This window comes from Burkholderia sp. Bp9090 (genome assembly GCF_003857985.1).
GTDB lineage: Bacteria > Pseudomonadota > Gammaproteobacteria > Burkholderiales > Burkholderiaceae > Burkholderia.
The window spans coordinates 57,672-106,001 of sequence record NZ_QTPV01000025.1 but is presented as its reverse complement, the minus strand read 5'-3'; the positions used below and the strand labels follow the sequence as shown (position 1 = coordinate 106,001).

The following is a 48,330-nucleotide window of genomic DNA, read 5'->3' as shown; positions in this document are numbered from 1 at the left end:
CCCTGTGCGGCCATCACGGCCGGGCTCGTGTAGTTTTCCGACGCGATCAGCTCGATGTGATCTTCCTGGCGGCGGTTCTCGTCCTGAATGGCAGTCCAGAGTTCCGGATCGACGTTGGCGACGGTGCTGGTAGTGCGGTTGAACATGATGATTGATCAAAAGAGAGTGATGGATTGACCCTGGTGGGCCGGACTTGCCCGGACCCGCGAAGTCGAGCGCCGGACCGGCGCTCGATGACGTCGACAACCATGCCGCCCCGCGACGCCGGCTGAACGGTGATTCGGCATTGCCATTCCAGCAGACGCAAATTCGTTCAGATAGAAGGATTACGACAATCCGCTAGGACACATCGCGCGGCGAACCGGCAAAAAAAATCGAAGGTCCGCATCGCTGCGGAACCTTCGACAGAACCTGCCGTTCCTGGGGGCTCGCGCCTGCCCTTCGGCTTCCCGCGAATATCGGGGCCTAAACCGCGGAGAAACAGTTGTCGACGAACAGATGGGTGCCGTTGACGAAGCTCGATTCGTCCGACGCCAGGAACAGTGCGGCCGCGGCCACTTCCGACGGTTCGCACAGCCGGCCTTGCTGCACTGCGATAGCCGCTTCCGTCGCGTCCACGCCCATCGCCTGCAGATCCCTCAGTTCGCGCATCCCGTGCGGGGTGCGGATGAACCCGGGCGCGAGCGCATTGCAGCGGATGCCGCGATCGCGGTATTCGACGGCGATCGCGCGCGCGAACATGTGGCATGCGCCCTTGGTCGCGTCATACAGCACTTCGCCGGGCGTCGCGCAGACGGCCGAGATCGACGACGTGCAGACGATGCTGCCGCGCCCTTTTTCCAGCATCTGCGGCAGCACCGCCTGCGTCATCAGGAACATGCTCTTCACGTTCACGCCCATCAGCCAGTCCCATTCCGACTCCTCGATGTCGAGGAACGGTTTGACGATCAGCGTCCCCGCGTGATTGAACAGGATGTCCGCGTTGCCGAACTGCTTGCAGGCCGCATCGACTGCGTTCCGCACGTCCGACTGCTTCGACACGTCGGCGCCGAGGCCGATCGCCTGCAAGCCGGCATCGCGCAGCCGCGACGCGAGCGTGTCGGCCGCGTCGCCGTCGCGGTCGATGATCGCCACCTTCGCCCCCTGCGCGGCGAACAGTTCCGATGCGGCGGCGCCGCACCCGCCCGCGCCGCCGCTCACGATGGCGACCTTGCCCGCCAGGCGCCCGTCGATCTTGACATTCATGAGTCGTTCTCCAGTCTGGTTCGTTCGGACCGCTCAGCTGAACAGCGTCCGAAGATGATCGTTGAGGAAATGGCCTTCAGGGTCCACGCTGCGGCGCAGTTCACGGAACGCCTCGGCCTTCGGGAACCAGCGGTCCACGTCGTCGCGGTTCGTGAAGTGCAGCTTGCCCCAGTGCGGACGCGAGCCGTAGTCGCGCAGGATGTCGTCGACGTCCTTCAGGAACGGCCAGTAGTCGACGCCGTTCGGACCGCCCGAGCACGAAATCGTCACGCTATCCTGATGATTGAACGGGCTGATCCACGCCGGATCGCCCTTCGTGAAGCGGTACTCGACCGGGAAGATGCAGTCCCGGTGCTTCGTGAGGATCAGCTCGCGCACGCGGCGCAGCGCTTCCTTGCCGTGTTCGGCGGGCACCGCGTATTCGAGCTCGTGGAAGTTCGCGACGTAATGAATCGCGTAGACCTCGGAGCTGTACGCGATCTTCTCGTGCTCGCCTTCGTAGAACGCGCGCTCGTCGGTGATGTCCATCACCTTGATCTCGCACACGTCGTAGTCCTTCTTCGAATTCGACACCTTCGTGGTATCGGGCAGGCAGTACAGGTGACGGCTTTCGGACGTCGGGCACCAGAAGAATCCGAAATGGCGATGCTTCGCCGCGAGGTCGTCGTACTGTTCCATCAGCGCCTCGAAGTCCTCGCGCCACACGCGGTCGTGCAGCCAGAACGCGTCGGTCACCTGCAGCGTCAGCTCCGACACCACGCCGAACAGGCCGAGGTTCACCTGGGTCGCGTGCAGCAGATCGAGGTCCTGCTGGTCGCTCACTTCCATGATCGAGCCGTCGGGGCGAACGATCCGCATCCCGACCACCTGCGACGACAGGTTGCCCAGCGTCGTCCCCGTGCCATGCGTGCCGGTTGCGAGCGCACCGGCAATCGCCTGGGAATCGATGTCGCCCTGGTTGACGAGCGAGAAACCGATGTCCTTCAGATGACGCGTCACCGCATTGATCCGCGTGCCGGCCTTCACCGTGACGCGCTTGCGTCGCTCGTCGACCGCGACGATGCCCTGATAGTCCTTCAGCGACAGCAGCAGGCCGCTCGTCGCGACGATCGGCGTGAACGAATGTCCCGATCCCGAGCATCGGACGTTCTTGCCTTGGCGCGTCGCGGCCTGCACCAGTTCGGCGATTTCCGCCTCGCAGGTCGGCGACGCCATGTGCGCGGCGACGCACGACTGATTGCCGACCCAGTTCCGCCAGAACCCGCCACGTGGAAGCTCCATCGACGTCTCTCCAGAAAAGTGCCGCCGGACCCGCGCCGGCAGCCGTGTTCGGTTCGTCCGGCAACGAAGCGGGATGCTCCCGGCGCCGGCGCGATGCGTTGTGTTCCGTTCATGCCAAAGGTATTGCGCCGGCCGGCTTTTCACTATCGGATTTCGGCAAGCGAGGGTTTTCTCCGGGAATCGGGCCGCCGGGGTTTTTGACCGGCGCGCGCAGCGGCTACAATGCGTCGATCCGGCCCGCCCCTTCCCGACTCCGATGACGCCGTCCGCCGATCCGAGCGATTTTTCCGGCGCCCCGCCGTTCGCACGCGCGGTGGCGTTCTGCGCGTTCACCGACGTGGAGGAACAGGCGCGGATCTTCGACGGCTGGCATCTCAACTACACGCAGATCTCGGGCGGCCGGTTTCATGGTTCGTCGTCCATCGTGTCGCTCGGCGGCATCCGGCTCCTGGTCGAAGACCTCGACAAGGTGATCCTGCAGCAGGGCGCGGTGCCGTCGGACCGCATCGCGGTGGCCGTGCCGCTGGAACTCGAAGGCCATGCGCGCATGTGCGGCGAGAAGAGCGGGCGCGACAGCCTCCATGTGTTTTCCAGCCAGCCGGTGTTCGAGTTCTATTCGCCCGACCGGCACGTGCTCGTGAACGTCGAGATCGAGCCCGACAAGCTGTCGACGGAGGCGATGCGCACGCTCGCCGCGTCGCTGCGCGCGCGCACCTTCGCGCCGCTGATCCCGATGACGCCCCAGGTCGCGGACCGCCTGCGCGACCTGCTGCGCCACACGATGGCCGCGGCCGCGAAGAGCACGCCGATCGAGGACGTGACGACGCAGGCGCGGATCGAACTGCTCGAACGGACCGTGCTGTATGCGATTTCAGAAGCGATGACGATGCCCGCGCCGGAGGCGAACGCCCTCGCGACGCGGCCGACGAAGTACTGGTCGCTCGTCAACGCGGTGCAGGCGCGGCTGCAGGATGCGTCGACGTGCCCGCTGTCGATCGCCGAACTGTGCGTGCAGCTCGGCATCAGCCGGCGTACCGCGCAGTACGCGTTCAACGACACGCTCAACCTGAATCCGATCGCGTACCTGCGCGCGGTCCGGTTGAATCACGTTCGCCGCGAGCTGCGGCTCGGCGGGTCCGTGACGTCGGCCGCGACGAAGTGGGGCTTCTGGCACCTGAGCAGTTTTGCGCAGGACTACCGCGCGATGTTCGGCGAGTTGCCGTCGGCGACGGCGAGGCGCTACGCGCACCGGGAAGGCTGAGCGTCGATCGCGTGAAGCATGACGCGGCTTCGCGTTGCCCGCGCGTGAACCGAACTTCGATGAAGAAAGCCGCGGCCGAACGTGCGCCGCGGCAGGTTGAAGGCAGGCCGCCGCCGCAGTCGAGCGGCCGGCCCCCACGGCACCGGCCGACACCGGCCGCCCTCCCGCGCGCGACCTCTCTACACCGTCACTCCTGCTGTTCCTGCTGCGCCTGCACCTGCCGCTGCTGGATGAACTGCCGCACGTCGCTCATCGTCACGCGACCGGTGTGTTTCGCATCGATCTCGTCGAAGTGCTTCGCGACGAACCCGAGCCCGCCGCTCTGCGCCTGCGCTTTCGTCACCGCCGCGCCGTTGCTCAGTACCGTGTTGCCGCCGAGCCGGGCATCGACGCGCTTCTGCGCCTGCTGCTGCAGCGTTGCGCCGGTCGACGGCAATACCGGTGCCACGCGGGTCGAAGGAAAGAACGGGCCGTCGACGCCGTGCCCGCCGCGCGGCAGCTTCACCGGCGCCACCGCCTGCGGCGGCAATGCGTGAGCGCTGCTCATCACGGCACCGAGGACGATCAACGGGGACATACGCCGCATCAAGTTGATTAGGGACATGATCACTCGCATTCGATGGATGAATAGTGGGTTCCTTTTCGCAAGGAGTCCGTTGTTTACGGTGCCGCTGCCAGCGTCGTCGCGGTGGTCGCGCCCGGCGAGGCGCCGGTCGGCGTGCCGGCCGGGTTCTCGTCCGGCCACGGCGGCGGCAGCGTGTGCAGCGTCAGCGCGGTCGGAATCCGCCGGCCCTGATAGAAGAGCTTCAGGTCGCGCTTCATCTGCGGACGGGCCACGTCATCCAGATACGTCATGTGCCCGCCCTGGAAGAAGTTCACCTGCAGCTTCGGGTTCAGCCCCTTCACCGTCTGCAGCCGCGCGAGTTGCTTCTCGGTGTTGAAGAACGGCGTCGCCAGATCGTGGAGGCCGTTCTCCGCGAGCACCCGGAGCTTCGGATTGAGCTGCAGCGCGCCCAGCAGATCGGGGATCGTGTCGGGCATCGGCTGGCCGTCATGCGAGAAGTCCCACACCTGGATGATGTTGTCGTTCAGCGGCAGGTAGGTCGCGTTCGGCGCGGTGTAGCCGAGGTAGTCGGGCATCTGCGTCGCGAGCGCGTTGGTGAACGGCTGCGAGATCAGGATGTCCGACGGATCGCCGTCCGTTTGCAGCCGCGGGTCGGCGTTCGGCAACGACACGCGTCCGTCGTAGCGGCCGATCGTCGTGCCGGGCAGCAGGCTCGTGCCGAACGGATTCGCGTTGAAGTAGCCGCGCAGCGCCTGCTGCGTGAGGCTCGACGGCAACGACCACAGCCTCAGCGTCGCATCGCTCGGGAACACCGGCGTGCCGAGCGCGTCCGGAATGCCGAGCTGGCTCAGCACCCACGACTGCGAGTACTGCTGCAGCTGGTTGTAGATCAGCGTCGTGAACAACTCGGTCTGCAGTGCGTACAGATAGGGATTGACCGGCGCCGGCGATACCTGGTTGAAGTACGCCGCGACCGCCGCATAGCCGGGCAGGTAGCCGGCCACGGTATCGGTCTCGAGCAGCAGCCCTTCGGTCGACTGCGTGATCGCGACCGCTTCCACCGCATCGGCGAAGTAGTTCAGGATTGCAGACTGCAGCACGATCCCCGTCAGGTGCACGCCGGCCGATTCGAGCGCCAGCGCGAGCATGTCGGTACGCGGCGTGCCGTACGATTCGCCGTACAGGTAGATCGGCGACGTGCCGCGGTTGTTGACGTTCAGGTAGCGCTGGATGAAGTCGCGCATGATGTTGACGTCCGCATCCGAACCCCAGTACTTCTGGTTGGTGTTCGGCAGCACGGCTTCCGACAGCCCGGTGCCCGGCGGGTCGATGAACACGAGGTCGGTCGTGTCGATCAGGCTTTCCGCGTTGTCGACGAGCGGATAGTTCGGCCAGGTGCTGCCGAACAGCGGATCGGGCGTGGCGACGCGCGTCGGCGCGAACGAGCCGAGCCGCAGCCAGATCGACGACGAGCCCGGGCCGCCGTTGTAGACGAACGTGACGGGGCGCGGCTTGCCGTTCGTGCTCGGCACCGTGTACGCGACGTACGACATCGACGCTTCCGCGTTGCCGTTCGCGTCCTGCGCGGTCAGGTGGCCGGTGGTCGTCGTGTAGCTGACCGTCGTGCCGCCGGATTGCCACTGGTAATGCATCACCGCCGCCTTCTCCGAGACCTGCGCGGCCGCGAGGCCGTCGGTCGCGTTCATCGAATAGGCGACGGGGTCGACGTAAGGCTGGTTCGCCGCCGGCGTCTGGCTGCCGGCCGCCTGTTGCGCGCCGGCCTGCTGGCTGGCGGTGGCCTGCGCGAGACTCGATGCGCCGACCGACGACGAATCGTCGCCGCCGCAGCCCGCAAGCACCATCGTCACGACGGTCAATGCGCCTAGCCCGGCCAGCCGGCCGCGACGTGCGCGGCGGCTGCCGGTAATGCTCCTGTCTGGTTTCATGCCTCGATCCTTGTGTTGGGTCGGATACCGCTTCACACAGGCCGCCATCGCCGGCGAAAAACGCGCAGGCATACCCGCCACTCGCGTTGCACGGTCGGCAGACGGCGGTTGGGGAATGGACTTCTTCGAGAGACTGAACTTGATACAGACACAGCGAACTGCTGGCGGAGAATGATGCGGGAACGCCGCCCCCTGGCAGTTTCGACGACTTATCGTATTACCAATATTTACGACATGACAAAAATAGGCGGTGCTGCGCCGCGTTGTCAAAGATCATTCCGATATTAAAAAATCTCTTATGATGCGAACGGCGGTCAGTGTCTGGTATTTGAAAGAAAAACGATTGTTCGAACCGGACACGTTGCGTGAATCATTTTTCCTGAAATGCCGTCCGTTTTGCGCAGATCTCGTAGCGCTTGGCTAGTATTGGAATCGCGCGCAAAATCCCTTCAAATCGACAGGATTTTTCTTTCATTTTAATTATCCGAATTCGATTAGAGCGAATCATTGAATAAAGCCCGACATCATCCATAAAATACCGATTCAGACTATTTGCATGAGGCACGGAGGAATTATTTACTCGGTGTCGGAATAAAACCATCGGATGCGCTGAACGGCATTGATGCGTAATACGCGGGTATTCGCAACGATGAAGCGATCATTCGCGCCGTGCATTCCGGATCGGATTGCGGCGATCGCGAATCGGGCACGTGATGCGTGGAGGAGAGAGAGACCGGTGAGCGAGCGACAGCGCATGACATGACTTGCGCGCCGCCGCCGACTCACGCGACGACGTGCGGCAGCGCCGCACGCCGTACTTCAGAGGTTCGACGTGGAGGAGATCAGCGCCCGCCGCCCGGCAGCGCGATATCGATCAGCACCGGATCGTGGTCCGACGAACGATACGCATCCGGCGCGTAGAAGGTCTTCTGCTGCTCGGCCGACTTGTACGCGAGCGTGTACTGCAGCGCGAGCGGCTCGTCCGCGTTGATGTGCCATTCGTGCACGGCCTTCACGTGCGATGCGAGCGGCAGCGACGCGAGCGCGTGATCGAGGTAGCCGGCTTCGCCGTTGTACACGTAGCTGTACGCATTGGCGCCGATCCAGCGCGACACGAGGTTGCGGTAGCCGCGCGATTCGAGCAGGCGGATCGGGTCTTCGTACGTGTAGCTGTTGAAGTCGCCGATCAGCAGCGTGCCCTGCCCCGCGACGCCCGTCGGCGTGCCGGCGAGCCAGTCGGCCAGCTTCGCGGCCGCGCGCGTGCGCGTCGGGTTCCAGCAGCCCTGGCCGTCGCCCTGGTCGAGATCGTCGTTCGCCGCGTCCGGGCAGTTCTTCGACTTCAGATGGTTGACCGCGATCGTCAGCGCCTGCTTGCCGCCGATCCGGCGGAACGACTGCGCGAGCGGCTGGCGGTTCTTGTCGTCGATCGCGAGCGTCGACGTGCGGCCGACGGGTTCGACCGTGCGGCTGTCGTAGATCATCGCGACCGCGATGGCGTCGCCGCCGAGGCGCGACGTGCCCGGGTCGACCACGCGCCAGTGGCTGCCGAGCTTCGCCGCGAGCTGGCGCACCGCGCTCAGTTCGCCGTAACCGTTGTTCTGGATTTCCATCAGGCCGATCACGTCGGCGTCGAGCGCCTTCAGCGCGCTGACGATCTTCGCTTCCTGGCGCTGGAATTCCGGATAGCTCTTCGCGCCGCGGTTGTTCGGATCGTCGAAGCCGCCGCCGAGACCGTTGCCGTTGAAGTAGTTGAGGACGTTGAACGACGCGACGCGCAGGTTCGATTTCGGATCGCGCGCCGGGGCGTTGGCGCGCGGGTTCGAACGCGTGTCGAACGTCGGCGCGGCCGCGCCGGGCAGCGGCTGCACGCGCCATGCGCCGTAACGCACCTCGAGTACGCCTTCGACGTCGCGCACGGTGTAGCCCGAGCGCAGCGTGTTGGCGGCCGACAGTTCTGGCGCCGGGTAAGGCACGGTCGCCGGGTTCTGCTTGTTCGAGCCGTCGTCGAGGATCAGCCGGTTGCGTGCGTTCGCATCGATCTGCGTCTGCGCCTGCGACGGCGGCACCACGCTCGTCGGCGTGTGCAGGCGGCCGTTGCTCAGCATCACGCTGCCGTAGCGGCCGAGCTCGTAGTTGTCGGTGACGGTGAGCGTCTGCGGCAGGCGCACGCGCATCCCTTCGTACGCGGCGAACGCGTTCGGGTTGTCGACCGGCAGCGTGAGCGTCGCGGGCGTGACCGTCTGGCCGTTCGCGCACACCGCGATCGCGCCCGACAGCGTCAGCTGCGTCTGCCCGTATTTTTCCTCGACCTTGCCGCTCACGTGCACGAGATCGCCGGCCTTCGCGCGCGCTTTCGGCGCATAGACGAACAGGCCTTCGGACACGCCCGGCTGGTTGCGGCGCTGCGCGTCGGCCTGCTGGACGAAGAAGCCGCCGAAGCCGTCCGTGCCGCCGAAATCGGCGGTGACGACCGCTTCGATCGACACGTTCTGGCCAGCCAGCGGCGACGGCGCGCCGGGCCCCTGGATGTCGGCGATCGGCGTCGTGCTGCCGCCGCAGTTCGGGCTGACGGGGGCGGCAGTAGCGGCGAAGACCGGTGCGGCAAGCGTGGGAAGCAGCAATAGCGGGGCAAACAGGCGGATTGTCGAGCGCATGGCGGGGAATCCCGGTTGTGAGGATGGCGAAAGCTTAGCGGCGCTCGATGACAGTTGTTAGTAACCGGAAGACAGATGAACGTAATCTTCGACACCGCTGCGCGATGGCGATCGACCGCGCGCCCGCGGTCGGAAAGCGGGAAATCGCCTGATGAATCCCGTCCCCTGTTGCGACGATTTCCCGATGCCGGCTTCGCCCCGCCGGCCGTGGAGCTAAACCGTCCCCGGCAACGCGCTCGACACGAGCACGGCAGCCACCATCAGCACGCCGGCCAGCACGACCGCCTCGATCCGCAGCACCGCGCCGAACCGGCGCAACAGGCCGGCCGGCGTCGCAGTGTCCGGGTCCTTCAGCGCCGCCAGCAGCTTCGGCATCTCGAAGAACCGGTTGTGCCCGCCGAGCGCCGCCGCGATCAGCACGAGCGCGAGCTTGAACAGCAGGATCTGTCCGTATGTCGACGCAAGCAGGTTCGCGGGCGTATCGACACCGCGCCAGCCGTTGTAGGCGCCGGTCGCGAACAGCACGATCAACGCATACGTCGACGCATCGGACAGCGACTGCACGAACGAAGCGCCGGTCGCGCGTTCGCTCGCCGGCATGCCGGCAAGACGCGGCATCACGCCGAACGCAGTCACGAACACGAGCCCGACCCACGCGCTGATCGCCAGCAGATGCAGCCAGTCGACCCACACCGGCACGCTGAACAGCCCCGCGTCGACCGGATGCCCGCCGTTGCTGCGCGAGAGTGCGATGCCCGCGAGCGCGGCCCACATCACGAACGGAAAACGCGTGTCGTTCGCATCCCGAAGCAATGACAGCAGCACGACGACCGCCGTGAACACCGCACTGGCCAGCCACGCGTGGCCGAAGCCGGTGCCGGCGAGCATCGAGCGGACGGCCGGCCCGGCGTCCAGCATCGACACGTCGCTCATCAGCGCGCAGTGCGCCCAGAACGCGGTGGTGCTCGCGAGCAGCGACACGGCGGACGCGATGCGCAGCGTCGCGACGAGACGCCGCGCGATGCCGTGCTGCCACGCCGACTCGCCGCGCGCGAGCCAGTGGCTGCCGAGCAGCGCGCCGACGACGACGGCGAATCCGGTGTTCTGGATCGCCACCGACACGAGCCTCAGGAGGCCGACGAAGCCCTCGTTCACCCCTTCACCCTGAACGTGTAGGTGCCCTTGGTGCGATGCGCGTCGGCCGTCATCGCCACCCACTGCACCGTGTACGCGCCGGGCGCGAGCTTCGGGATCGCGACGGTCATCACGCGCGGATTCGACGCATCGACTTTCGCCTTCTCGTGCGCGACGGCGTTGCCGCTCGCGTCCGACACCTTCACCGAGCTGAACGCCGGTTCGAGGTCTTCGTTGAACGTCAGCCGCAACGTGTCGGGCGCGGTATCGACCGTGCTGCCCGTCGCCGGTGCGGCGCTTTCCAGCTTGCCGTGCGCGAATGCCGCGGCCGGCACGGCGGCGGCGATCGCGCCGGCCGCGGCGAGGGCGGCCAGCCGCCCGAGCGTGGTGATCTTCATGGTCATCCCCGCCATCACGGCTTCCTCAGATCGACGACGGTCAACGCGCCGCCCACGTCCGCGGCGACGAAGTCGACCTTGTCGCCCACCTTCACCTGCGACAGCATCGCCGGATCCTTGACCTTGAACACCATCGTCATCGCATCCATCCCGAGGTTCTCCAGCGGGCCGTGCTTGATCGTCAGCTTCCCCGCCGCCGCGTCGACCTTGCGGATCTCGCCGTGCGACATCTCGCGCTTCGCGTCGCCGCCCTGCATCGCGCCGCCGCTCATGTCCATGCCGGCCATGTCGCCAGCCGCGTACGACGCGGCGGAAAACGCCAGCATGCAACCCGTTGCAATCGAAACCAGTCCCTTCTTCATCGTGCGTGCTCCTGAGTGAATGAAACGAAAACCGGCGGCCGCATCGTCGCGGCCGCCGCATGCGGCCCGCCGCTCAACCGTCCGGCAATTCGCCGGTGTATTCGTACGCGACGGTGCCCTTCGGATGCCGGAACCAGCCCGGATCGCGATAGTCGTTGCGGCCGAGCCCCTGCCGCACCTTGCAGACCGTGAACATGCCGCCCATCTCCAGCGGCCCGAACGGGCCGGTGCCCGTCATCATCGGCAGCGTGTTGTCGGGCAGCGGCATCTCCATGCCGCCCATCGCGCCGCCGGTGCTGCCCATCGCCATGTAGTCGGGCACGAGCTTGCCGATCTTCTGCGCGAGATCCTTCTGCGGCACGCCGATCAGGTTCGGCACCTGGTGACCCATCGCGTTCATCGTGTGATGCGACTTGTGGCAATGGAACGCCCAGTCGCCCGGACGATCGGCGGTGAACTCGATCGCGCGCATCTGGCCGACCGCGACGTCGGCCGTCACCTCCGGCCAGCGCGCCGCCGGCGGAATCCAGCCGCCGTCGGTGCCGGCCACCTCGAAGCTGTAGCCGTGCAGGTGGATCGGATGGTTCGTCATCGTCAGGTTCCCGAAACGAATCCGCACGCGGTCGCCCGCCCGCACCGGCAGCGGGTCGATGCCCGGGAACACGCGCGAGTTGAACGTCCACATGTTGAAGTCCGTCATCTCGTTCACGCGCGGCGTGTAGCTGCCCGGATCGATGTCGTACGCGGCGAGCAGAAAGACGAAGTCGCGATCGACCGGCATCGTCGCGCGATCCTTCGGATGCACGATGAACATGCCCATCATCCCCATCGCCATCTGCACCATCTCGTCGGCGTGCGGGTGATACATGAACGTGCCGTGCGCCTCCAGCTGGAACTCGTAAACGAAGGTCTTGCCGGGCGGGATATGCGGCTGCGTGAGGCCGCCGACGCCGTCCATGCCGTTGGGCAGCCGCAGCCCGTGCCAGTGGATCGTCGTGTGCTCGGGCAAGCGGTTCGTCACGAAGATGCGGACCTTGTCGCCTTCGACGGCCTCGATCGTCGGGCCCGGCGACTGGCCGTTGTAGCCCCACAGGTTCGCGTTCATCCCTGGCGCCATCTCGCGCACGACGGGTTCGGCCGTCAGGTGGAACTCCTTCCAGCCGTTCTTCATGCGCCACGGCAGCGTCCAGCCGTTCAGCGTCGCGACGGGCGTGTACGGGCGGCCGTTGGGCGGCACGAGCGGCGGCTGCGTGCCGGCCTTCGCCATCGTGGGCGCTTCGGGCAGCGATGCCGCGCCGGCCTTGCTGACCATCGCCGCACCGAGCAGCGCGGCACCCGAGCCGCTGAGAAATTGTCGACGGGACACCATGTCAATGACCTTCCGGATGCGTTGCGGGCGCTGGTTGCGCCACGGGTGAAGAAGCCGGCCGCGACGCAGCGTCGGGCGTGGATGCGGCGGGAGCGTCCGCGCGCGGCGTTGGCTGTGTTGCTTGCCCAGTCGGCAGCCGGCCGCCGACGGCCGCCTGCAGATCGGTTTCGGCGAGCCAGTAGTCCTTCAGTGCATCGATGTAGCCGTTCACCGCGCCGACCTGCTCACGCGCATCGGCCAGCAGCTCGAACACGCTCGCGAGCATCCCGTTGTAACGCAGCAGCAACTCGTCCGAGATCGTCCTGCGCAGCGGCACGACTTCGTCGCGATAGTGCTTCGCGACGTCGTAGCGCGTCGTGTATGCCGCATACGATTCGCGCACTTCCGAGCGCGCGTCGATGGCCGTCTGCGCGAGCCGGCTCGCCGACTGCATGTAGACGGCCTCGGCCCGCGCGACCTTCGCGCCGCCCCAGTCGAACAGCGGAATCTCCACGCTGATCTCGTAGCCGTGCTCGTGCCCCTTGTCGGTCTCGTAGTTGTTCACGTAGCCGAGATCGACCGCGTTGACGAAGCGTGTCGCCTTGCTGAGCCCGAGCGACGACGCGACGCCCTGCGTCCGCAGCTTCGCGGCCTGGATGTCGAGGCGGTTGTGCATCGCATAGCGCTCGAGATCGGGCAGATCGGGGCGTGCCTTCGGCAGGTCGGGCAAGCGCTCGGGCAGCGCGTACCGCGTGCGCTCGCCCCACAACCCCATCGCGCGCGTGAGCTTCTCGCGCGCGGCCACGGCCTGCTGTTGCGCCTTCGCCTGCTGCGCGACCGCGTCCGCATGGAACGCCTGCTCGCGTGCGTAGTCGAGCCGGCTGGAATTGCCGGCCTGCCGCATGCGCTGCGCGAGTTCGGCGGCCGCGCTCGCAGCATCGCGCACCTGTTGCGCATAGTTCGCGGCCTGTTCGGCGGCGACGGCTTCGACATACGCACGGCGCGCGTCGGCCGCGACCTTCAGCATCGCGTCGGCGGTTTCGAGCTTGGTCTGCTCGAAGCGGCGGCGTTCGATGTTCGTCGCGAGCGGCAGCGTCAGCAGCGCGAACACGTTGGCCGAGAACGTACGGCCGAGACTCAGTTCGCCGTCGCCGGCCCGCGTGCGGCTGAACGAGAAGCGCGGGTTCGGCAGCCGGCCGGCCTGCACGAGATCGGCCTCCGACAGCCCGAGTTCCGCATACGACGCCTGCAGGCCGCGATTGTTCAGCAGCGCAAGTTGCACCGCGTCGTCCATCGACAGCGGTTTCGCGAGCAATTCCTTCGTCCGCTGGTCGACGGCTTCGCGGTCGGCGTCGGTCCTGACGATGACCGCGTCTTTCCCGATGCGTTCGGATGCGGCGGTCGACACGGCGTCGAAGCCGCCGTCCTTCGAAAACGTCGTGCAGCCGGCGAGAAATGCCAGCGCGAGCACGGTCGCGCCGATTCGCGGTGAAATCGCAAATCGCGTCATTGCCCGGCCCCTCCGTGCGTCGAATGGGCCGCGCCGCCCGCCGGGTTTCCGGGCTTCGCGTGTCCGGTCGCGGGTCCCTTCGTGGGTGCCTTCACGGGCCGCTCCATCACGTCCCGGTTCAATTGCTTCCAGCCGGGGCCGGCGTCGTCGCGATACGGCACGTAGCCGTCGAACGCGGACGTCGTCGTGACGTCCGGCACCGACGCGGCTGCATCGGCCGGATCGGAAAAGGCGGTTTGCGCGGGCGCGAGCGACGGCACGAGGCTCGCCGCGCCAAGCAGCGCCGCAATGATCAATCGCATGGATGTTTCTCGTCGTGAGTCGTGCGGCGGACGTCGGGCGTTCGCCTGCACCGTTTGTGGATCGCGGCCGGTGGCCGCGGGCAGGGACTAGACGGAAATCCGGCGCGGCGGCCTGTCGATGCCGCCGGTCAGGAACGACACGACGACGGTCGAAGGCGCGAAAGAGAGGATCGCGGTACCGAGGTCCGACGTAACGGGCACCGCAGGCACCGCCGCCATGCCCGTGCCGAAACAGCAGGATCCGCAGGCGGAACAAGGCGTCGCATGCCGCGAGTGGTTGTCGTGCTCATGCGGTTCGCCGTGCATGCGCTGCATTGCAGGCGACGCAGCGGGCGCAGCGGCGCTCGCCCCATGCTCCGCATGCGGCACCGCAGCGATCGTGCCCGCGCACTGCATCGACCCGGCCGCGAACGACGGGATCGGCACGCACAGCGCCAGCAGCACGACGAGGATGAATTTGCGCCAGTACGACATGGATGCGGAATCAGGCAGACAATGACCGGATGAACGGGAGCGGCACCGCGACGGCGCGCTCCGGACACAAGACGGCCGCAGCTTATCTCCGCCGGCGTGACGACGGCATGGCCGAAACATGACTGGATTTTCATGAAGGGCGGCACGGCATCGCACGCGCGCCGGATGACAATTCCGTCATCCGGCGGTCATCTTTCGCGCACGCGCGGCGCCGTAAGCTCACGCGTTACACTGACCGGCCGGAATCACCCACGGCCTGCACCACCATGCGGATACTGATAGTCGAAGACGAACCCAAGATGGCGTCGTACCTCCGCAAGGGGCTGACGGAGGCGAGCTACACGGTCGACGTGGCCGAGAACGGCCAGGACGGGCTGTTCCACGCGCTGCACGAGGATTTCGATCTCGTCGTGCTCGACGTGATGCTGCCGGAACTGGACGGCTTCGAGGTGCTTCGGCGCCTGCGCGCGCAGAAGCAGACGCCGGTGCTGCTGCTGACGGCCCGGGAGGCGATCGAGGACAAGGTCACGGGGCTCGAACTGGGCGCCGACGATTACCTGCTCAAGCCATTCGCGTATGCGGAGTTCCTCGCCCGCATCCGCTCGCTGCTGCGCCGTGCGCCGCGCAATGCGCGCGAGATCCTGCAGGTCGCCGATCTGGAAGTCGACCTGATCAAGCGCCGCGTGCGGCGCGCCGACACCCGCATCGACCTGACCGCGCAGGAATTCGCGCTGCTGCAGCTGCTCGCGGAACGCGAGGGCGAGGTGCTGACGCGCACCTTCATCACGTCGCAGATCTGGGACATGAATTTCGACAGCGACACGAACGTCGTCGATGCGGCGATCAAGCGCCTGCGCGCGAAAATCGACAACGCGTACGAGAAGAAACTGATCCACACGATCCGCGGGATGGGCTACGTGCTCGAGGATCGCGCGTGACCGGCGGCCCCGCCCCCTATTCGCTGCTCCGGCGCCTGACGCTCGCGTTCGCGGCCGTGGCCGCGCTCGTGTTCGCGCTGACCGGCGCGTACCTGTATCGCTCGCTGTCCGCCGAATTGACCCGGCGCGACGACATCGAGATCGCCGGCAAGCTCGACCAGTTCCTGCAGCTCGCGCGGGCGAGCGGCTCGACCGCCTCCCTGCGCGCCGACCCGGCCGTCTTCCATGAAGTGCTGCTGTCGCATCCGGGCGTCTATCTCGGCATCTACGACGGCGCGAACCGCCCGCTCGTCGAACACACCGACGCAACCGGCCACACGCTTGCATCAGTGATCGCGCGGCCGCAGCCGGCCGGTGCCTCGCGCGCGGCCGCCAACCCGTTCACCTGCGCGCCGCCCGGCATCGGCCCGTCGCGCTGCGTGCGTGCACGCGCCACGCTGCCGTCGGGCGAAACCGTTCAGGTGGCGGTGGCGCGCACGGCGGCCGATCGCCAGTCGCTGCTCGAAAGCTATCGCGTCGACATCTGGCTCGCGGCCGCGCTCGGCGCGCTGCTGGTCGGCGCGCTCGGCTACGCGGTCGCGTCCCGCGGCCTGCGTCCGGTCGAGAGCCTCGGCCGGCAGACGTCGCGCATCGAGGCGCACAATCTCAACGCGCGTCTCGACGCACGCGGCGGCCCGGTCGAGTTGCGCGAGCTCGCCACCTCGGTCAACCGGATGCTCGACCGGCTCGAGCGCGCGTTCGTGCGGCTGTCGCAGTTCTCGTCCGACCTCGCGCACGACATGCGCACGCCGCTCGCGAACGTGATCAGCGCGTCGCAGGTCACGCTGTCGCGCGCGCGCACCACCGAGGAATACGAAGCGCTGATCGATTCGAACATCGAGGAATGCGAACGGCTGCAGCGGATGATCGAGAACATGCTGTTTCTCGCGCGCACGGACAACGCGCGGCAGCACCTGAAGACCGCCGAACTCGACGCCGGCAACGAACTGCGCCGGCTCGCGTCGTATTTCCAGGCGCTGGCCGACGAGGCCGGCGTGCGGCTCGACGTGCGCGGCGAAGCGCCGGTCGTCGCGGACGCGACGCTGTTCCGCCGCGCCGTCAGCAACCTCGCGTCGAACGCGCTCGAACACTCGGAAGCCGGGTCGACGATCGAGCTGGCCGTCTCGACCCGGCCCGGCTTCGCGGTCGTCGAAGTCACGAACCGCGGCGTGGCGATTCCGCCCGAACAGATCGAGCGGATCTTCGAGCGCTTCTACCGGATCGATTCGTCGCGGCACGGCGCGGCGCGCAACGCGGGGCTCGGGCTCGCGATCGTCAAGTCGATCGTCGAACTGCACCGCGGCAAGGTCGAGGTCGTGAGCCAGGGCGGACGCACGACGTTCGCGCTGTATTTCCCGGCCGGCGCTGCGTGACACGCGCGTGACGCCGCCGCGCGCGCACACCGATTGCTTCCTGGAATTGCATGTGCGTCCGTCGGAAGGCGGCTTACCATCCCGAATGAAGCGGCATGACCGCACACGCTTGCCGAAAGCGGCCGGCTCGGCTAGACTGCCCTTCGTCTTTGGGGAGTAGCCTGCTTTCCATCCCCGGAAAGCGAATGCGTCAACACACTCGGCCTGCGGCCGTGGCGTATTCGGCCGTATCGGTCTGGCGAGACCATCGACGCATCGCGTCGTTCCTGGTCGGACGTCGGCAGATGCGTCATGGTTCGTCCACGTCCGACCACGGAGTCCCCATGTTCCTCCTGGCTTCCCTCTCGCGTTTCACCACTGCCCGCCTGCCTGCCTGCGGAGGTGCCGCATGACCTTGATGCTCGTCGAACTGGCGTTCATGCTGATCGTCATCCTGGTCGCGGCCGAACTCTTCACGAATGCGCTCGAACATCTCGGCGAACGGCTGAAGATTTCCGAAGGCGTGACCGGTTCGCTGTTCGCCGCCGTCGGCACCGCGCTACCCGAAACGATGGTGCCGCTGCTCGCGCTCGCGGGCGGCACGTCGAACGCGGCGGTCAACGAGGAGATCGGCGTCGGAGCGATTCTGGGCGCGCCGCTGATGCTCGCGACGCTGACGACCTTCCTGATGACGCTCGCCGTGATCCGCTCGCGCGGACTGACCGGCACGATCTCGCCCGAGCGGACCGGCTTCGTGCGCGACCTGAACTACTTCATCGCCGCATTCGCGCTCGCCACCGTCGCGATGTTCGTCCCGCATCACGTGTGGGCGGTCCGCGCGCTGCTCGCCGCGATGCTGGTCGGCGTCTACGTGATGTACGTCGTGATGACGTTCCGCGCGTCGACCCGGCTCGTCGATGCCGGGCACGGCACCGAGGCGCCGCACGCGATGTTCCTGTCGCGCGTCGGGCTGCCGACCAACCTCGCGACCATCGCGCTGCAGCTCGCGCTCGGCGTCGCGCTGCTCGTCGGCGGGGCGAAGGGCTTCATCCACGGCGTCGAAGGCGTGTCGCACCTGCTCGGTATTTCCGCGCTGCTGCTGTCGCTGATCATCGTGCCGATCGCGACCGAGTTGCCGGAAAAGGTCAACAGCGTGCTGTGGATCCGCCGCAAGAAGGACACGCTCGCGTTCGGCAACATCACCGGCGCGATGGTGTTCCAGGGCACGCTGCTGCCGGCGATCGGCATCATGCTGACGCCGTGGGAGCCGCGCCCCGAAGTGCTGACCGGCGTGGTCATCACGCTCGCGGCGGCGGTCTGGCTGCGTGTCAATGCACGTGCGCGCGGGCTCGCGATCTGGGCGCTGCTGGCGAACGGGGCCGGGTATGTCGGCTATCTGTTCGTGACGCTGACGCGCTGAAGACGCTGAATGCACTGAACACGCTCGACGGCGCGGATCGGACGCGTCGCCCGACAGGCGCACGCCCGAACGCTGCCGTCGTCACCGCACTGCGCTTGACGGCGCTCGCGGCGGGCGGCCATGCCACCCGCTTCCCCGCGCTTACGACGCCTTCACGAGCCTGACGATCGTCAGCGTGCCGTTGACGTTCTCGACGCGGACCTTCACCTTGTCACCCGCATGGACCTCGGCGAGCATGGCCGCGTCCTTCGCCTTGAACGCCATCGTCATCGGCGGCATTCCGACGTTCTCGAGCGCGCCGTGCTTCAGCGTGATCTTGCCGCTCGCGGCATCGACCTTCTTCACTTCGGCATCGGTCAGCGCGGCGTGCGACTCGGCCGCACCGCCCGACGACATCTTCATGCCGGACATGTCCATGCCCGGCATGTCGCCCGCGGCCAGCGCGGGAACAGCGAACACGCCGGTCGCGAAAACGGCAGTGGCGGTGGCGATCAATTGATTCATCTTCATCGAGACTCTCCAGTGGGGGTGGACGGCACGTTCATGCCGTGAGGAACTGCATCGGATTGCCGCTGACGGCTCGCGCCTCGCGCACGACGGCGCTGCAGCAGAAGCCACGCGGCGGGAATGACGAACATCGACAGCAGCGGCGCGGTGATCATGCCGCCGACCATCGGCGCGGCGATGCGCTGCATCACTTCGGAGCCGGCGCCGTGTCCGACCATGATCGGCACGAGGCCGGCCAGCACGACGGCGACCGTCATCGCTTTCGGCCGCACGCGCAGCACCGCGCCTTCGCGAATCGCGTCGAGCAGCACGGCATCGGTCAGCGGCGCGCCGGCGTCGAGGCGGCGCTGCAGCGCGCCCTTCAGGTACAGCAGCATCACGACGCCGAACTCGGCGGCCACGCCCGCCAGCGCGATGAAGCCCACCGACGTCGCGACCGACACCGCGTGGCCCAACGCCCAGACGAGCCAGAAGCCGCCGATCAGCGCGAACGGCACCGTGGACATCAGCAGCAGCGCATCGGCCGCGGAGCCGAACGTGACGAACAGCAGCACGAAGATCACGACGAGTGTCACCGGCACCACGGTGCGCAGCGTCGCCGCCGCGCGTTCGAGATACTCGAACTGTCCCGACCACGCGATCGAATAGCCGGGCGGCAATGCGACCTGTTGCGCAACGACCTGCCGCATCGCACGGACTGCCGTACTCAGATCGGTGCCGCGGATATCGACGTACACATAGCCGGACAGCCGCGCGTTCTCGCTGCGGATCATCGGCGGCCCGTCGGCGATCGCGATGCGCGCGACGTCGCCGAGGCGGATCTGCGCGCCGCGCGCGGTGACGACCGGCAGTTGCCGCAGGTTCTCGAGCGAATCGCGGAGCTCGCGCGGATAGCGCAGGTTGATCGGGAACCGCTCGCGCCCCGCGATCACTTCGCCGACATCCTCGCCGCCGATCGCCGACGACACCACCGACTGGATGTCGGCCACCGACAGCCCATAGCGCGCGGCCGCGAGCCGGTCGACGTCGACGTCGAGGTAGCGGCCGCCGTTCAGCCGTTCCGCGAGCGCCGACGTGACGCCCGGTACCTGTTTCACCGCCGCCTCGACCTGCGTCGCGATCGCGTCGATCCCCGCCAGGTCCGGCCCGGAAATCTTCACGCCGACCGGCGTCTTGATGCCGGTGGAGAGCATGTCGAGCCGGTTGCGGATCGGCGGCACCCACACGTTCGACAGGCCCGGCACCTTCACCGTGCGATCGAGTTCGTCGACGAGCTTCTCCGGCGTCATCCCCGGCCGCCATGCGCTGCGCGGCTTGAAGCGGATCGTCGTTTCGAACATCTCGAGCGGCGCGGGATCGGTCGCCGTATCCGCGCGCCCCGACTTGCCGAACACCGTGTCGACCTCGGGCACGGTCTTGATCAGCCGGTCGGTCTGCTGCAGCAGTTCGCTCGCCTTGTCGGCCGAGATGCCCGGCAGCGCGGTCGGCATGTACAGCAGATCGCCTTCGTCGAGCGGCGGCATGAACTCGCCGCCGAGACGCGACAACGGCACGGCCGTCAGCAACAGCGCGGCGATCGCGACGCCGATCGCGCGCCACGGGCGCCGCAGCGTCGCTTCGAGCAGCGGCCGGTACACGCGGGTCAGCACGCGGTTGATCGGGTTCGCGTGCTCGGGCGGAATGCGGCCGCGCACGAGATACCCCATCAGCACCGGCACCAGCGTCACCGACAGCGCGGCCGCGGCGGCGATCGTGTAGGTCTTCGTGAACGCGAGCGGCGCGAACAGTTTGCCTTCCTGACCTTCGAGCGAAAACACCGGCACGAACGACAGCGTGATGATCAACAGCGAGAAAAACAGCGCCGGCCCGACCTCCGCGGCCGACGTCGCGACGAGTTCCCAGCGCCGCGCCGACGTGATCGGCTCGCCGGGATGCGCGTGGCCGTATGCCTCCAGATGCTTGTGCGCGTTCTCGATCATCACGATCGCCGCATCGATCATCGCGCCGATCGCGATCGCGATGCCGCCCAGCGACATCAGGTTCGCGTTCACGCCCTGGTAGCGCATCACGATGAACGCGGCGAGCACGCCGAGCGGCAGCGACAGGATCGCGACGAACGCGCTGCGCAGGTGGAACAGGAACACCGCGCAGACGATCCCGACGATCACGAACTCCTCGATCAGCTTGTCGCGGAGGTTGTCCACCGCGCGCTCGATCAATTGCGAGCGGTCGTAGGTCGTGACGATGTCGACGCCGGGCGGCAGCGATCGCTTCAGGTCGGCGAGCTTCACCTTCACCGCGTCGATCGTCGTCAGCGCGTTCTTGCCCGAGCGCATCACGACGACGCCGCCCGCCACCTCGCCCTGCCCGTCCAGCTCCGCGATCCCGCGCCGCATCGCCGGGCCGACCTGGATGCGCGCGACGTCGCCGAGCAGCACCGGTGTGCCCGCGTCGTCGGTGCGCAGCACCACGTGCCGGAAGTCGTCGAGCGTGCGCAGGTAGGCGGACGAACGCACCATGTACTCCGACTCGGCCAGCTCGACGACCGCGCCGCCCGATGCCTGGTTGGCCTTGCCGAGCGCGTCCGCGACCGCCGCCTGCGTGATGCCGTACGCGCGCAGCTTGTCCGGATCGAGCACGACCTGGTACTGGCGCACCATCCCGCCGACGCTCGCCACTTCCGACACGTCCGGCACGGCCTTCAGCTCGAACTTCAGGAACCAGTCATTGAGCGCACGCAGTTGCCCGAGGTCGTGACGGCCGGTGCGATCGACGAGTGCGTACTCGTACACCCAGCCGACCCCGGTCGCATCCGGCCCGAGCGACACGGTCGCGCCCGCGGGCAGGCGGCTCTGCACCTGGCTCAGGTATTCGAGCACGCGCGAACGCGCCCAATACGGGTCGGTGTGGTCGTCGAACAGCACGTAGACGAACGCGTCGCCGAACGACGAGTACGCGCGCACGGTCTTCGCGCCCGGCACGCCGAGCAGCGTCGTCGTCAGCGGATAGGTGACCTGGTCCTCGACGACCTGCGGCGCCTTGCCCGGATACGACGCCTTGACGATCACCTGCGTGTCCGACAGGTCGGGCAGCGCATCGAGCGGCGTCTGCCGCAGCGCATGCGCGCCCCACGCCGCGATCAGCACGGTGGCGAGCAGCACCAGGAAGCGGTTGCGGACGGACCAGCGAATCACGTGCGCGATCATCGCGTGCCTCCCTGCGGCTCGACCTTCGTCAGCCGGTAGCCGTCCTCGCGCTGCACGAACGCGAAACGCACCGTCTGGCCAGCCTTCACGTCCGGGAACGCGTGTGCCGACGGCTTGCCGAACGCCATCGTCATCGCGCCCCAGCCGAGTGCCGGCACCGGCTGGTGCGAGAACGTGATGTCGTCGTCGGTGACTTGCTCGACCTTGCCGGTGGTTTCGTACACCGGCGCGGCCGCGGCGGCCGGCGCTTGCGCGGCGCTCGCGCCCGCCGCGCCTTCCAGCCGCGGCAGCACGCTTTTCAGGCTCGCTTCCGAATCGATCAGGAACTGCCCCGATGCGACGACCATATCGCCTTCGCTCAACCCGTCGAGCACTTCCGTGTCGCCGCCGACGTCGTTGCCCACCGTCACCGGCACAGGCCGGAGCCGGCCGTCGCCCGTCTTCACGATGACGATCGTGCGCTTGCCGGTCGCGATCACCGCTTCGGACGGCACCAGCAGGCGCGACACCGCCTTCCGCGCCGCGACATGCACGCGCATCAGCATGCCGGGCGTGAGCCTGAGCGCCGCATTGTCGACCTCCACGCGCGCCTGCAGCGTGCGGCTGCCCGTACTGATGCCGGGCAGCACTTCGCGGATGCGGCCGGTGAAGTGCCGCGCCGGATCGCCCGCGAACGTCGCGTCGACCGCCATCCCCGGCTGCACGTTCAGCGCGAGCGCTTCCGGCACCTCGACGATGAGCCAGAGCGTCGACAGCCCGGCGATCTTCGCGAGCGTCTGTCCCGGCGCGACCATCGCGCCGTCCCGCACGTTCAGTTCGCTGACGACGCCGGTTTCCGGCGCGCTCAGCACGACGTGCGTCTGCGCGCGGCCGGTGCGATCGAGCGCGGCGATCATCGCGCCGGGCATCGACAGCGCACGCATCCGCGCGCGCGACGCATCGAGCAGGCTGCCGTCCATCCCGCCCCGCTTGAGCGCGAGATATTCCTCCTGCGGCGCGAGCCATTCCGGCACGAACAGCGACGCGATCGGCGCGCCCTTTTCGATGCGCTGCATCGGCGCCCGTGCGTAGAGCCGGTCGATGTAGCCGGTGACGCGCGACTGCACGACGTCCGCGCGCGATTCGTCGAATTGCGTGGTGCCCACCGCATCGAAACCGTCCGCCGTCTGCTGCCGGCGCACGGTCGCATAGCGGATGCCGAGGTTCTGCTGCAGGCCCGGATCGATCCGGACGCCCCGTGCATCGCCGCCCTCGTCCGCATAGACGGGCTGCAGTTGCATGTCCATGAACGGCGATTTCCCCGGTTTGTCGAAGTGCTGGTTCGGCACCATCGGGTCGTGCCAGTACAGCACCTTGCGTCCTGCCTGCGAATCGGGCGTGCCTGCCGCCGCGACGGCAGCCGTTGCCGCGCCGCCCGATGCATGGCGCATGCCCGCGACATAACCCGCGCCGAGCAGCGCCGCGCCCGCGCATGCCAGCAGCACCGCACGCGCCAGTGATTGCTTCGTCATGAGGTTCTCCTTCATTGCGCGGCGGCCATCGTCGACGGCACGACCTGATATTCGAGCTGTGCCCAGGTCCGCGACACGTCGCGTCCGAGCTCGAGCACCTGCAACTGCGCGTCCAGTTGCGCGCGCCGGGCGGCGAACGTGTCGGCGAGCGAACCGGTGCCGGCCCGGTAGGCGGCCGTGGCGAGCTGCACGCGCTGCCCGGCGGCGGGCAACAGCGATTCGCGCAGGGTCGCGAGGCGTTCGCGGCCGCTTGCCAGCGTTTCGGACTGCGTACGGATATCGGCTTGCACCTGACGCAGCGTGTCCTCGTACATCAGGCGCGCCTTCGTCGCGAGCGCGGCTTTTTCGGCGACGTCGCGGTTCTGCCGGTTCTTGCGATCGAGCGGCAACGGGATCGTGACGCCGACGGACACCATGTTCGAATACGCGCCGCCGCGCTGCTGGTACGCGATCTCCCACGTCCAGTTCGGGCTGCGCTCGCTGTCGGCCACCGCGGCGTCGGCCTCGGCGACCGCGATGTCGTCCGCGGCGGCGACGAGCGCCGGTTGCGACACGCGCAGTTCGTCCGGCGGCAACGACGCCACGAAGGATTCGGACGCGGGCGGCGTGCCCGTCACATCCGTGACGGGCGCAGCCGTCCAGCGGCCGAGCGCGATGAGTGCGGTGCGATAGGCCTGCCGCGCGTCGAGCACCTGATCCTGCGTTTGCGCCAGCATCGCGCGAGCCTGGACGACTTCGCCCGCGCTCGCCTTCGCGCCGCGATACGACGCCTGCGTCGCGTCGAGCTCATGCCGCATGTGATCGAGCAGCGCCTGGCGAAGCGCGAGCGCCTGCTTCGCGTAGATGGCGTCGAGCCAGGCCGCGGCGGTCCGCTGGCGCACCGTGGCCAGCTGCACGAGATAGTCCGCGCGTTCGCGGCCGACTCGCTCGTCGGCCAGCGCGGCGCGCAACCGCCGCTTGTCGCCGGACACCCATTCCTGCTCGATGCCGATGCGGCGCATCGTCATGAAGTCCTGGCCGACGGTGAAGCGCTGCCCGCCGTTGACCGGCAGGTTGTCGATGCCGGCCTTGAGCATCGGGTCCGGCAGCTGGCCGGCCCTGACTGCCGCTTCCGAACTCGCGCGCACCGAAGCCTGCGCGGCCTGCATCGACGCGGAATGTTCGGTGGCGGACTGCAGCGCGGCGTCCAGCGTGACGGGCGACTGCTGCGCATGGACGCCCGCCGCCAGCAGCGCCGCCCAAAGCACGGGCGCGCGCCGGCACGCACGCCGCATGCGCGGCGTGCAGAAATCGAATGACATGGTGTAACCCCAAGTCGGAACCCGAATGGATTCCACGTCCCGAACACGGGACGAACCTCACCGCCTCGGCGGTGAACCGGTCAAATCGGGATCAGCTGATGCGGGGCGGGCGCCACAACCCGTTCGGGTCGCGGATCGGGACGGACTGCGCGTAGTGGAAGACGATCGTGCTGGCGAATGCAGCGGGATGGCTCACGTCGGCGCGGGCGGCCGGGTGATAGAGACTGCCGAACTGGCATTGGGCCGTCACCTTGCAGGCCATGCCCTTCGCTTTGGCCTTCGTGGTGTCGGTGGGCGACGCTTTCATCGAATCGCAGCCGCTCATGTCGGCGGACATGCTCATGCCCGCGTTCGCTTCCATCGACATCGTGTGCTGCATCGGACATTCACCGGTCAAGCCGCTGGCTGCCAGCCCGCTGATGGGCAGCACCGCGCAAAGCAGCAGCAGGATGAAGGTCCGAAGCAGTTTCATGGCGGCGATTATAGCGCGGCGGTTTGCGGTATGGCGCGGCGACGTGAGCGGCTTCTTACGGTGTCCGGCGCCGCCCCCAAAACGCGCTAGCGTGCCAGCCTGTCCGCGGCGAGCACCTGCTGCACGGCCGGCCGCGCCCGCACCCGCTCGTACCACGCGCGCAGGTTCGCATGGCGGCTCAGGTCGATGTCCGCGTTGTACACCGAGCGCATCCAGTCGGCCTTGCCCCAGCCCGTCAGCGCGAACAGGTATGCATCGGCGATCGTGAACGTATCGCCCGTCACGTACGGGTTGCCGTCGAGCTGCCGGTCGATCCACGCAAAGCGGCTGTCGAGCTTCTGCCGCACCGGGTCGACGTATTGCCCCGCCTGCACCGCGTAAAGCAGCGGGATGAAGCCCTTGTGGATCTCGGTGCCGAGGAAGTTCAGCCATTCCATCAGCCGGTAGCGGGCGAGCGTGCCGTACGCGGGCGCGAGCCGCGCTTCGGGGCGCCGGTCCGCGAGATACTGCGCGATCACCGGTCCTTCGCGCAGCATCGTGCCGTCGTCGAGTTCGAGCAGCGGCACGCAGCCGAGTTCGGTCACATCGTAGTAATTGCGTCCGTCTTCAATGACGTGTTTGCGCGCGTCGACCTTGATGACCTGCGCGTCGATGCCGCTTTCGCGCAGCACGATGCAGATGGCCTGCGAACAGCTGCCGGGAGCGTGATAAAGCTTCATGCGTTTCCTTGATTGGGTGGTTCGACTATCGATTCGCCGCGACGCGGGCGCTAATATCTCGCATCGGCGCGGCGCTGAGAAGAAGGCAGTCGTTTGTGCCGTAGTCACAAAAAAGTTACCGACAGGGTCAGCGGCATGAAGACGAGTGCGACAGGATGTTCCGTGGAAGAAGCGATGCGCATGCTCGGCGGCCGCTGGCGGCTGCTGCTCGTGTCGTATCTGCTCGACGGGCCGAAGCGCTTCAGCGACCTGCGCCGCGACATGCCCGGCATCTCGCAGCGGATGCTGACGCTCGATCTGCGCGCGCTCGAGGACGCCGGCTTCGTGCGGCGCACCGTGTATCCGGAGGTGCCGGTGCGCGTCGAGTACGATCTGACCGCGGACGGCGACCGGCTGCGGCCCGTCGTCGAGGTCATGCGCGCATTCGGGCTGTGGCTGAAGGCGCGCGATGCGCATTGCGAGGTCGACGCGCAAGCCGCGCTGCCCCGATAACCCCTTACCGAGAGAAACATCATGGAACTACACGCTACCGTCGGCGCGGCCACGTCCGATGTCGACGACGACGAAAGCTTCGCGAACATCTATTGCCACGACGCGGCGCAGAACTATTGCTTCTCGCTGCTGCGCTTTCCGGAGGAAACGTCGATCGAGGTGATGGTGCTCGACCAGCTCACCGCGCACGTGAACGACCTGTCGGTGCGCCTCACGGGCGACACGCTCGACGTCGAACTCGACGAGCGCACCGCCGCGCGGCTCGACGGCAACACGCATTACGTGATTCATCTTGCGCCCGGCGAACACGATCCCGTCGCGCTGCGCGCCGCGCTGAAGGAAATCTTCGACGGCAAGAGCGGATATCGCGACGACAGCGCAAGCGCGTAACGCGACCCGCCCGATACGCGTTCACATCCCGCGCGTTCGCCCGCCGCCCGCGACACGCGTTTCGCGATTCCTGCCGCTGCGCCTCGCGCCTGCGGGGGCGGCGCGACCTCGCGGGCGGCACGCGCTATGCAGCCAGCGCGGCCGCCTTGATGTTGAACGCGCGCAGCAAGTCCTCGCGGAACGCATCGACGATCGGCTTGCCGCTCGCGTTGCGCTTCATCGCGAGATGCAGCGGCACATCGAAGCCGAACGTCGCACGGCCGACGGCCTTCACGAGCCCACGCTGCTCGAACGGCTCCGCGTAATGCGCGGGCAGGTAGCCGAGATGGCCGCCCGACAGGATCAGGATCGTCGCGGCCTCGATGCTGTCCGCGCTCGCGGTCACGCGCCGCTCCGGCAGCGGACACTGTTCCTCCGGCACCGGATAGGTACGCCACACCCAGTCGTGCGCCTGCAGGTCGTCCATCGACACCGGCCGCGACACATGGAACAGCGGATGGCCGCGACCGCAGTAGATCACCTGCTCCTCGGTAAACAACGGCGTGTAGTCGAGTCCCGGCACGCGATGCCAGAAATACCCGATCGCGAAATCGAGCTGGTTGTTGACGAGGCCCTCCTCGAGTTCCTGCGGCGATGCGACCTTCATCGAGAACGTGACGGCCTGGTCGCGCTTGCGGAACGTGCCGATCGCGTCGGCGACGCGCGCGTTCTCGACGAGCGGCGCCTGCCCGATCAGCCCGATCGACAACGTGCCGACCAGCTTGCGGTCGATGTCGCGCACGCGCGCGACGAACTCCGACGTCGCCGCGACCAGCGTGCGCGCCGTGGCCGCGAAGCGTTCGCCCTTCGATGTCAGCCGAAAGCCGCCGCGACCGCGGTCGCACAGCTTGAAGCCGACACGCGCTTCCAGCGCGGAGAGCTGCGTGCTGATGGTCGACTGCCGCACGCCGAGCGATGCCTCGGCGGCCGTGATGCCGCGTGCGTCGACGACGGCCAGGAAGACCCGGATGAGCCGGAGATCGAGATCGGTGGTATTCGAAAACATGCTTCAAGCCGCTGCGCTTCTCGCGCGTTGCCGGGCCGGCACGACACCGGCCGCCCGCGCCGATGAACCTGACCGGACGCGCGCCGTCATCGGCAACGGCACGCGCCATACCCGTCGTTCGTGAACGACCGGCGCTTACATCGGGAAGCCCATCGCCTTGAGCCCGTTGATCCACGCGCGCTTCCAGCCGCCTTCGGCGTCCGCGCCGTCGAACGCGTGGAACGTGATCTTCGCGGCGACCCAGCGCATCGGCTCGGGCGGGATGTAGCTCGGGCTCTGGTTCGCGATGTCGAGCTTGCGCTCCGGGCTGTCGCGGTCGAACAGGATGTTCAGCCCCATGAACGCGCCGAACCGGCTCGCCGCGACGCCGAAGCCCGTGTAGCCGGCGACGAACACGGCCTTGCCGCCGAGATAGCGCTTCGCGAACACCGAGCCGCGCGAGCAGTAGTCGATCGGGCCGCCCCACGCGTGCGAGAAGCGCACGTCGGCGAGTTGCGGGAAGGTCCGGTAGAACGCCTCCGCGAGCCGGTAGTAGGTTTCGCGCCGGCCGTCCTGGTGCGGTTCCGGGTCGCCGTCGAAGTGATAGCTGACCAGCCCGCCGAAGATGATGCTGTTGTTCTTCGTCAACCGGAAATAGTTGAGCTGCGTGCGCGTGTCGTACACGCCCTGGCGGTTCTTCCAGCCGATCCGCGCGAGCTGTTCGTCAGTGAGCGGCTCGGTCGCGAGCACGTGATCGCGCACCTGCATCACGCGGCGATTGATATCCGGAATGCCAACCTTTGCGGTGCCGCTGCCGAACACGACACGCGGCGCGCGCACGCTGCCCTTCGGCGTCGTCACGTACACGGTGCCGCCTTCGTCGGTGACGGTCGTGAGCGGCGTGTACTCGTACAGCTTCACGCCGAGCGACAGCGCCGCGCGCTTGAGCCCCCACGCGAGCTTCGCCGGATGCACGATGCCGCTGCGGTTGCGCGACCACAGCGCGCCCGCGAACAGCGGCGAGTTCAGTTGCTCGAGCGTTTCCTCGCGGTTCAGCAGCACGACGTCGTGCCCGTATTCGCGATGCAGGTCGTAGTCGCCCTTCAGGTGCGCGAGGTGCCCGGGGTCCACCGCGACCGTCATCTCGCCGTTCCACTCGATGTCGGCGTCGATGGCGTAGCGCTTCAGCGTGTCCTCGAAGCCGTCGAGGTTGTGGTGGCCGAATGCCTCGAGCTGCGCGATGTCGTTCGGGAACACGCGCACCGCGTTCGGCAGCCCGTGCATCACCGACGTCGAGATGATCCCGCCAGCGCGGCCCGACGCGCCGTGCGCGACCTTGCCGGCCTCGATCAGCACCACGTTCAGGTGCGGCATCTGTTCCTTCGCCTGCACGGCCGTCCACAGCCCGGTGAAGCCGCCGCCGACGACCAGCAGGTCGGCCGTCACGTCGCCGACGAGTTCCGGCTCGGCGGCCGGCGCGGCCGGGTTGTCGAGCCAGTACGGGAACAGTTTCGTATTCGCGAGCGCCTCGGCGGCGCCCAGTGCGACCGGCGCGTGACGCGCGGCGTGCGCGTGAGCCGGTGCGGCTTGTGTTGCTTCGTTGACTTCCATTTCCATGATCCCAGCCATCCCACCTGATCGCGGCCCGCGCGTGCGATGCGTGCACGGCGTGCCGAATTCGCCGAATTCAGCGATTGCGCCGATTACTTCTATCGCCGCGGTTGCCTCGGTCGCGCCGACGGCGACGATCGGCGCGATGCACCGCAAGCCGCGACGCGCGCCTTCGACACCCGCGCGACGGACGTCGCCTGCAGTCGATCGAAAACGCCGCCGCCGGGCCTCGCGTCAACCTGACGACGACGCCACGGCGGCCGCTCACATCACGACTTCTCGAGCAGCACGTAGAACTTCTTCGCGTCCTCGATCGTTTCCCAGCGGCCCGCGAAACCGGCCGGCAGCAGGTAGCCCTGGCCCGGCGTGAATTCCTTGCGGTTGCCTTCGACATCGGTCAGCGCGATCCGGCCCTCGACGAGCCACACCGCTTCGTCCGCCGCGGTTTCCGGGAACTCCACGGAGCCGACCTTGCCTTCCCACCAGCCGATGAGGTAGCTGCCGCTCTTGCCTTCGGCCGCGCGCCAATCGCTTTCGTCCATCCCGAAGTCGAGCTTCGTGAATTCGCCCACGCCTGCGCCCAGCGGCAGGATGTCCTTGATCAGTTTGGTCATTTGAATCTTTCGTCTCTCGATTGAAAAAAGCAGAGACAAAGTTACTCATTTACACTGCCCCGGTATGCCCCCCTGCGGGGGGGACAAACCGCGTTTTCCGCGGCGCGCAGGGTCGCAGGACTCCGTACCGTATTTCCCCCTAATGACGTTTTTGACTTCGGACGCTAGAATCGCCGCCGCTTTTCACCGGGGAACCGCATGCTGCTCAACGTGAACCCCTTCCACCGCGACACCGACCGCTTCAACGTGTCGTTCAAGGCGCTGGGCGAGCTGATCGAGACGGTCGGCACGCCGCACTTCGTGCCGCGTCTCACGCAACTGCTGAACGACGTCGTGCCGCTCGACGTCGCGCACGTCGAGCGCTCGCGCGTCGACGGCACGATGCCCACCGGCTACCGCTGCGAATGGATCGGCAGCAGCGGCATCGGCACCGCGACCGCCGACATCTCCGACGTGATGACGCTCTACTACGAGCGCTTTCTCGACAGCGACCCGCTGTTCGCGGGGCTGCGCGGCAAGACGGGCACGATGCTGGTCGTGCGCGACATCGCGGCGATCCCGCCCGGCGAATTCCGCCAGCGGCTGTTCGACGACGTGCATATCGCCCATGAATGCGTGCTCGCGCGCGGCACCCGCTATGCGCAGCATTCGATCGCGCTGGAACGCGGCCGCGACCGCCCGCCGTTCACGCTCGCCGAAATGAACCGCTTTCGCAGCATCAGCGACGTGCTGTTCCCGCTGCTCGAGCTGCACGCATCGACCACCGCCGCGCGGCGCATCGCGCACCCGACGCCCGACGTGCATCCGCTCGCGCAGTTCGACGTGAGGGTCGCGGCCGACGGCGTGAAGCTGTCGAAGCGCGAATACGAAACCTGCAAGCACCTGATCTCCGGCAAGACCGTGCCGGAAACCGCCGACATCCTCGGCGTGCGCGTCGCGTCGGCCGAGTCGTACGTGAAGCGTGCGTTCGCGAAGCTCGGGGTGCGCACGAAGCGCGAACTGGCTGCGTGGGGCTCGGCCGTGCCGGCGTTTCCTGCGGCCGCAACGCGTGACCACGTAGGCAACGACGGCGACGACGCCGGCACACCGCCCGCGATCGCCGGCTGATCCGGCCGCGCGTCGACGGCCGCCCGCCGCCGGTCGCCCGCAGCCGGTCGCGCCGCGTCGATGCGGCGGCGCCGTTCGCATCGAGACCCGTCGATGTAAACGTTGCGACTTCAAGATCTTCGCGCCCGCGTTCTCCTCTACCATCGGCCGATCGCTTTTCACCATAAAGAGGAGACGGCCCCATGCACCGCGAACTGAACCAGCCGATGGGCGGCAACGAGATGCCGCGCTTTGGCGGCATCGCCACGATGATGCGCCTGCCGCAGGCCGACACGACCGACGGCCTCGACGTGTGCTTCGTCGGCGTGCCGCTCGACCTCGGCACGTCGAACCGCTCGGGTTCGCGCTTCGGCCCGCGCCAGATCCGCACCGAATCCGTGCTGCTGCGCCCGTACAACATGGCCACGCGCGCGGCGCCGTTCGATTCGCTGCAGGTCGCCGACATCGGCGACGTCGCGACCAACCCTTATGACCTGAAGGATTCGGTGCGCCGCATCGAGCACGCGTATGACGAGATCGTCGCGCACGGCTGCCGGCCGATCACGCTCGGCGGCGACCACACGATCGCGTGGCCGATCCTACGCGCGCTGCACAGGAAATACGGCAAGGTCGCCGTGGTGCACGTCGACGCGCACGCGGACGTGAACGACACGATGTTCGGCGAGAAGATCGCGCACGGCACGCCGTTCCGCCGCGCGGTGGAAGACGGCCTGCTGCAATGCGACAAGGTCACGCAGATCGGCCTGCGCGGCACCGGCTATCACGCGGACGATTTCGACTGGTGCCGCCAGCAGGGCTTCACCGTCGTGCAGGCGGAGGAATGCTGGAACCGGTCGCTCGCGCCGCTGATGGCGCAGGTGCGCGAACGCGTCGGCGACACGCCGGTGTATCTCAGCTTCGACATCGACGGTCTCGATCCGTCGTTCGCGCCCGGCACCGGCACGCCGGAAATCGGCGGCCTGTCGGTGCAGCAGGGTCTCGAGATCATTCGCGGGATGAAGGGGCTGAACATCGTCGGCGCGGATCTCGTCGAAGTGTCGCCGCCGTACGATCCGACCGGCACCACCGCGCTCGTCGGCGCGAACCTCGCATTCGAGATGCTCTGCGTGATGCCGGGCGTCGCCTACCGCTAATCCGATCGACAGGAACACGTTCATGTCCACCGCCGAGCTTTCCCCTTCCGCCGCGGCCATCGTGCTGCCCGCCGCGCGCATCGCCGGCCAGCCCGTGCGCACGCATTCCGACGAAGCCGGCGCGCCGATCTTCGATGCGTCGACCGGCGCGACGATCGGCTGGCAGGAATTCGCGACGGCCGCGCACGTCGACGCCGCGGTCCGCGCCGCGCGCGACGCGTTCGCCGGCTGGCGCGACACGCCGCCCGCCGAGCGCGGCCGCCTGCTCGCGACGATCGCCGAGCGCGTCGAAGCCGACCGCGAGCGGCTCGCGGCGCTGCAGATGCAGGTGAGCGGCAAGCCGCCTTTCGAGGCCGAAGCCGACGTCGGCGATGTCGCCGCGACGTTCGCGTATTACGCGACGCTGTGCGGGAACCCGGCGCTGTTCGAGGCCGAGCCCGTCGCGTTGCCGAGCGACACCGTCGCGGCCGAGCGCTTCCACGACGCGCTCGGCGTCGCCGCGCTGATCGTGCCGTGGAACTTCCCGATGGTCACGACCGCGTGGAAGCTCGCGCCCGCGCTCGCGGCCGGCTGCACGGTCGTGCTGAAGCCGTCCGAACTGACGTCGCCGGCCGAGCACGCGCTGCTCGACCTGATCGCCGAAGCCGGCGTGCCGGACGGCGTCGTCAACGTCGTGAACGGCGGCGCCGAGGTCGGCGCGGCGCTGACCTCGCATCCGCTGATCGACAAGATCTCGTTTACCGGCAGCACGGCCGCCGGCCGCAAGGTCATGCGGGCCGCGGCCGAGGACATGAAGCGCGTGACGCTCGAACTCGGCGGCAAGTCGTCGCTGATCGTGCGCGACGACGCCGATCTCGACGCCGCGGTGTCGCTCGCGGTCGCCGGCGCCTTCACGAACGCGGGCCAGATGTGCTCGGCCACCGCGCGCATCCTCGTGCACGACAGCCTCTATCGCAGCTTCATGGCCGCGTTCGAGACGGCCGTGCGCGCGCTCGTCGTCGCGCCGCCTGCCACCGCGGAGGTCGCGATGGGGCCGATGATCTCGGCCGCGCACCGCACGCGCGTCGAGGCGATGCTCGCGCAAGGCGTCGCGGCGGGCGCGCGCGTCGCGTTCAGCGGGCGCGTCGCCGAAGCCGGCGGCAACGGCTTCTTCATGGCGCCCGTCGTGGTCGCGGAGCCGCCCGCCGACAACCTGCTGTGGACCGACGAGGTGTTCGGCCCGATCGCGTGCGTGAAGTCGTTCCGTACCGACGACGAGGCGATCGCGCTCGCGAACGACACGCGCTACGGGCTCGTCGCGACCGTCGTGACGCGCGACGCGGAAGTCGCGAAGCAGTTTCAGGCACGCGTGCGTGCCGGACTCGTGTGGATCAACGCGCCGCAACTCATCTACCCGCATGTGTGCTGGGGCGGCTTCGGGCTCAGCGGGATCGGCCGCGAACTCGGCGTGACGGGCCTGCGCAGCTACCAGGAACTGCGCCACGCGATGCGCGCGATCGATTGACCTGCGCGGCCGTTCAGGCCGCCGGCGGCACCATCCCCGGCGGGCCGGCGCGGCACCGCGGGCCATGCCGGCCGCGCGGGATGCCGAAGCCGCCGGGCACAGCGGCCCGGCGCATCTTCAGCACCGTCACCGTCGATGCGCGGCCGCTTCGGCCTCCGTATCGTGATACTCGACGAACGCCGCGATCTTCCCGCTTTCGATCGTGAGCAGGTGCACCCAGTCGTCCTCGTAAGTGCGCCCGGTCGAATGGACACGCCAGCGTTGCGTGCCGAGCACGACGACCCGGTTGCCGCTCGCGATGAACTCGAGCGGCTCGAAGCGTTCCGCGGTCTGCGTCGACGCAAGCGCCGCGAAGAACGCCGCGACCGCCTGCGGCCCATGTCGTCTGCCGACGAACGGAACGACGTCGGCCGGCCCCGGGATGAACCAGTCGACGCTGTAGGACAGCGTCTGCAGAATGCCCTCGATATCCGCGCGGCCGAACGCCGCGTATGCCTGCTGCACGAGTTGCACGTTGTCTTGCTCGCTCATCGCCCCCTCCCGTCATCGCAGGTTCGCCGCGTCGCGGCGCGGAATTCCGGCCGCGGACAATTCAGCATAGTCGAACCGCGAGGCGGCCCCCATGAGGGTCTCCGGCAATCGGGCCGTGTGGATTCCGTATGAGCAATCCGTTGCGTGGTCGCATCGCCCTGCCAAATGAAGCAATGCGCCGACGAATACGCGGCATGGCCGGGATCGGCGCTCCGCCACGAGACGAGATGCGGATGAGTCCGCGCCGATATCCCGCATAATCGGGCGTTGAGCGCCGCCGCGGGAAGAGACATCGTGCGAGCGCATCAATTCAAAACAGGTACGGGTGCGATCCGGCTCTCGCTGCAAGGCGGCGGCGGCCGCCCCGGGGGAAGACCAGGCAATCCCGCTGAAGACAGGACACCGACACATGGACCGAGCCGAGCACATCAGCATCGAACAGGCGGTCGATCTGCCCGCCGACGAACTGAACGGATGCGACTTTTCGTTCGAGATCGCGTGGGAGCTGAATGCGCCGTACCAGGATCTGCTCGATTTGCGCGCGCTGCCCGTGCAGCGCAAGGACTACGGCTTCGATCCGGCCGGCTGGGCGCGCGAGGCGTCCGGCGGCACCGCGCTGTTCCGCGCGAGCGCGGGCGGGCGCCTCGCGGGATTCGTCGCGATCACCGAAAGCTGGAACGGGATGGCGGAGATCGCGGAACTCGCGGTCGATCGCAGTTGCCGGCGGCAGGGGATCGGCCAGTTCCTGCTCGCGGCCGCGGAAGCGTGGGCGCGCAGCCGCGGATTCGGCTTCATGCGGCTCGAAACGCAGGCGAACAACGTCGCGGCCTGCTGCACGTACGCGCGGGCGGGCTTCGTCGTGGGCGGCCACGACCGCTTCCTGTACGCCGACGGCGCGAACGACGGGGAAGTCGCCCTCTTCTGGTACAAGGATCTGCGCGACGGGCAAAGCGCGAAGAGCCGGACGGTCGATCCGGAATCGATGCGGCCGCTGTCCTGACCGACGACCCGCCGCCGCCCGCTCCGGTCCTGCTTGCGCCCCTGCTTTCGCCTTACTTCCGCGTCGCGACGATGAACAGGCGCGGGAACGGCAGCAGCACGGTGCCGTCGTCGAGCAACGGGTAGCCATCCGGACCGGCGAGCGCATCGCGATAGCGCGCGACGAACGCGTCGCGTTCGCCTTCATCGAGTGCCGCGAGGAACGGCCGCAGCGCGCTGCCCTTGAACCATTCGACGACCGCGTCGGCGCCGCCGCGCAGCGGATGGTAGTAGGTCGTGCGCCAGACATCCACCCGCGAACACGACGGCGACAGCAGCGCGTAGTAATACCGCGCGTCGAACCGCTCGGTGCGCGCCGCGCCTTTGAGCTTGTCCGCCCAGGGCCCGCCCGCGGCGACCGCGCGCATCAGCCGGTGCGCGGGTTCGTCGAGGTTGTCGGGCATCTGCACCGCGAGATGGCCGCCCGGCGCGAGCCGGCCGACGAGCGACGGAAACAGCGTGTCGTGCGCCGGCACCCATTGCAGCACCGCGTTCGACAGGATCAGGTCGTAGCCGCCCGGATCGTCCCACGTGGAGACATCCGCGAGATCGAAACGCAGCGCGGGCAGGCGCTTGCGCGCGGCCGCGATCATGTCCGGCGACGCGTCGATCCCGCGCACCGTCGCGTCGGGTGCACGCGCGATCAGCGCTTCGGTCGAATTGCCGGGCCCGCAGCCGATGTCGAGCGCGGTATGGATCGGCGTGTCCGGCACGGCGGCCAGCAGGTCGCGGACAGGCCGCGTGCGTTCGTCTTCGAATCGCACGTACTGTCTGGCGTATTGATCGAGTGGCGTTGTCACGATATGCCTCCGGGTCGGCGTGGACGGCGTCGCGCTACCCGTCGCCGTCGATGCAGCACATGCTGCGATCCCGCCGGTCTTCGGTAGCGGCGCCGGCGCGGTGACGTCAGGCTACCTCGCTCAAAGCGTCTTGACCATGAACACGCGCGCCGTCCCTTCCGGCTCGCACGGCACCTCGCCGAACGCCTCGTAACCGTGCTTCCGGTAGAAGTCCGGCGCCTGGAACGTAATCGTGTACAGCACCGCGCGGGCACACCCGCGCCGCTTCGCTTCCGCTTCGGCCTCGCGCAGCAGCCGGCTGCCGAAACCGCCGCCACGCAGCGATTCCGGCAGGTAAAAGAGGTCGATGAAGAAGAGGCCCAGCGACGTCCGGCCGGTGAGGCCGCCCACGACCTCGCCGGTCGCGGGATCGGTCACGTAGACGTCGAGCGCCGCCGTGTCGGATCGGCCCGTCATCGCGTGGTTGAACTCGCCGAGCTTGCGGCTGATGAGGTCGCGCGCGGCCGGCTGCTCGATGTCGGTCAGTTGAAGCGAAACGGCGGGATGCGCGTTCATGGCGTGAAGGTGTACGTGAAGGGGCCGCCGGGCCTGCAGCGCCCACGGCGGACGTCGTGAATCGACGCGGCGCGGAACGACCAGGCGTCAGTTGTACCCGAGAATCGCCACCGCCGCGACATCCGGCCGATCGATCGTGCTGCCGACGAGCGACGTCATCGGCTCCTGCAGCACGGCCTGATACGACGTCACGCGCACCTCTTCCGGCGCGCCGGCGTCATCCCGAACGGGTTCGTCGAATGCGTCGTAGCCGGTGAAAAAAACCGCTTGCGATTGCGTAAAAGTCATCTCCACTCCTTTCGATATGTCGTCGATGTTCTGATTCAATTTGCCTGTTTCAACGCCGCCGCTTGCACGGCTGCGCCGCCATGCGCGGCCTCCGACCGCGCGAGCTGCGCGCGCGTGCGCCGCGTGATGTGAATCACCGCGAACACGACCGGCGCGATCAACAGGCCTTCCGCCAGTTCGGGATCGACCGGCAGGTTCATCACGTGCAGCGCCTTGAACGCCGCGGTCGCGAGCGACAGCACGTAGTACGAAATGGCCGCCACCGACAGCCCTTCGACCGCGTGCTGCAGATGCAGCTGGTTGCGCGCGGTGCGCTCCATGCCCGCCAGCAAGCGCGTGACGTCCTTTTCCTGCGCGAGATTCACACGCGTGCGCAGCAGGTCGACCGCGCGCGCGATCCGCGCGGCGATCTGCTCGTGACGCGCCCACACGCTGCGGCAGGTTTCCATCGCCGGCGCGAAGCGCCGCTCCATGAACTCCGCGATCGTCGGCATCCCTTCGATGCGCTCCTCGCGCAGCTCGTGGATGCGCGCCAGCACGAGCTTTTCGTAAGCACGCGACGCGCTGAAGCGGCCGCCGGACCCCGACAGCGCTTCGACCCGCACCGCGAGATGCGTGAGCTTCACGAGCAAGGCCGCGTCGTCGCCGTCGGCGCCGCCCGCGTCCATCCGCTGCATCAGCGCATGCAGCGCCGCGTGGATCTCGTCGAGCTCGCGGCTCATGCGCCGTGCGACCGGCAACGCGAGCAGCGCCATCATCCGGTACGTCTCGATTTCATGGAGGCGTTGCAGCAGGCGGCCGCCCTGCTCCTCGCGGAAATCCTCGTCGACGACGAGAAAGCGCATGAAGCCGTCGTCGCGCACATGCCAGTCGCAGAACACCTTGCCGCCGCCGAGCACATTGCTGCCGACGAGCGCGGGCCCGTCGATCCAGCGGCGCAGGTCGCCGCACACGAGCCGCGCGGCATCGCCCGACAGCAACTCCATGCGCACCGCGACGAAGCGGATGCCCGCGAGCCGTGCGAACCAGGCGGCCGGGATCCCTTCGATCGCGAGATCGTCGAAATAGCCGGTGTCGCGGCGCGGCGCGACGAACGTGAAGGTCGAGAATTCGGTGTGGCGCTCCCACTTCAGGTACCAGCCGCCCGGCGATTGCACCGCGTAGTGGGTCGCGCCGTCCTGCGGCGCGGCAATGCCGGTGTCGCGGCACAGCGCGTGCAGCAGCGTTTCGTGGATGTCGGGCTGGCCGTCCGCGTAGATCGCGTAGTGCGTGAGCGACACGGCCTCGGCGAGCCGCAGGAACGGCCGCGCATGCAATTCCGCGGCCAGTGCGGCACGCAATGGATGATCCATCATCGGTACACCACTCTTCCCTGTTCGGCGCTGCGTGCCGGGCACGCCGGCGTGATCGCCGCACCGCATCGAACGATGCGGCCGGCTCGATGCCACTATGGCAGACACACAGCGACAATAAAAACGCATAATGCTGATCGTTACGTTCAGTTTTCCTGATACCGATGAAGATGCTCGATCACGACGTGCTGGCCACCGTCGTCGCCGTCGCGGAAACCGGCAACATGACCCGCGCCGCCGAAGCGGTGAACCGCTCGCAATCGGCCGTGAGCATGCAGATCAAGAGCCTGGAAGACGCGATCGGCCGGCCGCTGTTCGTGCGCAAGCCGCGCAGCATCGTGCTGACGCGCGAAGGCGAGGTGCTGCTGGGATTCGCCAGACGAATGCTGGCGCTGCGCGACGAGGCGTGGGCGGCCGTGGTGCGGCCGGAAGTGACGGGTAAGGTGGTCATCGGCGTGCCGGACGACTATGCGTCGTCGCTGCTGCCGTCGGTGCTGAAGAAATTTTCGGCGACCTATCCGAAGGTCGAGATCCAGGTGATCGGGCTGCCGAGCAGCGCGCTCGCGCCGCTCCTGAAGGACGGCACGGTCGATCTCGTGTGCGGCACGCGCATCAAGGGGCTGTCCGGCGACTTCATCCGCCACGAGCCGATGGCATGGGCCGCGATGACGAACGGGCCGCGCGTATGGGAAGAACGGCCGCTGCCGATCGCGGTGTTCATGCCGGGCAGCGTCGCGCGCGAGAACGCGATCCGCAGCCTCGAACGCGCGAAGCTGCCGTTCCGCACTTCGTATGAAAGCCCGAGCCTGCTCGGTCTGCTCAGCATGGTCGAGGCCGGCCTCGCGGTCGCGCCGCTCGCGCGCTGCGCGATTCCCGCGCAACTGTCGATGCTCGGCCGCTCGCACGGGCTGCCCGATTTGCCGCCGCTCGAACTGATCCTCGCGCGCAGCACGAAATCGAAGCGCCCGCCGTGCGACTTTCTCGCGGAACAGCTGATGGAAGACCTGCAGCGGCAAACCGGGCAGACCGGCGACGCGTGATCAGCGCGTCGCGCCGAACCCGGCCGCGCCCAGCGCCGCATTGACGTTCGCGGCCACCCGATCGACGAGCGCTTCCAGCGTATCGCCGCATACCTGCGTGTGTTCCGGCGCGACGTGCTCCGCGCGTTGCCAGCCCCACTGCGCGCCCGACACGACCGACAGCGTCGCGCCGAAGCGGTTGCCGTGGCGGCGGCCGAAGGTGCTCACGCGCCGCCCGGCCACGTAGTCCTGCTCGGGCAGGCAGAGCCGGATCTCGACCGCGACCTGGTCGCGATCGTTGACGCGCGCGGCGGGGCTCACCGACGCTGCGAACACCTTGCCGATCCGCCAGGTCACGAAGCTCTCCCAGGCCTCGAGCGGCCCGCCGGCCGCGTCGACCCGCTCGGTGTCCACCGACCACTGGTGCCGGTCGGGCACGACGATCGCCTGATGCAGCAGCATTTCGGCCACGCGCACCGTCGTCACGAGCTGACGCGCGAGTTGCTGGCCGGACGGCAGCGACGCCGTCCGTAACCGGCCGCTCGCCGGCCGCGCGACAGGTACGGCTTCCAATAGATCCATGACTCCTCCGTATTCGTGATCGGCGCCGCGCACGCAGCATCGCGCGCCGGTTCGCCGCCTGCGGGCGGACGACGCGGCGACCGGCGACCGGGCGGCGGATCGGACAAGCCATCAAGGAACGAACGACAAACCACGAGCAACAACCGTTCCCAGCTTCACCGTGGGCTCGGCCCGACATGCAACCGGCGCGCGACCGGCCCGATCACCGCATCGGCCTGCTGCGCGATCAGCATGTGCAGGGTGAAATCCAGGTCTTCCGGCGCGATGTCGAAGTGCACGTGGACCACGTCGCGCACGGCACGCGCGCTGACGACATACACGCCGAGCGGGGAATGCAGCAGCGCCGCGAGCCGGGCGTGCGCGCGTTCGCCGGAATCGGCCGTCAAGGTGACGGGCAACTGCAGGCGCGGGCGCGGCGGCGGGAACGGAATGACATTGCTGGGTGCGCCGGCGCGCAACTGGCGGCCGGCGACATCGCAGGCGGGAACGGGATGAATGAAGGTCATGGAGCGGACGGAGGCCGTCCCGGCTGTTCGACACGTCCCCAGCTTAGAAGAGACCGGATAAACGTCGTGCAAAAAAACGGGCCGCCCGTGCAAAAAACGGCACGGGGGACATAACACGACACCGAGCTGCGACGGGCCGCGCGGTCGTCATGCGCGCGTTGCGGCCGCGCGCCGCGGTTCGCTTCAATCTCACCCGCGTTTGCGCCACCCCGCCCCGCTAAGCGAACGCTTCGAGCGACGCGCGCCGCCGCTCGTCGACCATCGATTCGATCAGCGAAACCAGATCGTCGGTCAGCGGATCGCAGATGCCCGGCGAGCGATGCAGTTCGAGATCGGCCGCCGGCAGCGGCGGCAGCCCGTCGGTCTCGTCGAGCACGCGCCAGTTCTCGGGCAGCGTGCAGCGGTCGATCATCGTCACGGCCGCGCCGTGGTTCACCGCGATCTTGATGCCGGTCGGGCTCTGGCTCGTATAGACGACGTGATACGGCCGCTCGGCCGTCGCGAGCGCCTGCAGCCCGCGCTGCCGGTAGCAGCACGTCTCCGGAAACAGCGCGAGCGGCACCGACGCCTGCGGGCCGAGCGCGAAATCGCGGTGCGCGGCCCACACGACCTCGTGCCGGCCGAGCAGCCGCCCGCCCGCGTTCGGCCCGTGCCGCACGACGAGCGCGACGTCGAGCTCGCCGGCCTGCAGCCGTTCGAGCAGTTCGAGCGAGGTGCGGCAATGCACGTGGAAGCGTGCGCCCGGCCGCATCGCATAGAACGACTTCAGCAGGTCGGGCAACCAAAGCTCCGCATAGTCCTCGGGCAGCCCGAAGCGCACGACGCCGCGGTCGCTGCTCGCCTGCTTCAGCGCAAGGATCGCGTCGTTCTGCACCTGGATGATGCGGCGCGCATGGATCAGGAAATTCTCGCCGTCGCGCGACAGTTCGAGCCGCCGGCTGTTGCGCATGAACAGGTGCGTGTCGAGCCGCTCCTCGAGCGTGCGGATGCGCAGGCTGATCGTCGATTGCGTGCGATGCAGTTGCCGGGCCGCAGCGGTGAAGCCGCCGCTCTCGACGACGGCGACGAATGCGCGGATCAGTTCGGGATCGAGCGAACTGAGCTTCGACCAATCGGGCCTTTGAATGGCAGCCATCGGAATTACTCGCTTTCGAAAAAAGAAGGGAAGACGAAAGATAGGGCTCGGAGCACGCCGATTGTTGTCCGGAAGCGCCTGGCCCTCCAACCCCTGCCCGGGTATGACAAACCCGGAGCCGGTTCGCGAATGCCCACCCGCCGATCCCGCCCCGCCCGCCGTCACGACGCCGGCCGAGGCCCGCCCGGCGGGCCTCCGCGCGCCGGGCCCAGGGCATTCCCGGAGACGACGAAAACTCATAGCCCGATCAGAAAACATCGATTCACCGGCCGCGTCGCGGCCCACCACAATCGCCTCACTCCCAACCTCATCGACGAGACACCGCAATGACCGCATCCCAACCCAGGCAGCTTTACATCGGCGAAGGCTTCGAAGGCCCCGGCGTCAACCTCGCGCACATCAACGTGCTGGTCGGCCCGCGCAACGGCCCGGCGGGCCAGGCGTTCGCCACCGCCCTCGCGACGCCGTCGGCCGGCCATGCGCCGTTCGTCGTGATCGCGCAGCCGGGCGTGCCGACCAAGCCGCTCACGCTGTACGTCAACAAGGCGCAGATCGCCAGCGATTTCCACGGTAACGCCACGTGGGGCGCGTCGCAGGCCGGCATCGCGAAGGCCGTGGCCGAAGCGCTCGAGAACGGCACGCTGCCGCCCGAGGCGGAAAACGACTGGGTCGTCGTGTCGGCGAACTGGGTGAACCCGCAGACCGACGATCTCGATGCCGTGTTCGAGAACAACTATCGCGCGTGCCGCAACGCGATCGTCGCCGCGATGGAAGGGCTGCCGCATCGCGATGCGGTATTCGCCGCCGCGCGCGACGTGTCGAACCCGTTCTACACCCCGAAGAAAAACTGACGACGACAAGCGGCCGACACAAGGCCGCACCTGGAGGAAACATGGAATACGTCCGCCTCGGCCAGTCCGGCCTGAAGGTGTCCCGCCTGTGTCTCGGCACGATGAACATGGGCACCCCCGAATGGAAGCCCTGGATCTTCGACGAAGCGCAGAGCGAGCCGATCGTGCGCCGCGCGCTCGACGCCGGCGTCAACTTCATCGATCTCGCGGACTTCTATTCGACGGGCGTCGGCGAGGAAGTGGTCGGTCGCATCCTGAAGCGCAACGCGCGCCGCGAGGAGCTCGTCGTGACGACCAAGGTCGGCTACGACATGGGCAGTTATCCGAACGCGGGCGGCCATTCGCGCAAGCACGTGCTCGACGGCATCGACGGGTCGCTGAAGCGGCTCGGGATGGATTACGTCGACATCTTCATGCTGCACTTCTTCGACGTGAACACGCCCGTCGAGGAAACCATGAGCGCGCTGCACGACATCGTGCGCGCGGGCAAGGCGCGCTATATCGGCGTATCGACGATGTACACGTGGCAGTTCGCGAAGATCATGCAGGCCTGCGAACGAAACGGCTGGGACAAGCCGATCAACATGCAGCTGCAGCTGAACCTCGCGTATCGCGAGGAAGAGCGCGAGATGGTGCCGTACTGCATCGACCAGGGCGTTGGCGTGTCGGTGTTCAGCCCGCTCGCGCGCGGCCTGCTGACCTGCGAGCCGCAATCCACGCGCAACCAGACCGACTTCTTCACCGCGCAGATGTATGGCGACGCTGCGTCGCTCGCGATCGCGGAATCGGTCGCGAAGGTCGCGAAGCGCCGCGGCGTACCGCCCGCGCAGATCGCGCAGGCGTGGGTGCTGAGCCGCCCCGGCGTCGCGAGCGTGCTGGTCGGTGCGGATTCCGTCGCGCAGTTCGACAGCGCGCTCGGCGCGCTCGAAACGCAGCTCACCGGGGAAGAACTGTACGAACTGGAACGCAACTACACGCCGTGCGACCTGATCAACGACTACACGGCCGGCAAGCGCATCGCGCGCGCGTCGCGTCCGGCGCAGGGCAGCTTCGCAACGGACTGAAGGGCTGCGGCTCCGATGCACTGAAGGAACGACACACCATGAACGAATTTCTGAGGACCGGCCATTACATCGGCGGCGAATGGCACGAATCGCATGGCGCGAGCGATGCGACCTATCCGGTGCTGAACCCCGCGACCGGCGAGACGATCGCGAAAGTCGCGAAAGGCGGCGCCGACGACACGCAGCGCGCCATCGACGCGGCCGCGCACGCGTTTCCCGCGTGGCGCGCGCTGACCGCGAAGGAGCGCGGCGCACGCGTGAAGCGCTGGGGCGAGCTGATGCTCGAGCATCGCGATGCGCTCGCCGAGCTGCTGACGCGCGAGCAAGGCAAGCCGCTCGCGGAAGCGCGCGGCGAAGTCGCGTACGCGGCGAGCTTTCTCGAATGGTTCGCGGAAGAAGCGAAGCGCATGTACGGCGACGTGATCCCGAGCCCGAAGCCGGATTCGCAGATCGTGGTCACGCGCGAGCCGGTCGGCGTCGTCGCGGCGATCACGCCGTGGAACTTTCCGCTCGCGATGATCACGCGCAAGGCCGGCCCCGCGCTCGCGGCCGGCTGCACGATGGTGCTGAAGCCGTCCGAGGAAACGCCGCTGTCGGCGTTCGCGCTCGCAGTGCTGGCCGAGCGCGCGGGCGTGCCGGCCGGCGTGTTCAACGTCGTGTCGGGCGACGCGGTCGCGATCGGCGAGACGCTGACGAGCTCGTCCGTCGTGCGCAAGCTGTCGTTCACGGGCTCGACGCGGGTCGGCAAGCTGCTCGCGAAGCAGTCGGCCGACACGCTGAAGAAGCTGTCGCTCGAACTCGGCGGCAACGCGCCGTTCATCGTGTTCGACGATGCCGATCTCGATGCGGCGGTCACGGGCGCGATCGCGTCGAAGTTCCGCAACACGGGCCAGACCTGCGTATGCGTGAACCGCTTTCTCGTGCAGGACGGCGTGTACGACGCGTTCACGCGCAAGCTGGCGGACGCCGTGCGCACGCTGCGCGTCGGCAACGCGCTCGCCGGTGAAGTCGACCAGGGGCCGCTGATCAACGAGGCGGCGCTCGGCAAGGTCGAGCGGCACGTGGCCGATGCAACCGCGAAGGGCGCGCACGCGCTCACCGGCGGCAAGCGCCACGCGCTCGGCGGCACGTTCTACGAGCCGACCGTGCTGACCGGCATGACGCCCGACATGCTGATCGCCGAAGAGGAAACCTTCGGTCCCGTCGCCGGCTGCTTCCGCTTCACGACCGAGGACGAGGCCGTCGCCGCGGCCAACGACACGCCGTTCGGGCTGTCCGCATACTTCTACACGCGCGACCTCGGCCGCGCGTGGCGCGTGTCGGGTGCGCTCGAGAGCGGGATGGTCGGCGTCAACGACGGGATCATCTCGACCGAAGTCGCGCCGTTCGGCGGCGTCAAGCAATCGGGGCTCGGCCGCGAAGGCTCGAAGTACGGCCTCGACGAATACGTGGAGCTCAAGTACACGCTGATGGCCGGCCTCGGCCGCTGACCGCTCCCCGCGGTCGACCCGCGCCGCGCGCCGCCCGGGCGCGCGGCGCCTTGCACGGTGCTCACGGGCATTCCTGCCCGCGCAGGCCGCTGCATCGCGCATGACAACCCAGGAGGCAGCTTGACCCCAGCCAACGTTCAATCCGGCACCGCGCGCGCGTTGCCGCTGTCGCGTGGCGCCGAGGCGCCGCACCGCCCCGTCGCGCTCGACGACGTGCCGCTCAACCGTTTCCACGTGAAGATCGCCGGCCTCACGTTCGGCGCGCATTTCACCGAAGGCTACACGCTCGGCACGATCGGTTATGCGCTCGCCGCGCTCGGCAGGCAGATGCCGATCGACGCGTTCTGGATGGGGATGATCGGCAGCTCGGCGCTGATCGGCATCTTCTTCGGCAGCCTCGTGTTCGGCTGGCTGTCCGACCGGATGGGCCGGCAGAAGATCTTCCTGACGAGCTTCGTGATCATCACGGCGGCCGCGTTCGCGCAGTTCTTCGTCACGTCGCCGCTCGAACTGTGCGTGCTGCGCGTGCTGATCGGCTTCGGGATGGGCGGCGACTTCACCGTCGGCCACGCGATCCTCGCCGAATTCTCGCCGCGCAAGCATCGCGGTGCGCTGCTCGGCTCGTTCAGCGTGATCTGGACGCTCGGCTATGTCGCCGCGAACGTGCTCGGCCTCGCGTACGGCGACGCCGCGCCCGACGCATGGCGCTGGCTGCTCGCGTCGGCTGCATTGCCTGCGCTGATCGTGCTGGTGCTGCGGATCGGCACGCCCGAATCGCCGCGCTGGCTGCTCGGCAAGGGCCGCGTGCAGGAAGCGCGCGCCATCGTCGCGAAACATTTCGGGCCGCACGTGATGCTCGACGGTTCGGCCGAACCGCAGGCGAATGCCGGCTTCGCGCGACTGTTCCGGCGTGATCTGATCCGCCGCACGCTTTTCAACTGCGCGTTCTTCGTGTGCCTCGTGATTCCGTATTTCGCGATCTACACGTTCCTGCCGACGATCCTGAAGACGATCGGCCTCGCCGAAGGCTTCGGTGCGGACCTGCTGCTGAACGCGTTTCTCGTGCTGGGCGCGCTGATCGGCATCTGGCTGACGATCCGGCTGTCGCGACGCGGCTTCCTGATCGGCTCGTTCGCGGTGACGTGCGCGTCGCTCGTCGCGCTCGCGGTGCTGCCGTCGGCGGCGGCCGTCGCGATGATCGTCGCGTTCGCGATCTTCACGCTGACGATGTCGGCGTTCAGCAACCTCGTCGGCGTGTTCCCGCCCGAGTGCTTCCCGACCGAAGTGCGCGCGAGCGGCGTGGGCCTCGCGATCGCGTGCAGCCGGCTCGGTTCGGCGATCGGCACGTTCCTGCTGCCGGCCGGCATCGCGACGCTCGGCTTTCACGCGACGATGTTCGCGCTCGCGGGCGTGTTGCTGGTGGGGATGATCGTGTCCATCGCGTGGGCGCCGGAGACGAAGCATCTGACGCTGGAGGAAGCGTCGGGGCATTGACGAGGGTGACGGGCTGCGTGGCCGCCGGCTTCATCGCGCGCGAGGCTTTTGCCTCGACTCGCCGCCGATGCGCGCCGGCGACACCGAGCGCGATTCTGTCGCACCCGGTCGTGGGCGGGCTCGCTCATTCCGGGCGCGATGAGATGCTCGCGTTCGCTCAGAACAGAATCGACGCGTAGTCCCGCGCGCCGTGCAGGACGTGAAGGATGTCGATCCGCGTCGGCGGATCGCCGACGACTCGATAGAAGACCTGGTAGTTGCCGTACACGCGGTGCCGCACGCCGTAACGCTCGAAGCGCGGCACCAGCGGAAACGCCAGCGGCATCGCGGCCAGACTCATGCACTTGTCGCGAATCTCCCGCACGAACGTCACGGCGCGTTGCGGGTTGTCGCGTGCAATGTAATCGGCGACCGCTTCGAGTTCGGCAATCGCAAAATCGGACAGGCGCACGATCAGGCCTGCCGATCCGCCTGCGCCCGATACTTCGCCTCGAGACGATCGAAGACTTCCGCCGCCTCGGCGCCGCGCCCTGCTTGCGCATCGGCCAGGCTGCGCGCGATCACCGCGTCCAGCGCGTTCAGTTGCGCCTCGCGATCCTGGATCAGGCGCACGCCTTCGCGCAGCACTTCGCTCTTGGACCCGTAACGCCCCGATTCGACCAGCTTCGCGACATAAGCCTCCAGTTGCTGGCCCAGTTCCGCACTGATCATGTCGACCTCCCGAACGGATTGAATTCGATCCATGAAGCGTATCCCGGTTATCAACTATTATCAAGAAGACGATCTCCAGAGGGGCAGCGCGAATGCTTTCACATCCGATCGGCCGGATGAACGGAACCTGATTCCGACAGGCTGCTGCGGCGCCGGCATTCATCCGGTTTTCGCCTTCACTCGTGAAGCCTTGCCGAACGCTCACCATGCGGACACCGATCATGATCGAAGACATCGTCACGCCACAACCCGGCCTGAAGGTCTATGCGTCGGACACCGACGTCCTCGCCGCGCACCAGGCCGCACTCGCGCGCCATTTGCATCCGCTCGTGTCGATCGACCTGTCGGCGATCGATCCGTATTGGGAAGGCTGAATCTGCCCGCTCAGCCCGGTCGAACCTTATGACGGGGTCGTCGGACAGGACACGGCCGCGCACCACAACGACTATCTGCGCGCGAACTGGATCGGGTTCCGGCTCGACGAAAACAACCGCTATACGTTGCTCGGCGACCCGCGCTACTTCTATCCGGAGAACCCGCCCGACACGTACGGCGCAGGCTCTCGCAAGGAACTGGACGCGCATTACACCGGGCAACAGGCCATACGAGCCGGTCGGCCGCGCGGCGCTGCTGACGTTCGACTGGTCGTAAGGCCGGCGGGACGGCGGGCGTTCCGTCTCGCGGTTGGCCGTTCGGCGGACTCGGCGCGGCGGATTCGCGGCGATATGCTGGGGTTTTCCATTCTTCCGGCCGCCATGTCTACCCAACCCGTCGATCTCAGTCATACGTTGCCGTACGAGAAGGCATTTTTCGACGGTCACTTGGCGATCGAGCGTAACGATCTGGACATCTCCGCATTGCTTGGTATGGATGACGAAGTTCCTGACGGGTTGCTCGCTTCGTTATGCGGCGCACCGTCCGGATCGGACGTACAGGCCTATCTCGACAGTGCGGGCAGACTGACGTTCTCCGTCACACACCCGACGTTGATCCAATCGGAAAACCGGATATCCGTCTTCCAAACTGGCGACTCGCAGGTACTCGAACTTCGCTCAATCGATCTGGTCGACAGCGCAGCCGCCGGGCTCGGCGCG

At 67.8% G+C, this 48,330-nt stretch carries 48 protein-coding genes, 1 pseudogene and 1 riboswitch (1 of these 50 cut by a window edge); of the genes and pseudogenes, 17 read left to right on the top strand and 32 right to left on the bottom strand.

Translation table 11 applies throughout. From position 1 onward, the window contains the following. From glyA to DIE16_RS22295, 3 genes and pseudogenes are all read right to left on the bottom strand, one after another. Positions 1 to 146: pseudogene (gene glyA, locus DIE16_RS22305) on the bottom strand (serine hydroxymethyltransferase); the annotation flags it as partial. A gap of 319 nt (positions 147 to 465) precedes the next feature. Continuing rightward, a complete protein-coding gene (locus DIE16_RS22300; RefSeq protein WP_124520784.1) occupies positions 466 to 1,245 on the bottom strand; it encodes an SDR family NAD(P)-dependent oxidoreductase in 780 nt (259 codons plus the stop codon). A gap of 33 nt (positions 1,246 to 1,278) precedes the next feature. Beyond that, a complete protein-coding gene (locus DIE16_RS22295) occupies positions 1,279 to 2,526 on the bottom strand; it encodes a D-arabinono-1,4-lactone oxidase (RefSeq protein WP_124893418.1) in 1,248 nt (415 codons plus the stop codon). Positions 2,527 to 2,782: 256 nt separating this feature from the next. Between DIE16_RS22295 and DIE16_RS22290 the strand changes: the two genes are divergently transcribed. Then, positions 2,783 to 3,787, top strand: a complete 1,005-nt coding sequence (locus DIE16_RS22290) for a helix-turn-helix domain-containing protein (protein ID WP_124893417.1) — start codon at positions 2,783 to 2,785, stop codon at positions 3,785 to 3,787. A 187-nt stretch (positions 3,788 to 3,974) separates the two neighbouring features. Here DIE16_RS22290 and DIE16_RS22285 read toward each other — a convergent pair whose 3' ends face one another. The 10 genes from DIE16_RS22285 to DIE16_RS22235 form a co-directional block, all read right to left on the bottom strand. Next, entirely contained in the window at positions 3,975 to 4,403 is a 429-nt protein-coding gene (locus DIE16_RS22285) for a hypothetical protein (RefSeq protein WP_044848324.1), read from the bottom strand. A 44-nt stretch (positions 4,404 to 4,447) separates the two neighbouring features. Beyond that, positions 4,448 to 6,298 (bottom strand): S10 family serine carboxypeptidase-like protein, encoded by a 1,851-nt coding sequence (locus DIE16_RS22280; RefSeq protein ID WP_124893416.1) that lies wholly within the window; start codon positions 6,296 to 6,298, stop codon positions 4,448 to 4,450. 842 nt (positions 6,299 to 7,140) lie between these two features. Further along, positions 7,141 to 8,952 (bottom strand): ExeM/NucH family extracellular endonuclease, encoded by a 1,812-nt coding sequence (locus tag DIE16_RS22270; RefSeq protein WP_124893415.1) that lies wholly within the window; start codon positions 8,950 to 8,952, stop codon positions 7,141 to 7,143. A gap of 213 nt (positions 8,953 to 9,165) precedes the next feature. Next, positions 9,166 to 10,107: a copper resistance D family protein gene (locus DIE16_RS22265; protein WP_124893414.1), complete on the bottom strand. Its 942-nt coding sequence runs from the start codon at positions 10,105 to 10,107 to the stop codon at positions 9,166 to 9,168. Further along, positions 10,104 to 10,484: a copper homeostasis periplasmic binding protein CopC gene (copC, locus tag DIE16_RS22260; RefSeq protein WP_124893413.1), complete on the bottom strand. Its 381-nt coding sequence runs from the start codon at positions 10,482 to 10,484 to the stop codon at positions 10,104 to 10,106. Before copC ends, DIE16_RS22265 begins: the two co-directional genes overlap by 4 nt. 14 nt (positions 10,485 to 10,498) lie before the next feature. Beyond that, entirely contained in the window at positions 10,499 to 10,846 is a 348-nt protein-coding gene (locus tag DIE16_RS22255; RefSeq protein WP_124893412.1) for a copper-binding protein, read from the bottom strand. A gap of 73 nt (positions 10,847 to 10,919) precedes the next feature. Beyond that, positions 10,920 to 12,215 carry a multicopper oxidase family protein gene (locus DIE16_RS22250; RefSeq protein WP_124487013.1) on the bottom strand — a complete coding sequence of 432 codons (1,296 nt, stop codon included), beginning with the start codon at positions 12,213 to 12,215 and terminating at the stop codon, positions 10,920 to 10,922. A gap of 1 nt (position 12,216) precedes the next feature. Then, on the bottom strand, positions 12,217 to 13,704 hold the full coding sequence (locus DIE16_RS22245; protein ID WP_124893411.1) for a TolC family protein: 1,488 nt from the start codon (positions 13,702 to 13,704) through the stop codon (positions 12,217 to 12,219). After that, positions 13,701 to 14,006 carry a hypothetical protein gene (locus DIE16_RS22240; protein ID WP_124487015.1) on the bottom strand — a complete coding sequence of 102 codons (306 nt, stop codon included), beginning with the start codon at positions 14,004 to 14,006 and terminating at the stop codon, positions 13,701 to 13,703. The genes DIE16_RS22245 and DIE16_RS22240 overlap by 4 nt, the downstream gene beginning before the upstream one ends. Positions 14,007 to 14,093: 87 nt before the next feature. Next, a complete protein-coding gene (locus DIE16_RS22235; protein ID WP_124893410.1) occupies positions 14,094 to 14,480 on the bottom strand; it encodes a hypothetical protein in 387 nt (128 codons plus the stop codon). A 266-nt stretch (positions 14,481 to 14,746) separates the two neighbouring features. Between DIE16_RS22235 and DIE16_RS22230 the strand changes: the two genes are divergently transcribed. The 3 genes from DIE16_RS22230 (at position 14,747) to DIE16_RS22220 (ending at position 18,229) form a co-directional block, all read left to right on the top strand. After that, complete coding sequence (locus DIE16_RS22230) at positions 14,747 to 15,418, top strand: heavy metal response regulator transcription factor (RefSeq protein WP_124893409.1); 672 nt, start codon at positions 14,747 to 14,749, stop codon at positions 15,416 to 15,418. Further along, entirely contained in the window at positions 15,415 to 16,830 is a 1,416-nt protein-coding gene (locus tag DIE16_RS22225; RefSeq protein ID WP_124893408.1) for a heavy metal sensor histidine kinase, read from the top strand. The genes DIE16_RS22230 and DIE16_RS22225 overlap by 4 nt, the downstream gene beginning before the upstream one ends. 139 nt (positions 16,831 to 16,969) lie before the next feature. Then, a riboswitch (yybP-ykoY riboswitch) is annotated at positions 16,970 to 17,145 on the top strand. 73 nt (positions 17,146 to 17,218) lie between these two features. Then, positions 17,219 to 18,229, top strand: a complete 1,011-nt coding sequence (locus DIE16_RS22220; RefSeq protein WP_124893407.1) for a sodium:calcium antiporter — start codon at positions 17,219 to 17,221, stop codon at positions 18,227 to 18,229. A gap of 141 nt (positions 18,230 to 18,370) precedes the next feature. On the opposite strand, the gene DIE16_RS22215 is transcribed toward DIE16_RS22220, so the two are convergent. The 6 genes from DIE16_RS22215 to gstA all read right to left on the bottom strand — a co-directional run bounded on the left by DIE16_RS22215 (position 18,371) and on the right by gstA (position 25,945). Beyond that, positions 18,371 to 18,739, bottom strand: a complete 369-nt coding sequence (locus tag DIE16_RS22215; protein ID WP_124487019.1) for a copper-binding protein — start codon at positions 18,737 to 18,739, stop codon at positions 18,371 to 18,373. After that, a complete protein-coding gene (locus DIE16_RS22210; RefSeq protein WP_124893406.1) occupies positions 18,736 to 21,942 on the bottom strand; it encodes an efflux RND transporter permease subunit in 3,207 nt (1,068 codons plus the stop codon). Before DIE16_RS22210 ends, DIE16_RS22215 begins: the two co-directional genes overlap by 4 nt. After that, positions 21,939 to 23,453 (bottom strand): efflux RND transporter periplasmic adaptor subunit, encoded by a 1,515-nt coding sequence (locus DIE16_RS22205; protein WP_124893405.1) that lies wholly within the window; start codon positions 23,451 to 23,453, stop codon positions 21,939 to 21,941. The genes DIE16_RS22210 and DIE16_RS22205 overlap by 4 nt, the downstream gene beginning before the upstream one ends. Before the next feature lie 11 nt (positions 23,454 to 23,464). Continuing rightward, the gene (locus tag DIE16_RS22200; RefSeq protein ID WP_124893404.1) at positions 23,465 to 24,754 is read right to left on the bottom strand and encodes a TolC family protein; all 1,290 of its coding nucleotides are present in this window, start codon (positions 24,752 to 24,754) and stop codon (positions 23,465 to 23,467) included. Between the two features lie 91 nt (positions 24,755 to 24,845). Beyond that, a complete protein-coding gene (locus DIE16_RS22195) occupies positions 24,846 to 25,226 on the bottom strand; it encodes a hypothetical protein (protein WP_124893403.1) in 381 nt (126 codons plus the stop codon). A gap of 86 nt (positions 25,227 to 25,312) precedes the next feature. Next, on the bottom strand, positions 25,313 to 25,945 hold the full coding sequence (gene gstA, locus DIE16_RS22190; protein WP_124893402.1) for a glutathione transferase GstA: 633 nt from the start codon (positions 25,943 to 25,945) through the stop codon (positions 25,313 to 25,315). Positions 25,946 to 26,080: 135 nt separating this feature from the next. Here gstA and DIE16_RS22185 point away from each other — a divergent pair, with 135 nt between their 5' ends. Both DIE16_RS22185 and DIE16_RS22180 read left to right on the top strand, forming a co-directional pair. After that, the gene (locus DIE16_RS22185) at positions 26,081 to 26,437 is read left to right on the top strand and encodes a helix-turn-helix domain-containing protein (protein WP_124487024.1); all 357 of its coding nucleotides are present in this window, start codon (positions 26,081 to 26,083) and stop codon (positions 26,435 to 26,437) included. A gap of 21 nt (positions 26,438 to 26,458) precedes the next feature. Continuing rightward, positions 26,459 to 26,827 (top strand): hypothetical protein, encoded by a 369-nt coding sequence (locus tag DIE16_RS22180; RefSeq protein WP_044848306.1) that lies wholly within the window; start codon positions 26,459 to 26,461, stop codon positions 26,825 to 26,827. A gap of 124 nt (positions 26,828 to 26,951) precedes the next feature. Here the strand turns inward: DIE16_RS22180 and DIE16_RS22175 are convergent, their stop codons facing one another. The 3 genes from DIE16_RS22175 to DIE16_RS22165 form a co-directional block, all read right to left on the bottom strand. After that, complete coding sequence (locus DIE16_RS22175) at positions 26,952 to 27,872, bottom strand: LysR family transcriptional regulator (RefSeq protein ID WP_044848305.1); 921 nt, start codon at positions 27,870 to 27,872, stop codon at positions 26,952 to 26,954. 135 nt (positions 27,873 to 28,007) lie between these two features. Further along, positions 28,008 to 29,468: an FAD-binding oxidoreductase gene (locus DIE16_RS22170; protein ID WP_124893401.1), complete on the bottom strand. Its 1,461-nt coding sequence runs from the start codon at positions 29,466 to 29,468 to the stop codon at positions 28,008 to 28,010. Between the two features lie 263 nt (positions 29,469 to 29,731). Beyond that, positions 29,732 to 30,076, bottom strand: a complete 345-nt coding sequence (locus tag DIE16_RS22165; RefSeq protein ID WP_124487026.1) for a cupin domain-containing protein — start codon at positions 30,074 to 30,076, stop codon at positions 29,732 to 29,734. A 198-nt stretch (positions 30,077 to 30,274) separates the two neighbouring features. Here DIE16_RS22165 and DIE16_RS22160 point away from each other — a divergent pair, with 198 nt between their 5' ends. The 3 genes from DIE16_RS22160 (at position 30,275) to DIE16_RS22150 (ending at position 33,820) form a co-directional block, all read left to right on the top strand. Then, entirely contained in the window at positions 30,275 to 31,183 is a 909-nt protein-coding gene (locus DIE16_RS22160; protein WP_260434425.1) for a helix-turn-helix transcriptional regulator, read from the top strand. Between the two features lie 182 nt (positions 31,184 to 31,365). Then, positions 31,366 to 32,316, top strand: a complete 951-nt coding sequence (speB, locus tag DIE16_RS22155) for an agmatinase (protein ID WP_044848300.1) — start codon at positions 31,366 to 31,368, stop codon at positions 32,314 to 32,316. 22 nt (positions 32,317 to 32,338) lie between these two features. After that, positions 32,339 to 33,820, top strand: coding sequence for an aldehyde dehydrogenase family protein (locus tag DIE16_RS22150; protein ID WP_124893400.1), 1,482 nt, complete (start codon positions 32,339 to 32,341; stop codon positions 33,818 to 33,820). Between the two features lie 126 nt (positions 33,821 to 33,946). On the opposite strand, the gene DIE16_RS22145 is transcribed toward DIE16_RS22150, so the two are convergent. Then, positions 33,947 to 34,351, bottom strand: coding sequence for a nuclear transport factor 2 family protein (locus DIE16_RS22145; RefSeq protein WP_124893399.1), 405 nt, complete (start codon positions 34,349 to 34,351; stop codon positions 33,947 to 33,949). A gap of 409 nt (positions 34,352 to 34,760) precedes the next feature. Here DIE16_RS22145 and DIE16_RS22140 point away from each other — a divergent pair, with 409 nt between their 5' ends. Then, the gene (locus DIE16_RS22140; RefSeq protein ID WP_044848062.1) at positions 34,761 to 35,351 is read left to right on the top strand and encodes a GNAT family N-acetyltransferase; all 591 of its coding nucleotides are present in this window, start codon (positions 34,761 to 34,763) and stop codon (positions 35,349 to 35,351) included. A gap of 52 nt (positions 35,352 to 35,403) precedes the next feature. Here DIE16_RS22140 and tam read toward each other — a convergent pair whose 3' ends face one another. From tam to DIE16_RS22120, 4 genes are all read right to left on the bottom strand, one after another. Continuing rightward, positions 35,404 to 36,189, bottom strand: coding sequence for a trans-aconitate 2-methyltransferase (tam, locus tag DIE16_RS22135; protein ID WP_124893398.1), 786 nt, complete (start codon positions 36,187 to 36,189; stop codon positions 35,404 to 35,406). 120 nt (positions 36,190 to 36,309) lie between these two features. Next, positions 36,310 to 36,744, bottom strand: a complete 435-nt coding sequence (locus DIE16_RS22130) for a GNAT family N-acetyltransferase (RefSeq protein ID WP_044848060.1) — start codon at positions 36,742 to 36,744, stop codon at positions 36,310 to 36,312. Between the two features lie 87 nt (positions 36,745 to 36,831). Next, the gene (locus DIE16_RS22125) at positions 36,832 to 37,032 is read right to left on the bottom strand and encodes a hypothetical protein (RefSeq protein WP_124520828.1); all 201 of its coding nucleotides are present in this window, start codon (positions 37,030 to 37,032) and stop codon (positions 36,832 to 36,834) included. A 35-nt stretch (positions 37,033 to 37,067) separates the two neighbouring features. Then, positions 37,068 to 38,387 (bottom strand): DUF3422 family protein, encoded by a 1,320-nt coding sequence (locus tag DIE16_RS22120; RefSeq protein ID WP_124487031.1) that lies wholly within the window; start codon positions 38,385 to 38,387, stop codon positions 37,068 to 37,070. A 161-nt stretch (positions 38,388 to 38,548) separates the two neighbouring features. On the opposite strand from DIE16_RS22120, the gene DIE16_RS22115 reads away from it, so the two are divergent. Then, entirely contained in the window at positions 38,549 to 39,424 is an 876-nt protein-coding gene (locus tag DIE16_RS22115) for a LysR family transcriptional regulator (protein ID WP_044848057.1), read from the top strand. Here the strand turns inward: DIE16_RS22115 and DIE16_RS22110 are convergent, their stop codons facing one another. The 3 genes from DIE16_RS22110 to DIE16_RS22100 form a co-directional block, all read right to left on the bottom strand. Beyond that, a complete protein-coding gene (locus DIE16_RS22110) occupies positions 39,425 to 39,985 on the bottom strand; it encodes a hypothetical protein (RefSeq protein WP_124529260.1) in 561 nt (186 codons plus the stop codon). Positions 39,986 to 40,140: 155 nt separating this feature from the next. Further along, on the bottom strand, positions 40,141 to 40,491 hold the full coding sequence (locus tag DIE16_RS22105) for a hypothetical protein (RefSeq protein ID WP_124893423.1): 351 nt from the start codon (positions 40,489 to 40,491) through the stop codon (positions 40,141 to 40,143). A gap of 217 nt (positions 40,492 to 40,708) precedes the next feature. Next, complete coding sequence (locus tag DIE16_RS22100; protein WP_044848054.1) at positions 40,709 to 41,626, bottom strand: LysR family transcriptional regulator; 918 nt, start codon at positions 41,624 to 41,626, stop codon at positions 40,709 to 40,711. A 326-nt stretch (positions 41,627 to 41,952) separates the two neighbouring features. Here DIE16_RS22100 and fae point away from each other — a divergent pair, with 326 nt between their 5' ends. The 4 genes from fae (at position 41,953) to DIE16_RS22080 (ending at position 46,525) form a co-directional block, all read left to right on the top strand. Further along, entirely contained in the window at positions 41,953 to 42,477 is a 525-nt protein-coding gene (fae, locus tag DIE16_RS22095; protein ID WP_011356415.1) for a formaldehyde-activating enzyme, read from the top strand. Positions 42,478 to 42,518: 41 nt separating this feature from the next. After that, entirely contained in the window at positions 42,519 to 43,541 is a 1,023-nt protein-coding gene (locus tag DIE16_RS22090; RefSeq protein ID WP_124893397.1) for an aldo/keto reductase, read from the top strand. Between the two features lie 38 nt (positions 43,542 to 43,579). Beyond that, the gene (locus tag DIE16_RS22085) at positions 43,580 to 45,031 is read left to right on the top strand and encodes an NAD-dependent succinate-semialdehyde dehydrogenase (protein ID WP_124893396.1); all 1,452 of its coding nucleotides are present in this window, start codon (positions 43,580 to 43,582) and stop codon (positions 45,029 to 45,031) included. 159 nt (positions 45,032 to 45,190) lie between these two features. Then, positions 45,191 to 46,525 (top strand): MFS transporter, encoded by a 1,335-nt coding sequence (locus DIE16_RS22080; protein ID WP_260427293.1) that lies wholly within the window; start codon positions 45,191 to 45,193, stop codon positions 46,523 to 46,525. Positions 46,526 to 46,682: 157 nt separating this feature from the next. Here the strand turns inward: DIE16_RS22080 and DIE16_RS22075 are convergent, their stop codons facing one another. Beyond that, the gene (locus tag DIE16_RS22075; protein WP_185735500.1) at positions 46,683 to 46,982 is read right to left on the bottom strand and encodes a type II toxin-antitoxin system RelE/ParE family toxin; all 300 of its coding nucleotides are present in this window, start codon (positions 46,980 to 46,982) and stop codon (positions 46,683 to 46,685) included. Beyond that, a complete protein-coding gene (locus DIE16_RS22070; protein ID WP_124521000.1) occupies positions 46,979 to 47,236 on the bottom strand; it encodes a type II toxin-antitoxin system ParD family antitoxin in 258 nt (85 codons plus the stop codon). Before DIE16_RS22070 ends, DIE16_RS22075 begins: the two co-directional genes overlap by 4 nt. Before the next feature lie 221 nt (positions 47,237 to 47,457). Between DIE16_RS22070 and DIE16_RS36690 the strand changes: the two genes are divergently transcribed. Together DIE16_RS36690 and DIE16_RS22065 are read left to right on the top strand one after the other, a co-directional pair. Beyond that, the gene (locus DIE16_RS36690) at positions 47,458 to 47,610 is read left to right on the top strand and encodes a hypothetical protein (RefSeq protein WP_185500415.1); all 153 of its coding nucleotides are present in this window, start codon (positions 47,458 to 47,460) and stop codon (positions 47,608 to 47,610) included. A gap of 126 nt (positions 47,611 to 47,736) precedes the next feature. Further along, a protein-coding gene (locus DIE16_RS22065; RefSeq protein WP_260434424.1) for a hypothetical protein crosses the window boundary here: on the top strand, positions 47,737 to 48,330 show its 5' portion. The gene runs 399 nt beyond the window's last position; the window shows 594 of its 993 coding nt (coding positions 1-594); the start codon lies at positions 47,737 to 47,739; its stop codon lies off the right edge, out of view.

What these genes read in the sequence shown, in the direction of transcription:
- DIE16_RS22110 (WP_124529260.1), bottom strand. Translation starts at nt 39,985, where the DNA reads ATGGATCTATTGGAAGCCGTACCTGTCGCGCGGCCGGCGAGCGGCCGG.
- DIE16_RS22165 (WP_124487026.1), bottom strand. Translation starts at nt 30,076, where the DNA reads ATGACCAAACTGATCAAGGACATCCTGCCGCTGGGCGCAGGCGTGGGC.
- DIE16_RS22240 (WP_124487015.1), bottom strand. Translation starts at nt 14,006, where the DNA reads ATGCGATTGATCATTGCGGCGCTGCTTGGCGCGGCGAGCCTCGTGCCG.
- DIE16_RS22235 (WP_124893410.1), bottom strand. Translation starts at nt 14,480, where the DNA reads ATGTCGTACTGGCGCAAATTCATCCTCGTCGTGCTGCTGGCGCTGTGC.
- DIE16_RS22230 (WP_124893409.1), top strand. Translation starts at nt 14,747, where the DNA reads ATGCGGATACTGATAGTCGAAGACGAACCCAAGATGGCGTCGTACCTC.
- DIE16_RS22255 (WP_124893412.1), bottom strand. Translation starts at nt 10,846, where the DNA reads ATGAAGAAGGGACTGGTTTCGATTGCAACGGGTTGCATGCTGGCGTTT.
- DIE16_RS36690 (WP_185500415.1), top strand. Translation starts at nt 47,458, where the DNA reads ATGATCGAAGACATCGTCACGCCACAACCCGGCCTGAAGGTCTATGCG.
- speB (WP_044848300.1), top strand. Translation starts at nt 31,366, where the DNA reads ATGCACCGCGAACTGAACCAGCCGATGGGCGGCAACGAGATGCCGCGC.
- gstA (WP_124893402.1), bottom strand. Translation starts at nt 25,945, where the DNA reads ATGAAGCTTTATCACGCTCCCGGCAGCTGTTCGCAGGCCATCTGCATC.
- DIE16_RS22180 (WP_044848306.1), top strand. Translation starts at nt 26,459, where the DNA reads ATGGAACTACACGCTACCGTCGGCGCGGCCACGTCCGATGTCGACGAC.
- DIE16_RS22120 (WP_124487031.1), bottom strand. Translation starts at nt 38,387, where the DNA reads ATGATGGATCATCCATTGCGTGCCGCACTGGCCGCGGAATTGCATGCG.
- DIE16_RS22295 (WP_124893418.1), bottom strand. Translation starts at nt 2,526, where the DNA reads ATGGAGCTTCCACGTGGCGGGTTCTGGCGGAACTGGGTCGGCAATCAG.
- DIE16_RS22220 (WP_124893407.1), top strand. Translation starts at nt 17,219, where the DNA reads ATGACCTTGATGCTCGTCGAACTGGCGTTCATGCTGATCGTCATCCTG.
- DIE16_RS22070 (WP_124521000.1), bottom strand. Translation starts at nt 47,236, where the DNA reads ATGATCAGTGCGGAACTGGGCCAGCAACTGGAGGCTTATGTCGCGAAG.
- DIE16_RS22090 (WP_124893397.1), top strand. Translation starts at nt 42,519, where the DNA reads ATGGAATACGTCCGCCTCGGCCAGTCCGGCCTGAAGGTGTCCCGCCTG.
- DIE16_RS22250 (WP_124487013.1), bottom strand. Translation starts at nt 12,215, where the DNA reads ATGGTGTCCCGTCGACAATTTCTCAGCGGCTCGGGTGCCGCGCTGCTC.
- DIE16_RS22170 (WP_124893401.1), bottom strand. Translation starts at nt 29,468, where the DNA reads ATGGAAATGGAAGTCAACGAAGCAACACAAGCCGCACCGGCTCACGCG.
- DIE16_RS22200 (WP_124893404.1), bottom strand. Translation starts at nt 24,754, where the DNA reads ATGTCATTCGATTTCTGCACGCCGCGCATGCGGCGTGCGTGCCGGCGC.
- DIE16_RS22245 (WP_124893411.1), bottom strand. Translation starts at nt 13,704, where the DNA reads ATGACGCGATTTGCGATTTCACCGCGAATCGGCGCGACCGTGCTCGCG.
- DIE16_RS22085 (WP_124893396.1), top strand. Translation starts at nt 43,580, where the DNA reads ATGAACGAATTTCTGAGGACCGGCCATTACATCGGCGGCGAATGGCAC.
- DIE16_RS22195 (WP_124893403.1), bottom strand. Translation starts at nt 25,226, where the DNA reads ATGAAACTGCTTCGGACCTTCATCCTGCTGCTGCTTTGCGCGGTGCTG.
- DIE16_RS22185 (WP_124487024.1), top strand. Translation starts at nt 26,081, where the DNA reads ATGAAGACGAGTGCGACAGGATGTTCCGTGGAAGAAGCGATGCGCATG.
- DIE16_RS22280 (WP_124893416.1), bottom strand. Translation starts at nt 6,298, where the DNA reads ATGAAACCAGACAGGAGCATTACCGGCAGCCGCCGCGCACGTCGCGGC.
- DIE16_RS22290 (WP_124893417.1), top strand. Translation starts at nt 2,783, where the DNA reads ATGACGCCGTCCGCCGATCCGAGCGATTTTTCCGGCGCCCCGCCGTTC.
- DIE16_RS22130 (WP_044848060.1), bottom strand. Translation starts at nt 36,744, where the DNA reads ATGAACGCGCATCCCGCCGTTTCGCTTCAACTGACCGACATCGAGCAG.
- DIE16_RS22140 (WP_044848062.1), top strand. Translation starts at nt 34,761, where the DNA reads ATGGACCGAGCCGAGCACATCAGCATCGAACAGGCGGTCGATCTGCCC.
- DIE16_RS22150 (WP_124893400.1), top strand. Translation starts at nt 32,339, where the DNA reads ATGTCCACCGCCGAGCTTTCCCCTTCCGCCGCGGCCATCGTGCTGCCC.
- DIE16_RS22210 (WP_124893406.1), bottom strand. Translation starts at nt 21,942, where the DNA reads ATGATCGCGCACGTGATTCGCTGGTCCGTCCGCAACCGCTTCCTGGTG.
- DIE16_RS22115 (WP_044848057.1), top strand. Translation starts at nt 38,549, where the DNA reads ATGAAGATGCTCGATCACGACGTGCTGGCCACCGTCGTCGCCGTCGCG.
- DIE16_RS22205 (WP_124893405.1), bottom strand. Translation starts at nt 23,453, where the DNA reads ATGACGAAGCAATCACTGGCGCGTGCGGTGCTGCTGGCATGCGCGGGC.
- DIE16_RS22300 (WP_124520784.1), bottom strand. Translation starts at nt 1,245, where the DNA reads ATGAATGTCAAGATCGACGGGCGCCTGGCGGGCAAGGTCGCCATCGTG.
- DIE16_RS22105 (WP_124893423.1), bottom strand. Translation starts at nt 40,491, where the DNA reads ATGACCTTCATTCATCCCGTTCCCGCCTGCGATGTCGCCGGCCGCCAG.
- DIE16_RS22175 (WP_044848305.1), bottom strand. Translation starts at nt 27,872, where the DNA reads ATGTTTTCGAATACCACCGATCTCGATCTCCGGCTCATCCGGGTCTTC.
- DIE16_RS22270 (WP_124893415.1), bottom strand. Translation starts at nt 8,952, where the DNA reads ATGCGCTCGACAATCCGCCTGTTTGCCCCGCTATTGCTGCTTCCCACG.
- copC (WP_124893413.1), bottom strand. Translation starts at nt 10,484, where the DNA reads ATGAAGATCACCACGCTCGGGCGGCTGGCCGCCCTCGCCGCGGCCGGC.
- DIE16_RS22160 (WP_260434425.1), top strand. Translation starts at nt 30,275, where the DNA reads ATGCTGCTCAACGTGAACCCCTTCCACCGCGACACCGACCGCTTCAAC.
- DIE16_RS22285 (WP_044848324.1), bottom strand. Translation starts at nt 4,403, where the DNA reads ATGCGAGTGATCATGTCCCTAATCAACTTGATGCGGCGTATGTCCCCG.
- DIE16_RS22215 (WP_124487019.1), bottom strand. Translation starts at nt 18,739, where the DNA reads ATGAAGATGAATCAATTGATCGCCACCGCCACTGCCGTTTTCGCGACC.
- DIE16_RS22100 (WP_044848054.1), bottom strand. Translation starts at nt 41,626, where the DNA reads ATGGCTGCCATTCAAAGGCCCGATTGGTCGAAGCTCAGTTCGCTCGAT.
- fae (WP_011356415.1), top strand. Translation starts at nt 41,953, where the DNA reads ATGACCGCATCCCAACCCAGGCAGCTTTACATCGGCGAAGGCTTCGAA.
- DIE16_RS22125 (WP_124520828.1), bottom strand. Translation starts at nt 37,032, where the DNA reads ATGACTTTTACGCAATCGCAAGCGGTTTTTTTCACCGGCTACGACGCA.
- DIE16_RS22145 (WP_124893399.1), bottom strand. Translation starts at nt 34,351, where the DNA reads ATGAGCGAGCAAGACAACGTGCAACTCGTGCAGCAGGCATACGCGGCG.